Annotated in this window: 53 protein-coding genes and 1 pseudogene (2 of these 54 running past the window's edge); 26 read left to right on the top strand and 28 right to left on the bottom strand. The window is 71.8% G+C overall.

Going from position 1 to position 55,816, the window contains the following annotated elements; all coding sequences use genetic code 11:
* The 4 genes in view from AQI95_RS16145 to AQI95_RS16130 are tightly spaced (at most 51 nt apart) and all read left to right on the top strand, a layout consistent with a single transcriptional unit that may run on beyond the window.
* Window positions 1-232 carry the 3' end of a DHA2 family efflux MFS transporter permease subunit gene (locus AQI95_RS16145; protein WP_067123448.1) on the top strand. The gene continues 1,169 nt to the left of window position 1, outside the view, so 232 of the gene's 1,401 nt are visible here — the last part of the coding sequence; its start codon lies beyond the left edge, outside the window; it ends in the stop codon at window positions 230-232.
* Window positions 233-283: 51 nt separating this feature from the next.
* Window positions 284-892 (top strand): VOC family protein, encoded by a 609-nt coding sequence (locus AQI95_RS16140; protein WP_067123446.1) that lies wholly within the window; start codon window positions 284-286, stop codon window positions 890-892.
* Window positions 889-1,143 carry a hypothetical protein gene (locus AQI95_RS16135; RefSeq protein ID WP_067123444.1) on the top strand — a complete coding sequence of 85 codons (255 nt, stop codon included), beginning with the start codon at window positions 889-891 and terminating at the stop codon, window positions 1,141-1,143. The genes AQI95_RS16140 and AQI95_RS16135 overlap by 4 nt, the downstream gene beginning before the upstream one ends.
* Window positions 1,140-2,381, top strand: coding sequence for an FAD-dependent monooxygenase (locus tag AQI95_RS16130; protein WP_067123442.1), 1,242 nt, complete (start codon window positions 1,140-1,142; stop codon window positions 2,379-2,381). Before AQI95_RS16135 ends, AQI95_RS16130 begins: the two co-directional genes overlap by 4 nt.
* Before the next feature lie 157 nt (window positions 2,382-2,538).
* On the opposite strand, the gene AQI95_RS16125 is transcribed toward AQI95_RS16130, so the two are convergent.
* From AQI95_RS16125 to AQI95_RS16115, 3 genes are all read right to left on the bottom strand, one after another.
* Window positions 2,539-3,405 carry a LysR family transcriptional regulator gene (locus tag AQI95_RS16125; protein ID WP_067123440.1) on the bottom strand — a complete coding sequence of 289 codons (867 nt, stop codon included), beginning with the start codon at window positions 3,403-3,405 and terminating at the stop codon, window positions 2,539-2,541.
* A gap of 90 nt (window positions 3,406-3,495) precedes the next feature.
* Window positions 3,496-3,819, bottom strand: a complete 324-nt coding sequence (locus AQI95_RS16120) for a MazG-like family protein (protein ID WP_067123438.1) — start codon at window positions 3,817-3,819, stop codon at window positions 3,496-3,498.
* A 113-nt stretch (window positions 3,820-3,932) separates the two neighbouring features.
* Window positions 3,933-4,487 carry a DoxX family protein gene (locus AQI95_RS16115; protein ID WP_067123436.1) on the bottom strand — a complete coding sequence of 185 codons (555 nt, stop codon included), beginning with the start codon at window positions 4,485-4,487 and terminating at the stop codon, window positions 3,933-3,935.
* 147 nt (window positions 4,488-4,634) lie between these two features.
* Here AQI95_RS16115 and AQI95_RS16110 point away from each other — a divergent pair, with 147 nt between their 5' ends.
* Window positions 4,635-4,961, top strand: a complete 327-nt coding sequence (locus AQI95_RS16110; RefSeq protein WP_067123434.1) for a hypothetical protein — start codon at window positions 4,635-4,637, stop codon at window positions 4,959-4,961.
* A gap of 157 nt (window positions 4,962-5,118) precedes the next feature.
* Entirely contained in the window at window positions 5,119-6,393 is a 1,275-nt protein-coding gene (locus tag AQI95_RS16105) for a D-alanyl-D-alanine carboxypeptidase family protein (RefSeq protein ID WP_208614191.1), read from the top strand.
* A 282-nt stretch (window positions 6,394-6,675) separates the two neighbouring features.
* Here the strand turns inward: AQI95_RS16105 and AQI95_RS16100 are convergent, their stop codons facing one another.
* Window positions 6,676-7,434 (bottom strand): SDR family oxidoreductase, encoded by a 759-nt coding sequence (locus tag AQI95_RS16100; protein ID WP_067123432.1) that lies wholly within the window; start codon window positions 7,432-7,434, stop codon window positions 6,676-6,678.
* A 177-nt stretch (window positions 7,435-7,611) separates the two neighbouring features.
* Here AQI95_RS16100 and AQI95_RS16095 point away from each other — a divergent pair, with 177 nt between their 5' ends.
* From AQI95_RS16095 to AQI95_RS16080, 4 genes are all read left to right on the top strand, one after another.
* On the top strand, window positions 7,612-8,934 hold the full coding sequence (locus tag AQI95_RS16095; RefSeq protein WP_067123430.1) for a multidrug effflux MFS transporter: 1,323 nt from the start codon (window positions 7,612-7,614) through the stop codon (window positions 8,932-8,934).
* Window positions 8,874-10,055 carry a serine hydrolase domain-containing protein gene (locus tag AQI95_RS16090; protein WP_208614190.1) on the top strand — a complete coding sequence of 394 codons (1,182 nt, stop codon included), beginning with the start codon at window positions 8,874-8,876 and terminating at the stop codon, window positions 10,053-10,055. Before AQI95_RS16095 ends, AQI95_RS16090 begins: the two co-directional genes overlap by 61 nt.
* A 48-nt stretch (window positions 10,056-10,103) precedes the next feature.
* A complete protein-coding gene (locus AQI95_RS16085; protein WP_067123428.1) occupies window positions 10,104-11,099 on the top strand; it encodes a small ribosomal subunit Rsm22 family protein in 996 nt (331 codons plus the stop codon).
* Between the two features lie 194 nt (window positions 11,100-11,293).
* Window positions 11,294-12,025, top strand: a complete 732-nt coding sequence (locus tag AQI95_RS16080; RefSeq protein WP_067123426.1) for a bifunctional DNA primase/polymerase — start codon at window positions 11,294-11,296, stop codon at window positions 12,023-12,025.
* A 21-nt stretch (window positions 12,026-12,046) separates the two neighbouring features.
* Here AQI95_RS16080 and AQI95_RS16075 read toward each other — a convergent pair whose 3' ends face one another.
* From AQI95_RS16075 to efeO, 4 genes are read right to left on the bottom strand one after another with little or no spacing between them, the layout of a single operon-like run.
* Entirely contained in the window at window positions 12,047-13,066 is a 1,020-nt protein-coding gene (locus AQI95_RS16075) for an SCO2278 family lipoprotein (protein WP_079071286.1), read from the bottom strand.
* Window positions 13,026-13,898, bottom strand: coding sequence for an iron uptake transporter permease EfeU (efeU, locus tag AQI95_RS16070; protein ID WP_067123424.1), 873 nt, complete (start codon window positions 13,896-13,898; stop codon window positions 13,026-13,028). Before efeU ends, AQI95_RS16075 begins: the two co-directional genes overlap by 41 nt.
* 3 nt (window positions 13,899-13,901) lie before the next feature.
* Window positions 13,902-15,161 carry an iron uptake transporter deferrochelatase/peroxidase subunit gene (gene efeB / locus AQI95_RS16065; protein ID WP_067123422.1) on the bottom strand — a complete coding sequence of 420 codons (1,260 nt, stop codon included), beginning with the start codon at window positions 15,159-15,161 and terminating at the stop codon, window positions 13,902-13,904.
* 17 nt (window positions 15,162-15,178) lie between these two features.
* Window positions 15,179-16,315: an iron uptake system protein EfeO gene (gene efeO / locus AQI95_RS16060; RefSeq protein ID WP_067123419.1), complete on the bottom strand. Its 1,137-nt coding sequence runs from the start codon at window positions 16,313-16,315 to the stop codon at window positions 15,179-15,181.
* Window positions 16,316-16,500: 185 nt separating this feature from the next.
* On the opposite strand from efeO, the gene AQI95_RS16055 reads away from it, so the two are divergent.
* The gene (locus AQI95_RS16055; protein WP_079071285.1) at window positions 16,501-17,391 is read left to right on the top strand and encodes a hypothetical protein; all 891 of its coding nucleotides are present in this window, start codon (window positions 16,501-16,503) and stop codon (window positions 17,389-17,391) included.
* Window positions 17,384-18,028, top strand: coding sequence for a PhzF family phenazine biosynthesis protein (locus AQI95_RS16050; RefSeq protein WP_067123417.1), 645 nt, complete (start codon window positions 17,384-17,386; stop codon window positions 18,026-18,028). Before AQI95_RS16055 ends, AQI95_RS16050 begins: the two co-directional genes overlap by 8 nt.
* A gap of 22 nt (window positions 18,029-18,050) precedes the next feature.
* On the opposite strand, the gene AQI95_RS16045 is transcribed toward AQI95_RS16050, so the two are convergent.
* Both AQI95_RS16045 and map read right to left on the bottom strand, forming a co-directional pair.
* Window positions 18,051-18,698 (bottom strand): biliverdin-producing heme oxygenase, encoded by a 648-nt coding sequence (locus AQI95_RS16045; protein WP_067123414.1) that lies wholly within the window; start codon window positions 18,696-18,698, stop codon window positions 18,051-18,053.
* Window positions 18,699-18,812: 114 nt separating this feature from the next.
* Window positions 18,813-19,670, bottom strand: coding sequence for a type I methionyl aminopeptidase (gene map / locus AQI95_RS16040; RefSeq protein WP_067123412.1), 858 nt, complete (start codon window positions 19,668-19,670; stop codon window positions 18,813-18,815).
* A gap of 58 nt (window positions 19,671-19,728) precedes the next feature.
* Here map and AQI95_RS16035 point away from each other — a divergent pair, with 58 nt between their 5' ends.
* Complete coding sequence (locus tag AQI95_RS16035) at window positions 19,729-19,962, top strand: hypothetical protein (RefSeq protein ID WP_067123410.1); 234 nt, start codon at window positions 19,729-19,731, stop codon at window positions 19,960-19,962.
* Here AQI95_RS16035 and AQI95_RS16030 read toward each other — a convergent pair whose 3' ends face one another.
* Together AQI95_RS16030 and AQI95_RS16025 are read right to left on the bottom strand one after the other, a co-directional pair.
* Complete coding sequence (locus tag AQI95_RS16030) at window positions 19,963-21,240, bottom strand: MFS transporter (RefSeq protein ID WP_067124047.1); 1,278 nt, start codon at window positions 21,238-21,240, stop codon at window positions 19,963-19,965. It abuts the gene before it with no gap.
* A gap of 46 nt (window positions 21,241-21,286) precedes the next feature.
* Entirely contained in the window at window positions 21,287-21,883 is a 597-nt protein-coding gene (locus tag AQI95_RS16025; protein ID WP_067123408.1) for a hypothetical protein, read from the bottom strand.
* Window positions 21,884-22,007: 124 nt separating this feature from the next.
* On the opposite strand from AQI95_RS16025, the gene AQI95_RS16020 reads away from it, so the two are divergent.
* The 3 genes from AQI95_RS16020 to AQI95_RS16010 are packed head-to-tail and all read left to right on the top strand — an operon-like array spanning window position 22,008 to window position 24,107.
* A complete protein-coding gene (locus AQI95_RS16020) occupies window positions 22,008-23,081 on the top strand; it encodes a sialidase family protein (protein ID WP_067123406.1) in 1,074 nt (357 codons plus the stop codon).
* Between the two features lie 38 nt (window positions 23,082-23,119).
* Window positions 23,120-23,833 (top strand): NADPH-dependent F420 reductase, encoded by a 714-nt coding sequence (gene npdG, locus AQI95_RS16015; RefSeq protein ID WP_067123405.1) that lies wholly within the window; start codon window positions 23,120-23,122, stop codon window positions 23,831-23,833.
* 4 nt (window positions 23,834-23,837) lie between these two features.
* Entirely contained in the window at window positions 23,838-24,107 is a 270-nt protein-coding gene (locus AQI95_RS16010) for a hypothetical protein (RefSeq protein WP_079071284.1), read from the top strand.
* Between the two features lie 4 nt (window positions 24,108-24,111).
* Here AQI95_RS16010 and AQI95_RS16005 read toward each other — a convergent pair whose 3' ends face one another.
* Window positions 24,112-24,912, bottom strand: coding sequence for a site-2 protease family protein (locus tag AQI95_RS16005; RefSeq protein ID WP_067123401.1), 801 nt, complete (start codon window positions 24,910-24,912; stop codon window positions 24,112-24,114).
* A gap of 107 nt (window positions 24,913-25,019) precedes the next feature.
* Here AQI95_RS16005 and AQI95_RS16000 point away from each other — a divergent pair, with 107 nt between their 5' ends.
* Window positions 25,020-25,538, top strand: coding sequence for a DUF6578 domain-containing protein (locus AQI95_RS16000; protein WP_067123400.1), 519 nt, complete (start codon window positions 25,020-25,022; stop codon window positions 25,536-25,538).
* 14 nt (window positions 25,539-25,552) lie between these two features.
* A complete protein-coding gene (locus tag AQI95_RS15995) occupies window positions 25,553-28,813 on the top strand; it encodes an AfsR/SARP family transcriptional regulator (protein WP_067123398.1) in 3,261 nt (1,086 codons plus the stop codon).
* 38 nt (window positions 28,814-28,851) lie between these two features.
* On the opposite strand, the gene AQI95_RS15990 is transcribed toward AQI95_RS15995, so the two are convergent.
* The 3 genes from AQI95_RS15990 to panB form a co-directional block, all read right to left on the bottom strand.
* Window positions 28,852-29,670 carry an ABC transporter permease gene (locus tag AQI95_RS15990; protein WP_067123396.1) on the bottom strand — a complete coding sequence of 273 codons (819 nt, stop codon included), beginning with the start codon at window positions 29,668-29,670 and terminating at the stop codon, window positions 28,852-28,854.
* A complete protein-coding gene (locus AQI95_RS15985; RefSeq protein WP_067123394.1) occupies window positions 29,667-30,689 on the bottom strand; it encodes an ATP-binding cassette domain-containing protein in 1,023 nt (340 codons plus the stop codon). The genes AQI95_RS15990 and AQI95_RS15985 overlap by 4 nt, the downstream gene beginning before the upstream one ends.
* Window positions 30,690-30,831: 142 nt before the next feature.
* Window positions 30,832-31,716, bottom strand: a complete 885-nt coding sequence (gene panB / locus AQI95_RS15980) for a 3-methyl-2-oxobutanoate hydroxymethyltransferase (RefSeq protein ID WP_067123392.1) — start codon at window positions 31,714-31,716, stop codon at window positions 30,832-30,834.
* 197 nt (window positions 31,717-31,913) lie between these two features.
* Here panB and AQI95_RS15975 point away from each other — a divergent pair, with 197 nt between their 5' ends.
* From AQI95_RS15975 to AQI95_RS15960, 4 genes are all read left to right on the top strand, one after another.
* On the top strand, window positions 31,914-33,500 hold the full coding sequence (locus AQI95_RS15975; protein WP_208614189.1) for an MFS transporter: 1,587 nt from the start codon (window positions 31,914-31,916) through the stop codon (window positions 33,498-33,500).
* 76 nt (window positions 33,501-33,576) lie between these two features.
* Window positions 33,577-34,206 (top strand): TetR/AcrR family transcriptional regulator, encoded by a 630-nt coding sequence (locus AQI95_RS15970; protein ID WP_208614188.1) that lies wholly within the window; start codon window positions 33,577-33,579, stop codon window positions 34,204-34,206.
* A gap of 271 nt (window positions 34,207-34,477) precedes the next feature.
* On the top strand, window positions 34,478-35,446 hold the full coding sequence (locus AQI95_RS15965; RefSeq protein WP_067124045.1) for an endonuclease/exonuclease/phosphatase family protein: 969 nt from the start codon (window positions 34,478-34,480) through the stop codon (window positions 35,444-35,446).
* 95 nt (window positions 35,447-35,541) lie between these two features.
* Window positions 35,542-36,759, top strand: coding sequence for an MFS transporter (locus tag AQI95_RS15960; RefSeq protein ID WP_067123388.1), 1,218 nt, complete (start codon window positions 35,542-35,544; stop codon window positions 36,757-36,759).
* Window positions 36,760-36,859: 100 nt separating this feature from the next.
* Here the strand turns inward: AQI95_RS15960 and AQI95_RS15955 are convergent, their stop codons facing one another.
* The 5 genes from AQI95_RS15955 to AQI95_RS15935 all read right to left on the bottom strand — a co-directional run bounded on the left by AQI95_RS15955 (window position 36,860) and on the right by AQI95_RS15935 (window position 42,423).
* Complete coding sequence (locus tag AQI95_RS15955) at window positions 36,860-37,390, bottom strand: hypothetical protein (protein WP_067123386.1); 531 nt, start codon at window positions 37,388-37,390, stop codon at window positions 36,860-36,862.
* Window positions 37,391-37,752: 362 nt separating this feature from the next.
* A complete protein-coding gene (locus AQI95_RS15950; RefSeq protein WP_067123384.1) occupies window positions 37,753-38,304 on the bottom strand; it encodes a hypothetical protein in 552 nt (183 codons plus the stop codon).
* Window positions 38,305-38,917: 613 nt separating this feature from the next.
* Window positions 38,918-40,861: a S53 family peptidase gene (locus AQI95_RS15945; protein WP_067123382.1), complete on the bottom strand. Its 1,944-nt coding sequence runs from the start codon at window positions 40,859-40,861 to the stop codon at window positions 38,918-38,920.
* A gap of 255 nt (window positions 40,862-41,116) precedes the next feature.
* Complete coding sequence (locus AQI95_RS15940; RefSeq protein ID WP_067123380.1) at window positions 41,117-41,749, bottom strand: DUF305 domain-containing protein; 633 nt, start codon at window positions 41,747-41,749, stop codon at window positions 41,117-41,119.
* The gene (locus AQI95_RS15935; RefSeq protein ID WP_067123378.1) at window positions 41,746-42,423 is read right to left on the bottom strand and encodes a DUF3105 domain-containing protein; all 678 of its coding nucleotides are present in this window, start codon (window positions 42,421-42,423) and stop codon (window positions 41,746-41,748) included. Before AQI95_RS15935 ends, AQI95_RS15940 begins: the two co-directional genes overlap by 4 nt.
* Before the next feature lie 176 nt (window positions 42,424-42,599).
* Here AQI95_RS15935 and AQI95_RS15930 point away from each other — a divergent pair, with 176 nt between their 5' ends.
* Window positions 42,600-43,037 (top strand): RrF2 family transcriptional regulator, encoded by a 438-nt coding sequence (locus AQI95_RS15930; protein WP_067123376.1) that lies wholly within the window; start codon window positions 42,600-42,602, stop codon window positions 43,035-43,037.
* Window positions 43,038-43,046: 9 nt separating this feature from the next.
* On the opposite strand, the pseudogene AQI95_RS44885 reads toward AQI95_RS15930, so the two are convergent.
* Window positions 43,047-43,446 (bottom strand): annotated as a pseudogene (locus AQI95_RS44885) (ferredoxin reductase domain-containing protein); the annotation flags it as partial.
* Between the two features lie 341 nt (window positions 43,447-43,787).
* On the opposite strand from AQI95_RS44885, the gene glnA reads away from it, so the two are divergent.
* Window positions 43,788-45,149, top strand: a complete 1,362-nt coding sequence (glnA, locus tag AQI95_RS15925; protein ID WP_067123374.1) for a type I glutamate--ammonia ligase — start codon at window positions 43,788-43,790, stop codon at window positions 45,147-45,149.
* A 96-nt stretch (window positions 45,150-45,245) separates the two neighbouring features.
* Here the strand turns inward: glnA and AQI95_RS15920 are convergent, their stop codons facing one another.
* From AQI95_RS15920 to AQI95_RS15905, 4 genes are read right to left on the bottom strand one after another with little or no spacing between them, the layout of a single operon-like run.
* Window positions 45,246-45,533: a hypothetical protein gene (locus AQI95_RS15920; protein ID WP_067123372.1), complete on the bottom strand. Its 288-nt coding sequence runs from the start codon at window positions 45,531-45,533 to the stop codon at window positions 45,246-45,248.
* A gap of 54 nt (window positions 45,534-45,587) precedes the next feature.
* Entirely contained in the window at window positions 45,588-46,607 is a 1,020-nt protein-coding gene (locus AQI95_RS15915; protein WP_067123370.1) for a TolB family protein, read from the bottom strand.
* Window positions 46,604-47,863 carry an MFS transporter gene (locus AQI95_RS15910; RefSeq protein ID WP_208614187.1) on the bottom strand — a complete coding sequence of 420 codons (1,260 nt, stop codon included), beginning with the start codon at window positions 47,861-47,863 and terminating at the stop codon, window positions 46,604-46,606. Before AQI95_RS15910 ends, AQI95_RS15915 begins: the two co-directional genes overlap by 4 nt.
* Before the next feature lies 1 nt (window position 47,864).
* Complete coding sequence (locus AQI95_RS15905; RefSeq protein WP_067123368.1) at window positions 47,865-48,752, bottom strand: alkaline phosphatase family protein; 888 nt, start codon at window positions 48,750-48,752, stop codon at window positions 47,865-47,867.
* A 504-nt stretch (window positions 48,753-49,256) separates the two neighbouring features.
* Here AQI95_RS15905 and AQI95_RS15900 point away from each other — a divergent pair.
* Window positions 49,257-52,271: a bifunctional [glutamine synthetase] adenylyltransferase/[glutamine synthetase]-adenylyl-L-tyrosine phosphorylase gene (locus AQI95_RS15900; RefSeq protein ID WP_067123366.1), complete on the top strand. Its 3,015-nt coding sequence runs from the start codon at window positions 49,257-49,259 to the stop codon at window positions 52,269-52,271.
* Between the two features lie 22 nt (window positions 52,272-52,293).
* Here AQI95_RS15900 and AQI95_RS15895 read toward each other — a convergent pair whose 3' ends face one another.
* Both AQI95_RS15895 and AQI95_RS15890 read right to left on the bottom strand, forming a co-directional pair.
* Window positions 52,294-53,148 (bottom strand): phosphatase PAP2 family protein, encoded by an 855-nt coding sequence (locus AQI95_RS15895; RefSeq protein WP_107121659.1) that lies wholly within the window; start codon window positions 53,146-53,148, stop codon window positions 52,294-52,296.
* A gap of 68 nt (window positions 53,149-53,216) precedes the next feature.
* Window positions 53,217-54,251, bottom strand: a complete 1,035-nt coding sequence (locus tag AQI95_RS15890; RefSeq protein ID WP_067124041.1) for a LacI family DNA-binding transcriptional regulator — start codon at window positions 54,249-54,251, stop codon at window positions 53,217-53,219.
* A 382-nt stretch (window positions 54,252-54,633) separates the two neighbouring features.
* On the opposite strand from AQI95_RS15890, the gene AQI95_RS15885 reads away from it, so the two are divergent.
* Window positions 54,634-55,816, top strand: partial view of an extracellular solute-binding protein gene (locus AQI95_RS15885; protein WP_067123364.1) — the 5' portion only. It continues 92 nt past the right edge of the window; 1,183 of the gene's 1,275 nt are visible here — the first part of the coding sequence; it begins with the start codon at window positions 54,634-54,636; its stop codon lies beyond the right edge, outside the window.

Here is a 55,816-nt window from a genome sequence, read left to right as displayed (position 1 = left end):
GGCCGGTATGGCGAGTTCCGTACCGCCCGAGCTGGCCGGCATCGGTGCCGGCGCGCTCAACTCGGCCCGCCAGGTCGGCGCCTCCCTCGGCGTCGCCGTCCTCGGCGTGGTCCTCAACCTGTCCTCGACCAACCCCGACGGCACCAAGTGGGCGCTCGTCGTCGGCGGTTCGAGCCTGCTGTTCGGCGCGATCATCGCCTGGACCGGGCTCAGGGGCCGTACCGCGAGCTGAAGTCGACCCCGCCCCGGCGTGCAGCGCCCTGCCCCGATCACAGGAGGAGCAATGGCAATCGCCTCACCGTCCACCCGTCCCCCGGCCGGCGCGCCGGACCTGCACGTCGACGGGGTCGACCATCTCGCGTTCGTCACCTGGCAACCCCGCGCCACCGTCGAGTTCTACACCCAGGCCCTCGGTATGCCGTTGGTGCACGCCATCACCGCCACCGGCTGGCTCACCGAGGACTACCCGGACTTCGTGCACTTCTTCTTCGACATGGGCGCGGGCAACCGCATCGCGTTCTTCTACTACTTCGGCCTGCCGGAGGAGGACGCCCCCAGCGACCTCATGCACCGCTCCCGGCACCTGGCCTTCCACGTCGACACCGAGCAGGAACTCCTCGCCTGGCGCGAGCGGTTGAAGGCGCACGGTATACGCGTCACCCGGCCCCTCGCCCACGAACTCATCGAATCGATCTACTTCGACGACCCCAACGGCATCCAGCTGGAGATCACCCGCCCGCTGCGGACGATGTCCGAGATCGACGCGCGCGACGCCGAGCTGACCGTGCGGGCACTCGCCGATGTCGCCGAGTCCCCGCGGCCGTCGGTGGAGGCGATGTGGCAGCGCAAGGCGGAGCTGATCCGCAAGACCACGGAAGGAGCCGGCCTGTGAGCCTCGCCCTGTACGTGCTCGACGTGCCCGAGTTCCAGCCCGTGGTGCGCGCGGCCGAGGCCGCCGGCCTGAGCGTGCGCAGCAGGGGCGACTACCTCGAACTGCACACCGACGAGCCGGAGGCCGTGCTGCGCCGCGACGAGTCGGCGATCCGCACCGCGGTGTGGCACGCGGCCCTCACCGGCGGCCTCGACGGCCGCATCGTCAGCTTCACCTCCGACACCCTCCACCTCGCCAAGGAGACGGCATGAGCGCGAGCACCGGCAGCAGTGAGCACCACCCGGTCCTGGTCGTCGGCGGCGGCCCGGCCGGCCTCGGTGCCGCGCTGGCCCTGCGCGCCGCGGGCCTGCCCGCCGTGGTCCTGGAACGCCGTACGGAGGGCTCCGTACGACCCGGCAGCCGGGCCGCCTATCTGCACGGCGCCTCGCTGCGCGAACTGGAGCGGCTCAGCCCCGGACTCGGCCACGAGGTGGCCGGCCGCGGCCTGACATGGGCGACGAAGCGCTCGTACTGGGCCGGCAAGGAGATCTACGCCCGCACCTACCCGCAGACGACGCGTGAGGGACTGCCGCACTTCACCAGCCTGCCGCAGGTGATCACCGAGGACCTGATGGCGGCGGCCTGCGTCAAGCAGGGCGTGGAGTTCCACTGGGGGGTGGAGGTGACCTCGGCGCTGAGCACGCCCGAGGGCGTCCTGCTCACGGACTCCACCGGACGCCAGTGGCAGGCCGACTACGTGGTCGCCGCCGACGGCTCGCGCTCCGTGCTGCGCTCCGCGATCGGCAGCCCGCTGGAGGGGCCGCGCTCCCCGAACACCTTCGTGGTGGTCGACCTCGACGACGACCCGGACCACAACCCCATGCCGATCGAGCGGGTCTTCCACTACCGGCACCCGAGCGTCGGCGGCCGCAACGTGCTGACCGTGCCCTTCGCGGGCGGCTGGCGGGTCGACCTCAACCTTCTGGTGAACGACGACCCGGAGCGGTTCATCTCTCCGGAGGGCCTGCGCCGCTGGATCCCGCGGATCCTGCCCCGGGCGTACGGCGAACGGGTGCGCTGGGTCTCGACGTACCGGTTCGCCCAGCAGGTCGCGGCCCACTTCACGGACACCCACCGAAGGGTCCTGCTGACGGGTGAGGCCTCCCATCTGTTCGCGCCGTTCGGCGCCCGGGGCATGAACTCCAGCATCCCGGACGCGGTGCGGGCGGTGGAGGCCGTCACCGAGGCGCTTCAGGCCGGCCGGGACCGGGCCGCCGCCGGGGCGGCGATCGGCCGCTTCGCCGAGGAGCGCAAGGAGGCGGCCGGCTACAACCGCGCCTGTGCCAGCGCCGCGCTGGAGCACATGCTGGCCCACCGTCCCTCCCTCTTGTTGCGCCAGCGTGCCGCCGCGGCGGTCGCCACGGCGGGGCGCAGGGCGGGCGAGTGGCTGGACTCCGCGCCGTACGGCCCGAAGCTGACGGCGCGTGGGGCGGCGCGCGGCTCGTACTGAGCCGGTCCCCGATCCACCTCCGACGGCGGCCTGTGGCGGCCGGCTACATCCCCCGGGCCGGTTCGTCCGCCCAGGCCGTCGTCGGAGGTCTCACCCCAGGGAGCAGACGGTTCCTCCGGTCGGGAACGCGCCGACCGGAGGAACCGTCCGCTCCCGCTCAGAGCGGGGAGACGGGTGAGCCGTGCAGGATGGTCCGGGCCGCCGCCCGCGCGGCGTCCACGACGGACTCGCGGGTGGTGGGGGAGAAGGCCAGGAACACCGGCAGGGGCATCGGAGTGGGTCCGAGGACGCCGGGTGGTGCCTGGCGGAGTCCCGGGTGCTTCTCATGGGCGTTCGAGCACAGGGCCGTGTAGGCCAGGCCGGCCTGGACGGATGCCCGCAGCGTCAGCGGGTCGGAGCACCCGGTGATCGAGTGCCAGCGGACGCCGTTGTGGTCGAGGGTCTCGGCGATGTGCAGGCTGAGCGCCGAGCGTCCGCCGAGCAGGGCGACGGGCACCTGGTCGCCGCCGGTGAGCGGCGCGCGGCCGAACCAGTCGAGTCGCAGCCGCCCCAGCAGGTCCGAGCGGGGCGTGGTGGTGCCGAGCAGCAGGGCCGCCTCGAGTTCTCCCTCGCGGACCTGGTCGGCGAGCGCGGCGCTCTGGCCGGTGATCATCGTGCACCGCAGATGGGGCCAGTCCACGGCCAGTTGGGTGAGCGTGGTGCCGAGTCCGTCGGTGAAGTGGATCGAACAGCCCATGCTGAACGATCCCTGACTGGAGATCGCCGACACCCGGGTGAGCACTTCGTTGTTCAACATGATGACGCGCCGGGCGTGCGCCACCATCTCCCGCCCGGCCGGAGTGAGTCGCAGCGGCCGCTTCGTGCGCTGGAACAAGGGTGTCTGGACGATCGACTCGAGACGTTGGATCTGTTGGCTGACGGTCGGCTGGGTGACGTGGAGCGACTGCGCGGCACGGGCGAATCCGTCCTCGTTGACGACAGCCAGCAGAGTGCGCAGGAGTTTCACTTCGATGTCGCGCTGCATCGTGGCTCACCCCCCTTCTGGTAGGACTGGCCGTGAGCGCCGTCGGTCGAGGCCAGACAGGTAGGCGGAGCCGGTCGGCGCTCCGGCCGGTCACCGCCGGGAGGCCACCCGGGCCAGGTGCCGGGCGAGGACCTCGCGAGGCTCCGGGCTGAGGGTGCGCAGCGCCACCAGGGCGGTGATCACGACGTCGCACAGTTCCGACTCGACGTCCGCCCACTCGTGGCTGACGCCCTTGCGCGGGTTCTGGCCGGTCGCGCCGATCACGGCCTGGGCGACCTCGCCGACCTCCTCCGACAGTTTGAGGAGGCGCAGCAGAAGCCCCTCCCGGCCCCCGTGCGGTTGGTGCTCTTCCAGCCATTCCCACAGGCCCTCGATGGTGTCCCAGAGGCCGACGGGAATGTCCTGATCGCTCATGTCCGGAGCCTGCCACACATGGCTAGAGGGTCGGTCGAACAGATGTGCCTGATGGTGGCGGCCCATGCGCCGCGCCTTCCCCGCCGCCGGCCCGCCTGCGGTGACCTTCCGCCCTACTCGTCGAACTCCTCGAACAGCATCTCCTGCCTCCCCTCCGTCCTCGCGCGCACCCGGCAGTTGCGCGCGCCGATCACCGCGGCCGTGGCCGCCGCCGTGACCCCGAGGGCCACCGGCACCATCCAGCCACGGTCGAGGACATGGCCGAGGGTGTGGTCGAGGGAGAGGCGGCCGGGGCCCGCGATCGCGAGACCGGCCGCCGCGAGGCCGAGGGTCGCCGCGTACTCGTAGCCGCCCGCCTGGGCGAAGAAGCCGTTGGGCAGGTGGACCGCCGCCGCCCCCGCCATCGCACCGGACGCCGCCGAGCCCGCAGCCGGGGTCGCGAGGCCCAGGGCGAGCAGGGCGCCGCCGCCGGTCTCGGCGAGGCCCGCCGCCGTCGCGCTCAGCCTGCCGGGCGCGTAGCCGACGGACTCCATGAACTGACCGGTGCCCTCCAGGCCGTGCCCGCCGAACCAGCCGAACAGCTTCTGCGCGCCGTGCGCGGCCAGCACCCCACCGGTTCCCAGCCGGAGCAGCAGCAGGCCCAGATCACGTCGGTCGTAGCAGCTCACGATGACTCCCGGACGGAGAGGCGGGTGGGGAGACGGGCCGACGAAGAGGCTCGTGTTGTCTCCCACCGTCGCAGGTCCCGCCCCCGTGGGCCCGCCGTGCAGGGCGTTCGGGTGGCGGCTCCGGGCCGGGGATGTGAGCCTGGCGCCATGACGATTAAGCCAGCGAAGCTCAGCGAACCTGCCGTCCGGGCCTTCGTCAACGCCGTCAACTCCCATGACCGCGACGGCTTCAAGGCGCTCCTGGAACCCGGCGCGACCATGTCCGACGACGGTTCCGACCGCGACCTCGACGAGTGGATCGACCGGGAGATCTTCCTCTCCCACGGCCACATGGACGTCGAGAGCGAATCCGACGGCGGCCGGGCCGTGATCGCCCGCTACCGCAACGACACCTGGGGCGAGATGCGCACCGCGTGGCGCTTCGTCATCGAGGGCGACGGACGTATCTCACGGTTCGAGACCGGACAGGCGTAGCGCGCGCTCGCCTGGCTGTGGCCGCGCAGCCTGGGCAAAGGGTGTGTGGCGGCCGGGAAATGCAGGCAGCTCATCGGATTTTCATAACGCGGCAAATTCCGTGCCGTACGGGCCTGGATCGAGGAATCCCCTGCTGGGCGCGGTGTACGGTCCCCGGGTGCGCGAATGTTCCCGGCTCAGTCGGCGTGCCGTCCTCGGACTGACGGCCGCCGCCTTTCCTCTGTCCATGGCCACCGAGGCCTCCGCGACCACGGTCGTCGGGGGCGAGCGGCTGGCCCGTACCGGTGTTCAGGTGCGCGGTGCCTCCGGGCTGCCCGGCAAACTCACCGCCCGCTCCTGGCTGATCGCCGACTGCGAGAGCGGTGAGGTGCTCGCCGCGTTCAACGCGCACCGGCGGCTCGCGCCCGCGTCCACGCTGAAGATGCTGTTCGCGGACACCGTGCTGAAGAAGTTCGACCGCACCGAGCGCTACACGGTCAAGGACTCCGACGTGAGCGACGTCCCGGCCGGCTCCAGCCTGGTCGGCATCAAGCCCGGACTCACCTACACCGTCGACCAGTTGTGGCAGGGCGTGTTCCTGCGCTCCGGCAACGACGCCGTGCACGTGCTCTCCCACATGAACGGCGGCATCGCCAGGACGGTCGCCGAGATGCAGGCCAAGGCCGAGGACCTGCAGGCGCTGGACACCCATGTGGTCAGCCCCGACGGCTTCGACCATCCGGGCCAGATCTCCTCGGCGTACGACCTCTCGCTCTTCGCCCGCCACGGCCTGAAGGACGCCGACTTCCGCGGCTACTGCGGCACCAGGACCGCCGACTTCCCGGCCGGCGGCAAGAAGACCTTCCAGATCCAGAACACCGACCGCCTGCTGACCGGGGCATGGGGGCTGAGGACGTACGACGGCCTGATCGGTGTCAAGAACGGCTACACCAGCAACGCCGGCAACACCTTCACCGGCGCCGCCACCCGGGGCGGGCGCACCCTGCTGGTCACCGTGATGCACCCGGCGACCGGCAGCAACGCCGTCTACGAGCAGACCGCCGCACTGCTCGACTGGGGGTTCGGACACGGACGATCCGCGCAGTCCGTGGGCATGCTCGTCGATCCGCTCAGCGAGGGCGGTGCGAGCGCCGATCCGGCGCAGGGGCGCAAGGCGGCACCGGCGGGCGGCGCGCCCGGCTCGGACTCCGGCGGGCCGTCCACCGGGCGGGTCGCGGAGGGCGCGGGGCTCACGGCGCTGCTGCTGGCGGCAGGGGCGGCGATGATGGTGAAGCGCCGCCGCAGGGCGGCCGCGGCGGCGACGGCCGAGGCGGACACGGAGGTCGCGAGGGTCACGGAGACCGCCGGAGCCCCGGGGCCGGGATCCACGGGCGCCGCAGGGTCCACGGGGACCGCCGGGGCGACGGAGTCCGGCGGCCGGCACCGCCGCTGAAACGCCCCGGACGACGGGAGCGACCGGCACTGCCGGAACGCCTGGCACCGCCGGAACGGCGGGAAATGTGCGGCGGCCGTTCCACCGGCCGGTGTGTGCCCCGCGTCCCGCGCGAGGTCCACCCCCAACTCCGGCCCGGTGGAACGGCCGCCGACTCCCCCCTCGGTGTGGCTATGGAATCCACGTGCTCCAACTGTGAAGCTCTCGTGGAGGAAAGTTGAGCATATGCGCTCGACGGGCTGCAATACTGCGGATGTTCAAATTCCGTTTGTGGTAATGGAGTCAGCCCCGCCCGATGTACGGCATCGCCGTCGCCAGCACCGTCGCGAACTGCACGTTCGCCTCCAGTGGCAGCTCGGCCATGTGCCGCACCGTGCGCGCCACGTCGGCCGCGTCCATCACCGGCTCCGGAGCCACCTCGCCGTTCGCCTGCAGCGCGCCGGTCTGCATCCGCGCCGTCATGTCGGTCGCCGCGTTGCCGATGTCGATCTGTCCGACGGCGATGCGGTACGGCCGCCCGTCCAGGGACAGCGACTTGGTGAGGCCGGTCAGCGCGTGCTTGGTCGCCGTGTAGGCGACCGAGTGCGGGCGGGGCGTGTGCGCCGAGATGGAGCCGTTGTTGATGATCCGCCCGCCCTGCGGGTCCTGCTCCTTCATCCGCCGGTACGCCGCCTGCGCGCACAGGAACGCCCCGTTGAGATTGGTGTCCACGACGTGCCGCCACGCGTCGTAGGGCAGCTCCTCGACCGGGACCCCGCCGGGCCCGAAGGTCCCCGCGTTGTTGAACAGCAGGTCCACCCGGCCGAAGCGCTCCACCGTCGTCGCGAACAGCGCCTCCACGTCCTCGGGGCGGGAGACGTCGGTGCGCACGGCGAGCGCGGCGCCCCCCGGCGTCAGCGCCGCCGTCGCCTCCAGCGTCTCGGCGCGCCGGCCGGCCAGCGCCACCGACCAGCCGGCCCGCAGCAGTTCGACGGCGACGGCCCGCCCGATGCCGGAACCGGCGCCGGTCACCACCGCGATCTTCGCTTCCCTGTCAGTCATGGCATCGCAGCGTAGGCGGAACGTCCGCGATGCGGAATCCACTGTCCGCCATACGGTTACCGCAGTGCGACGCCCCCGCCCCGCCCCCGCTCCCGCTCGCGTGTTCCCCGGCAGTCCGTGCGAGCTGAGAACATGGGTGCCGGTCGTTCCGCAAAAGGGAACCAAGGGAGGGGACGCATGCCCGAGCGCGCCGCGGCACCGACACCGGACACCGACCACCCGTCCGCTCCCGACCACCCGTCCGCTCCCGACCGGCCGACCGCCGCCGACCGCCGCACCGGCCTGCTCGTCACCCTCGCCCTCGGCGGCCTCACCGCGACACCCCCGCTCGCCATGGACATGTACCTCCCGTCCCTGCCGGAGGTCACCAGGTCCCTGCACGCACCCGCCACCACCGTCCAGCTCACCCTCACCGCCTGCCTGCTCGGCATGGCCCTCGGACAGCTGGTCGTCGGCCCGATGAGCGACCGCTGGGGCCGCCGCCGGCCACTGCTCACCGGCCTCGCCGTCTACCTCCTCGCCACCGCCCTGTGCGCCCTCGCGCCGAACGTCGAGACACTGGTCGCCTTCCGTCTGGCCCAGGGCCTCGCGGGCGCGGCCGGCATCGTCATCGCCCGCGCCGTCGTACGCGACCTCTACGACGGCATGGCCATGGCCCGCTTCTTCTCCACCCTGATGCTGATCTCCGGGGCCGCACCGATCGTGGCGCCGCTGATCGGCGGGCAGATCCTGCGGGTGACGGACTGGCGGGGCGTCTTCGTGGTCCTCACCGTGGTCGGCGTCCTGCTGGCCGCCCTGGTCTGGCTGCGGCTGCCCGAGACGCTGCCGCCCGCCGAACGGCACGCCGGGGGAGCGGGTGCGGCGCTGCGGGCGATGGGCACCCTGCTCGCCGACCTGCCCTTCACCGGCTACATGCTGGCCGGCGGCTTCGCCTTCGCCTCGCTGTTCGCGTACATATCCGCGTCCCCGTTCGTGATCCAGGAGATCTACGGCGCCTCCCCGCAGACCTTCAGCCTGCTGTTCGGCCTCAACTCGGTGGGACTGGTCGTCGCCGGACAGGTCAACGGAAAGCTGCTGGTCGGCCGGGTCGCCCTGGAGAAGGTACTGGCCTGCGGCCTCGCGGTGATCGTGCTCGCCGCGACCGCCCTGCTGCTGATGGCCACCGCAGTCCTCGGCGAGACGGGCCTCGTCCCCGTCGCCGCCGCGCTCTTCCTCCTGATGTCCGCCATGGGCATCACACTGCCCAACGCCCAGTCCCTCGCCCTGCTGCGCACCCGGCACGCCGCCGGCTCCGCCTCCGCGCTGCTCGGCACCACCTCCTTCCTCGTCGGAGCGGTCGCCTCACCACTCGTCGGCGTCGCCGGGGAGCACACCGCCGTACCCATGGCGGTGGTCCAACTGGCCGGAGCACTGGTCGCGGCGGCCTGCTTCGTGGGAATGTGCCGTCCCTGGGACACACGGGGGAACACCCGTGCGGGGTCGGAGGGAGACGGGAACTGAGCGCTCCGAGACTGCGCGCCGACACACCGGAACGGGCCGGGCTCGACCCCGCGGAGGTCGGGCACCTGGTCGGCGAGGTGCACGCCCTCACCGCCGCGGACCGCCCCTGGGCGGCCGGCGCCGTCCTGCTGGCCGGCCGCGGACCCGTGATCGCCGTGGCCGAGGCGGCGGGCTGGGCCGTCCGCTACTGCGCCTACGACCCCGAGACCGACGCCGGCGTCGAACTGCCGCCCGACGCCCGGGTCCCGGCCACCGTCGACACGCCCTTCGACCTGGCCTCCCTCACCAAGCTGTTCACCTCCGTCGCCGCCGTGCAGCAGATCGAGCGCGGCACCCTCGGCATGGACGCCCGGGTCGGCGACTACCTGCCCGACTTCCACGCCGCGGCCGCCCACGGCATCACCGTGCGCCAGCTGCTCACCCACACCTCGGGGCTGCGCCCCGAACTCCCGTTCCACGACTGCCCGGACGACGCCACCCGCCTGGCCCTGCTGCGCGCCGAGGCTCCGACCGGGCAGCCCGGCCGGTACCGGTACTCCGACCTGAACATGCTGCTGCTCCAGTCCGTGCTGGAGCGCATCACCGGCCGGTCCCTCGACGTCCTCGTCCAGGAGGGCATCACCCGCCCGCTCGGCATGACGTCCACCGCCTTCGGCCCCTGCCGCGGCGCGGCCGCCACCGAGGACCAGCGGCGGCCCTGGGCCAAGGCGGACCGCGGGATGCTGCGGGGCGTGGTCCACGACGAGAACGCCTGGGCGCTGGGCGGGGTCGCCGGCCACGCGGGCCTGTTCTCCACCGCCCCCGACCTGGCGGTCTTCTGCCGCGCCCTGCTCGCCGGCGGCTCCTACGGTCCCGCCCGCATCCTCGGCCCCGACTTCGTCGAGCTGCTGCTCACCCCGCCCGGACTGGGCTTCGCCGTCGACCAGCCCTGGTTCATGGGCGAACTCGCGGGCGACGGCGCGGCGGGCCACACCGGCTTCACCGGCACGTCACTGGTCCTCGACCCGAGGACGGACACCTTCCTGGTCCTGCTGGCGAACACGGTGCATCCGAGACGTCGGCCACCGGACAGCGGACCGCGAGCGCGCCTGGCGACCCGTCTGGCGCGGGCGGTGATCTGACCCACGCCGCCTGACCGGCCGGGACACGGAGCGCCGTAGAATCACCGGGTGAACGACCCCGTACCCCCGGCCGAATCCCTCCGCAGGAGCCTCGCCGAGCTGCTCGACGGACTCCCGCCCAGGCAGGCCGCCGGTGCCGTCGAGCGGCTCATCGCCAACTACCGGGGCGACACCCCGACCCACGCCCCGATCCTGCGCGACCGCGCCGACGTGATCGCCTACGCCGCCTACCGGATGCCGGCCACCTTCGAGGCGGTCCGCACGGCGCTGGAGGCGCTCGCGACGGCCGCACCCGACTTCACGCCCGGCAGCCACGTCGACGTCGGCGGCGGCACCGGCGCCGCCACCTGGGCCGTCACCGCGACCTGGCCCGGCGAGCGCGGTGTCACCGTGCTGGACTGGGCCGAGCCCGCCCTCGCCCTCGGCCGGGAGATCGCCGCCGCCAACCCGGCCCTCGCGGGCGCCCGCTGGCAGCGCGCCCGGATCGGCGCCGACCTCACCCTGGACGACGCCGATCTCCTCACGGTGTCGTACGTCCTCAACGAACTCTCCGAGCCCGACCGCGCCGCCCTCGTCGACGCCGCCGCGGCCGCCGCGTCGGCCGTGGTGATCGTGGAGGCCGGCACCCCGGCCGGCTACGCGCGCGTGATCGAGGCCCGCGACCGCCTCGTCCGCGCCGGCCTGCGCGTCGTCGCCCCCTGCCCGCACAGCGCCGCCTGCCCCATCGAACCCGGCAAGGACTGGTGCCACTTCTCCGCCCGGGTGAGCCGCTCCTCGCTGCACCGCCAGGTCAAGGGCGGCACGCTGCCGTACGAGGACGAGAAGTTCTCGTACGTCGTCGCCACCCGACTGCCCGCCGAGCCGGCGTCCGCGCGGATCGTGCGGCGTCCGCAGATCCGCAAGGGCCAGGTGCTCCTGGACCTGTGCGAGGCCGACGAACGCCTGGCGCGCACCACGGTCACCAAACGCCACGGCGACCTGTACAAGGCCGCCCGGGACGCCGACTGGGGCGACCCGTGGCCGCCCCCGGAGGAGCCCGCGTAACCGCCCGCTTCCCGGTGGTGTCCGCCCCCGTCGACTGTGAGGCACGTCTCGTCCGGTTCCTCCGGAAACCGCCCCGGGCCCCCCGAAGCGCAGGAAGATGGGACGATAAGGCATGCTGTCCGCACACCAGCGAGGCGACCACAGAGGCGACCACCGGGGCCACCACTGGGGCGACCACTGAGGCGAGGGGATTGATGAGCGCGACGTTCGGCGGCCGATCCGGCCGGCAGGGCAAACTCTCCCAGTGGCTGCTCGGACGCCGTCCGAAGGAAGCCGCCGCCGACGACGACGGCGGCCGTGAGGCCCTGCTGCTCGGCGCCGCCGCGGCGGGCCTGCCGCTCGCCCCCGCCGCGCACCCCGCCCCCGGCTACCGATGTTCCTGCGACCGCGTCGGCTGTCCCACCCCGGCCCGGCACCCGGTGTCGTTCGCCTGGCAGACCCAGTCCACGACCGACCGCGCCCAGATCGAGCGCTGGGCCCGGCACCAGCCGCAGGCCAACTTCATCACCGCCACCGGCATGACCCACGACGTCCTCGACGTGCCCCTTCAGGCCGGCCGGGAGACCCTGGAGCGGCTGCTCGGCAGCGGCATCGAGGTCGGTCCGGTCGCCGAGAGCGACGACGGGCGCATGCTGTTCTTCACCCTCACCCGCGGCACCCCCGAGGACGAGGACGAGTGGTGGCCGTGCGAGCTGGACTGCCACCCCGAGACCATGGACGAGCACCCCGGGCTGCGCTGGCACTGCCGGGGGTCGTACGTGCTCGTACCGCCCGCCCGGCTGCCCGGCGACGACGGCCAGCGGGTGCGGTGGGTGCGGGGCCCGGAGCATCCGCTGCCGGATCCGCTGAGCCTGCTGGAGGTGCTCACGGACGCCTGCGGGCGGTACGCGGATCACCCCGGTACCGCCTGGCCGATGCGGCACTGAGCGCTCCGCGGGCGGCGCCGGTCAGCCGCCCTGCGCCGACGTCAGTCCCGGCACCCGCCCCAGCATCGACACCCTGCCGCTGCCCGGCGGGTCGAGGGCGACCTCGGCGGACATGAACTCCAGGGTCAGGGACTGCTTCACCTCGCCCTCGGTCAGCGCCTGCACGTCCTTGTTCGGGATCGGCACGGTGGTTCCGGCGGCGGAGGTCTGCCTCTCGTAGTGGTGGGTGCTGAAGAACACCAGCGCCCCGCCGTCCTCGGTGCGCAATGCCAGCGGCGCGTAGTCGCCGTTCGTCAGCGGCTTGTCGATGAACTGCGTGACCAGGCCGGGCTTGCGGGCCCGCTTGACCCGGTCGGTGCGCTCGACGCTCGTGTACTTGCCGTCGGCGAAGGCCTGCCCGCCCTTCTTCAGGTACGTCGCGTAGTCCGCGCTCAACTTCCCCGGTGCCACGGCGAGTTGTGCGGAGTCGGCCGGTACCGCCTCGGCCCAGCCGTCCTTGTCCGTCCTGAGGGCGGGCACCGCGCCGGGCGCCACCAGGGTCACATGAGCCACCCGCCAGCGCCGGTCGAGGTCGTCGCGGGTGAACACCATCAGCCAGCGCGCGGTGCCGGTCTTGCTGCCCCGGGCGTCGGCGACGAACCAGCGCGGCCAGCCTGCCTTCTTCGGGATCGAGATCTTCAGATCTGTCAGCTTCAGCGGCACGTGGTTCGGGTTGCCGGAGGGGCTGTTCGCGTGTCCGGCCTTCAGCCGGGCGGCGGTGATGTCGCCGAACGGGCCGGTGAGATAGGGCGCGTCCAGGGAGTTGTCGTAGGCCTTGTCGGCCTTGTTGTACGCGTCCGTGAACGCGGTGACCGCCTTGGCGGCCTCGGCGCGGGTGGCGGAGGGGAGCACCTCCCGCTCCCCGTGCACCACCACGCACCCGCTCGTCGTCAGCGACAGAGCGGTCAGCGAGGCCGCTATGAGTGCGTTCCGCCCGCGCCTGCGGAGCAGTACGTTCCTCTCACGCCTGCGGAGCCTGCGCGGGCTGCGATCCCTGCTCATCGGGTCCCTTCACCTTCCGCTTCCCGGAGGCGAACCCTACCGGGGCGAAGAACACGGCGAGCGTCGGGATCAGATACAGCAGCCACACCGTGACCTGGAGGACCGTCGGGTCGGGCTGGAAGTTGAACACGCCCTTCAGCAGCGTGCCGTACCAGCTGTCCGGCGGAACGGTGTCACTGATGTCGAAGGCCAGGTGGGTCAGCCCCGGGACCCAGTCGGCCTCCTGCAGATCGTGGAAGCCGTACGCCAGCACGCCCGCCGCGACCACGACCAGCATGCCGCCGGTCCAGGTGAAGAACTTGGCCAGGTTGATCTTCAGGGCGCCCCGGTAGAACAGCCAGCCGAGCAGCACGGCGGTGGCGAGGCCGAGGGCGACGCCGGCCAGCGGGCGCGGGGTGCCGTCGGAGGCCGCGTGCACCGAGGCCCATACGAACAGCGCGGTCTCCAGGCCCTCTCGGCCCACGGCCAGGAACGCGGTGGCGACGAGCGCGCCCGTGCCCATCGCGAGAGCCGCGTCCAGCTTGCCGTGCAGTTCGGACCTCAGGTGCCGGGCGGTGCGCCGCATCCAGAACACCATCCAGGTCACCAGGCCGACGGCGACGATCGACAGGGAGCCGCCGAGCGCCTCCTGCGCCTCGAACGTCAGTTCCTGGGAGCCGAATTCGAGGGCGCAGCCGAAGCCCATCGCGATGGCGATCGCGATGCCGATGCCGATCCAGATCGGCTTCAGGGCGTCCCGGCGGCCGGTCTTGACGAGGTAGGCGATCAGGATGCAGACGACGAGCGACGCCTCCAGCCCCTCGCGCAGGCCGATCAGATAGTTGGAGAACACGGACTACGCCTCCTTGGAGAACAGCGTGCGGCCCCACCAGTCGTCCGCGTCACGGACACCGGGCGGCACGGCGAACACCGCCGAACCCACGTGCTGGATGTATTCGTTGAGCGCGTCCTGGGCCGACAGCTTGCGCTGCAGCGGGACGAATCCCTCGCGCACGTCCCGCTGGTAGGCCAGGAAGAACAGGCCGGCGTCGAGGCGGCCGAGGCCGTCGGTGCCGTCGGTGAAGGAGTAGCCCCGGCGCAGGATGGTGATCCCGCCGTTGGACTCGGGGTGCGCGAGCCGGACGTGCGCGTCGGGCTTCATGGCCTTCAGGAACGGCCGGTCGTGCTCCTTGGCCTTGCCGACCGGGGCGCCCTCGAGCTTGTCCCGGCCGAACACGTCCTCCTGCTCCTGCAGGGACGTACGGTCCCAGGTCTCGATGTTCATGCGGATGCGCCGGGCGACCAGGTACGACCCTCCGGTCATCCAGGCCGAGCGCGCGCCGCCGTCCCCGTCGCCGACCCACACGAACTTCTTCAGCCGGTCGGTCTCGGTGCCGGCGATGTTGCGGGTGCCGTCCTTGAAGCCCATCAGGTTGCGGGGCGTCTGCGCGTCCGGAGTCGTGGACGAGGTCTTGCCGAAGCCGAGCTGCGACCAGCGGATGGCGACCTTGCCGAAGCCGATGCGGGCGAGGTTGCGGATGGCGTGCACGGCCACCTGCGGGTCGTCCGCACACGCCTGGACGCACAGGTCGCCGCCGGTGCGGGACCTGTCGAGGTTGTCGCCGGGGAACTGCGGCAGGTCGGCCAGGGCCTCGGGCCGCTTGTCCCGCAGCCCGAACCGGTCGAAGAACGACGGCCCGAAGCCGATCGTCAGCGTCAGCCGGGACGGCTTGAGCCCGAGCGCCTCACCGGTGTCGTCCGGCGGGGCCTCGGCGAGTCCGCCGTACGCGCCCTCGCCGACCGGCTTGCCCGCGGTCATCCGCCGGGCCGCGGCCGTCCAGTCCTTGAGCAGCTGGACGAACTCCTCGCGGTCGTCGGTCTTCACGTCGAACGCGGCGAAGTGCAGCCGGTCCTGCACGGGTGTGGCGATGCCCGACTGGTGGACGCCGTGGAACTCGACCGCGCCGCCCGCGTCGGCGGCCGCCGGGTCCACGTCGTCGCCCGCCTTGGCCATCGCCACCGCGCCTCCGGCCGCCGCGGCACCGAGCGCGAGCCCGGCACCGCCCCAGCCGATCAGCGCCCGGCGCGACGGATTGCTTCCCTGGGTCTCGGTCATCGCGTCCTGTCCCCTGCTCACTTCACGACCGCGGCGGCGAGCTTGGACAGCGGCTCGGCGAGCGCGTTCACCGCGTCCGACAGCTCCTTGCGCTGATCCTTGGTGACCTTGTCGTAGGAGACGAAGTCGTAGGAGTTCTTGTCCGGGCGGTAGGTGTCGAGCAGGGTGTTCAGCGCGGTGAACTGCCGATCCAGCTCCTTGGCCAGCGCCGCGTCGTTCTTCGCGGCGACCGGCTTCAGCAGCTCGTACGCCTTCTGCGCGCCCTCGACGTTGCCCTTGAAGTCGGCCAGGTCGGTGTGCGAGTAGCGGTCCTCCTCGCCGGTGACCTTGCCGGTGGCGACCTCGTCGAGCAGCTCCTTGGCGCCGTTGGCCATGGAAGTCGGGGTGATCTCGGCCTTGCCGACCCGCTTCTGCCAGTCCTTCAGGTCGCTCACCAGCTGGTCGGCGAGGGCCTTCTCGTCGGCGCCGATCTTCTTGTCCGCCCAGAGGGCCTTCTCCAGCCGGTGCCAGCCGGTCCACTTCTGGCCCTTCTCCAGGCCGTCGGCGCGGGTGTCGGTCTTGGGGTCGATGTCACCGAAGGACTCGGCGACCGGCTCGGTGCGCTCCCAGCCCAGGCGGGAGGGCGCGTAGGCCTTCTTGGCGGCGTCGAGGTCGCCGGCCTTGACGGCCTCCGCGAAGACCTCGGCGAGCGGCACGGTGGCGTCGGCCTGGTCCTGGGCGTACTGGCGGTAGCGCGCCACCGCCTGGTCGAGCCTCGGGTCGCGCTCGGCGGCGGCGGTGGAGCCGGTCACGTCGAGCTTCTGCCGGACGCCGTGGCCCTTCATGCCGGGGCGGCACGCTATCTCGTACGACCCCGCCTTGACCTCGGCGGTCAGCGTGTACTTGGTGCCCGGCCCGATGTTCTCCTTCTCGGAGACGATCCGGTCGTCCGGGAACAGGATCTCGACCTCGGTGGCCTTGGAGCCCTTGTTCTCGATCTTCAGCGTGACCTGGCCGGCCGGGACCGAGGTGGCGGAGGTGTCGCACTTCGCGTCGGCCGCCGTGACCTGGATGGCGTCGCCGTCCTTGGCGTCGCTTTTCGCGGTGCAGGCCGAGAGGGCGGTCAGAGCGGCCACGGTCGTGGCGGCGGTGACGGTCAGTCGGACGGCTCGCATGCAGGCTCCCGGCAGATCTGGTGTGGTGAGGCTGGCCTAACTTACATGAGCCTTACCTCACTCATACCAAGCCGGTCCGTGATTCGGCTCTCACGGAGAGGTCACGGCACGGCTCGATCTCGACGGCTCAAATGAAACCCCAATAAACGGCAAAGGGGAAGTCAAGGGGTGGGAGGGTGGTGGGCATGGGTGACGCACGCAGGGAGCTGCTGGGGGCCGGGCGGCTCGTGCTGGACATCGAGGACCGCCCCGGGCCGCCGCCGCTCCGCTTCGAGACCACCGAGAACGGACGGCTCCGGGTGCTCCGGCAGAACGGGCACCCCGTCCTGCTCGGCGCGCTCACCGACGGCAGTTGCTGCCCCGACCTGCATCTGCACCGCCTGGGCACCTACCGCTCGCCGCTGCCGCCGATCCCGTCGGCACGGATGCGCGCGGCGGCCGACTGGGTCCACCAGTACGCCCGTTGGCTTCTGGCGGCCGGATCGGACCCGCTGCACGACGGCCGCTGGGAGCTGTCGCTGCGCACCTCCTTCGCGGCGGGCGTCTGGACGGCCGACCTCGTCCGCGACTGGCCCGGCGCGGTGCTGGAGCTGAACTGCGGCGGCGGCTGGCACGGCGTCCTGCCCCTGCGCAGCTTCTCCGCCCCGGACGCCGCGCGCGTGAAGGCGTACCGCAAGCACGCCCGCGACGGCACCCTCGCGCCCGTCCTGCTGTGGTGGCAGCCGCGCCTGGACGGCTGGTTGATCCTCGACGGCCACGACCGCGCGGTCGCCGCCCTCGCGGAGGGACGCACCCCCGAGTGCGTCGTCCTGACCCGGCTGCGCGACGCGGAGCTGTGGCGCAGGGACGCCGAGGCGATGACCGAAGGCCATCGACAGCGCATGGACCGGCTCGCCGCGCACCCCGCCTCACCCGGGACCGAGCGCCGACGGGCGGCCATGGAGCAGGGCTACGGCGACGCCCTGGCCGAACTGCCCTACGACCCCTCGGGCATCCGCACCTGGCCCCTGCCCGGCGGTGCCCCCGCCTGGCGCGCGCTCGCCGCGACCGCGATGTTTCAATTCCCCGGTGACTGACTACGACGTACTCCGCGTGTTCTGCGGACCGAACGGCGGCCACGGCAACGAACTCGGCGTCGTCCGCGACGGCTCGGTGCTGCCCGGGCGGAGCGCCCGGCAGGCGCTGGCGGCCGAACTCGGCTTCAGCGAGACCGTGTTCGTGGACGACCCCGAGCGGGGCGTCATCGACATCTACACGCCCACCCTGCGCCTGCCCTTCGCCGGACACCCGTGCGTCGGCACGGCCTGGCTGCTCGACGTGCCGGAACTGGTCACGCCCGCCGGAACGGTCGGCGCCCGGCTGGACGGCGAGTTCAGCTGGATCGAGGCACGGGCGGAGTGGGCCCCGCCGCGCACCCTGCGCCGGTACGACACCCCTGCCGAGGTCGACGCCCTCGACGTACCGCCGCCGGGGGAGTGGATCTACGCCTGGGCCTGGGAGGACGTGGCGGCCGGCCGGATCCGCGCCCGCGCCTTCCCCGGCCGGGGAGACGGCATCGACGAGGACGAGGCCACCGGCGCCGCGGCCATCCTCCTCACCGACCGGCTGGGCCGCGCCCTGAACATCACCCAGGGCAAAGGCTCCCAACTCCTGACCGCACCGCAGCCCCACGGCTGGGTGGAACTCGGCGGCCGGGTCTTCCTGGAGCCCTAGGGCCTGTCCGGCGGACCAGGCCCTAGGCACTCAACGGGAACTCCCTGCCCAGGGCCCGCAGGACGGCGGTGTTCAGGGCGAAGGCGTGCTTGCACTCGGTGACCATCCGCTGCTTCTCCAGGCCGTCGACGCGCATCCCGTCCAGCAGTTCCCGGTAACTCCGCTTGAAAACGGACGGGTTGGCGATGTCCTCGAAGACGTAGAAGCGGACGCCGTCGCCCTTCTTCGTGAAGCCCCAGGTCTTCTCCGCCCTGTCGCGGATGATCTGGCCGCCGGACAGGTCGCCCAGGTAGCGGGTGTAGTGGTGGGCGACGTAGCCGCCGGGCCACGACTCGGCGCACGCCCGCACCCGATCCGCGTACCTCCGGGTGGCGGGCAGGGTGTTCAGTCCCGCCCGCCACCCCGGCCCGCGCAGATGCGCCAGATCCCGCTCCAGGGCCGCGAGCCGCGACAGCTCCGGCCGGATGAAGGGGCCGGCCACCGGATCCGCGGCCAGCCGCCCGGCGCCGCTCTCCAACGCCGCGTACACGAACCACAGCTGCTCGGTGTAGCGCGCGTACGCAGCCACGCCCAGCCGGCCGCCGAGCAGGTCGTTCATGAACGTCGACGTCCCCGCCTCGGTGTGCTGCTCGCGGGTCGCGGTGCGGATGAGGGTCGAGAAGGAGTCCATGAGGCCGTCCCCTGCGCATCTTGCCGACACCATGTCGGTAAAAGTCTACAAGAGAAGGCCCGCCCTCGCAGAGGGCGGGCCGTGCGGTCGTTCGCGGCTCGGGCGGGCGCGGCCCTAGGGCAGGGTGAGGATCTCCGCGCCGGTCTCCGTGACCACCAGCGTGTGCTCGAACTGGGCCGTCCGCCTGCGGTCCTTCGTCACGACCGTCCAGCCGTCGTCCCACATGTCGTACTCGTGGGTGCCCAGCGTCAGCATCGGCTCGATCGTGAACGTCATGCCCGGCTGCATCACCGTCGTCGCGTGCGGGCTGTCGTAGTGCGGGATGATCAGGCCGGAGTGGAAGGAGGAGCTGATCCCGTGACCGGTGAAGTCACGGACGACTCCGTAGCCGAAACGCTTGGCGTAGGACTCGATGACACGGCCGATGACGTTGATCTGCCGGCCCGGCTTGACCGCCTTGATCGCGCGGTCGAGGGACTCCCGGGTCCGCTCCACCAGCAGCCGCGACTCCTCGTCCACGTCCCCGACCAGGTAGGTGGCGTTGTTGTCGCCGTGCACCCCGCCGATGTACGCGGTGACGTCCAGATTGACGATGTCGCCGTCGTTCAGGACCGTCGAGTCCGGGATGCCGTGGCAGATGACCTCGTTGACCGACGTGCACAGTGACTTCGGGAAACCGCGGTAGCCGAGCGTGGACGGGTAGGCGCCGTGGTCGCACATGTACGCGTGCGCGACCTTGTCCAGCTGGTCCGTGGTGACCCCGGGCGCGATGATCCTCGCCGCCTCCGCCATCGCCTGGGCGGCGATACGGCCGGCGATCCGCATCGCCTCGATGGTCTCGGGGGTCTGTACCTCCGGCCCGGTGTACGGCGTCGGCGCGGGCTTGCCGACGTACTCGGGGCGGCGGATGTTTCCGGGGACCGAACGGGTGGGAGACAGCTCCCCTGGTGCGAGCAGCGACTGGCCAGACATGCCAGCGAGTCTATCCAGCCGACATGGGGGAACATGTCGGTGGCGAGAGGAGCTGTCCATGCCCCTGTTCAAGAAGCGCACCGTCGGCAAGCCGGGCGAGTGGTACTACTGCCTGGAGCACAAGAAGGTCGAGGAGGGCCCGGACTGCCCGGGCAAGGACCGCTTCGGGCCGTACGCCACCCCCGAGGAGGCCCGGCGGGCGATGGAGACGGCGGCCGACCGCAACCTGGAATGGGACACCGACCCGCGCTGGCGCGACAAGGCCCAGCAGCAGGACGCCGACGACGAGTGATCAGCCGGCCGTCCGGGTGACGGCGGCGCGGTGCTCGCGCATCCGCACCGCGTGCTCGTCGGTCCGGGCGTCGTACGCCATGAGGCGCGGCAGGCAGAGCGCGAGCAGCCCGAGGGCGCCCGCGCACGCCAGACCGCCGGAGACGACCGAGAACCGTACGCCCGCCGCGGCCGCCAGGCCGCCCGCCCGGACCTGGCCGAGCTGGGGACCGACGGAATAGGACAGCAGCTCGATCCCGGCGAGCCGGCCGCGCAGCTCGTCGGGGATCGTCTGGTTCCACATGGCGGCCCGGAAGATCCCGCTGACCATGTCGAAGCCGCCGCCGACGGCCAGCAGGACGAGGACCAGCCACACGTTCCGGCAGGCTCCGGCCGCCGCCACCGCAAGGCCCCAGCCCGTGGCCGCCAGCACCACCGTCAGCCCGTGCCGGTGCACCCGGGAGACCCAGCCGCCGGTCAGGCCGACCAGCAGGGAGCCGGCCGGGACGGCGGCGTACATCAGCCCGAGCGACCAGTCGGCGTGCAGTTCGTCGGCGAGGAACGGCAGCACCGCGAGCGGCATGGCCAGGGACATCGCCGCGAGGTCGACGACGTAGGTGCCGAGCAGCTCCTTGCGGCTCCAGGCGTACCGGGCGCCCTCCAGGATCGCCTTCAGCGAGGGCTTCGAGGCCGCGGCGAGGGAGGCGGGGCAGGGGGCGATCCGCACGATGTACGCCAGTGAGACCACGAAGGTCAGCAGGTCGGCGGCGTACGCCCAGCCGAGGCCCGCGCAGGCGACGACCACGCCCGCGAGCGCCGGGCCGGCGACTGCGCCCACCGTCCAGCGCAGCGAGTTCAGCGAGGCCGCGGCGGGCATGTCGGTGTGGGCGACGATCCGGGGCCACAGGGAGTCGAGCGCGGGGCGCTGGACGGAGACCAGGGCGCTGGAGAGGGCGGCGACCACGTACAGCGGCCACACCGCCGGGTGCGGGAGCAGGGCGTTCAGCAGCAGGGCGGCGCTGAGCAGGCCCTGACCGGTCTCCGTGCGCACGATGAGCTTCCGCTTGTCGAGCGCGTCGGCGAGGGCACCGCCGTAGAGGCCGCACACGATGAGCGGCAGCAGCTCCACGGCCCCGATCGCGCCGACCGCCGCCGCGGAGCCGGTGAGGTCCTTCAGCTGGACGGGCAGGGCGACGAAGGTGAGGAAGCTGCCGAAATTGCTGATCAGGCCGGACTTCCAGAGCCGCCGGAAGTCGGCGGAGGCCTTCCAGGGGGCCAGGTCGGGCAGGAGAGTGCGGATCACTGAGGCATGCTCGGCCGCCGCCCGCTACCGATCAACCGCTTTTTCACCAGGGAGCAGGTGGCGGTGCCGTCAGGATCTCCGCCAGTCTCGACAGGCGGTCGCGGAAACCCCGCCGGGCCCGCGGAGCGCCCGCGTTCTCCCCGGCCGCCGCGCTGACCAGGTGCTGCACGGTGTCCAGGTCCAGCTCCGCCGCGTCGGGCACGGCCAGAGTGTCGTGCGCCATGGCCGTCAGCTCGCCGCCACCCGGCCCCAGGGCCAGCACCGTGACCCCGGCCCGCCGGGCCGCGTGGACACGCTCCAGCAGGTGCGCCGGCTCCTGCGGCGCCACGACCAGCAGCGTCTCACCGCGCCGTGCCGCCTCGATCCGTCCCGGCCCGACGGCGAGGTGCGCGGGGTCGCAGGGGTGCGCGTGATGCCGCACCAGCGTCGGCGCCAGCTCCGGCGTCCCGGACCACGCGGCCTCGTCCACCAGGTGCGCGGCCAGATGCCACGGCTCGTACGCGGGCGTGCCCACCAGCAGCAGCCCGCCCCCGTGGGCCACCACCGACCCGCGCAGCACCCCCGCGAACCGCCGGGTGGCCCCCAGCCATTCGGTCCCGGCGAGCACTTCCCGGAGCAGCGCGACCCGTACGGCGTCCATGTGACCGCATACTGCCTCAACCGGCCACTTGTGACGCGGAGTTCACCCGGAATTCGCCCCACCCGGGGACATTCACCGCTCTCCGTACGGACACCGGTCCCCCAACCCTCCCAGGAGCCGCCCGATGACCGAGGCCACCGTCCCCTTCCGCGCCGGACAGGAGGGCTACGCCAGCTTCCGGATCCCGGCGGCCGTCGCCACCGAGGCCGGCACGCTCCTCGCCTTCTGCGAGGGCCGCGTCGACTCCGCCGCCGACCACGGGCACATCGACATCGTGCTCAAGCGGTCCACGGACGGCGGCCGTACCTGGGGCCCGCTCCAGGTCGCCGCGAGCAACGGCGAGAACCTCGCCGGCAACCCCGCCCCCGTCGTGCTCGACACCGGCCGGATCCTGCTCGTGCACATCCGCGCCGCCGCCTTCGCCACCGAGGACGCCATCCTGCGCGGCCAGGTCGAGGACGCCGACGGACGCCGGGTGTGGGTGCAGCACAGCGACGACGAGGGGGCGACCTGGTCCGCGCCGAGGGAGATCACCGCGCAGGTGAAGAAGCCCGGTTGGCGCTGGTACGCCACCACCCCCGGGCACGCCCTCCAACTCGCCTCCGCACGCGTCCTCGTCCCCGCCAACCACACCGTGCCGCCCACCGGCACCGACACCGGCGCCGAGCCGCGGTACAACAGCGGCCACTGCCTGCTCAGCGACGACCGGGGCGAGAACTGGTACCTCGGCTACCTGGACGAGAACACCGACGGGTACATCAACGTCAACGAGACCACCGCGGCCGAACTCCCCGACGGGCGCGTCTACTTCAACACCCGCAACGACTCGCCCGCGCCCGGCAGCCGCGCCGACGCCCACTCGGCGGACGGCGGGCGGAGCCTGGTCAAGCCGTTCCGGCCGCAGGCCGGGCTGACCGCCCCGGTCTGCGAGGCCTCCGTCCTCCAGCTCCGCGACCCCGACCTGCTCCTGTACTCCGGCCCGGCCGACCCCGCCTTCCGCGCCCTGATGACGATCCGCGCCTCCGACGACGGCGGCACCACCTGGCGCGGCGCGTTCACCGTCGACGGACTGCCCGCCGCCTACAGCGACCTGGTCCGTGCCGACCCGGACACGGTCGGACTCCTCTACGAGACCGGCGACTTCAGCGCCTACGAGACGATCGCCTTTCGCCGGGTCCCGCTGCACCGGCTGGCCTGAGCCCGCCCCGCCCGCCGCACGGACGTAGAGTCGGGCCCATGACCTCTACCGACAGCGCACAGACCCCTGCGAAGGCCCCCGCCAAGGACCCCTGGGACCTGCCCGACGTCTCCGGGTACGTCGTCGGCGTGCTCGGCGGCACCGGACCGCAGGGCAAGGGCCTCGCCTACCGGCTCGCCCGGGCCGGCCAGAAGGTGATCATCGGCTCCCGTGCCGCCGAGCGCGCCCAGGCCGCCGCCCAGGAACTGGGCCACGGCGTCGAGGGCGCCGACAACGCCGAGACCGCGCGCCGCAGCGACATCGTGATCGTCGCCGTGCCGTGGGACGGCCACGGCGACACCCTGAAGTCGCTGCGCGACGAACTGGCCGGCAAGCTCGTCGTGGACTGCGTCAACCCGCTCGGCTTCGACAAGAAGGGCGCCTACGCGCTCAAGCCCGAGGAGGGCAGCGCCGCCGAGCAGGCCGCCGCCCTGCTGCCGGACTCCCGGGTCACCGCGGCCTTCCACCATCTGTCGGCCGTCCTGCTCCAGAACCCGGAGATCGAGCAGATCGACACCGATGTGATGGTGCTCGGCGAGGAGCGCGCCGATGTGGAGATCGTGCAGGCGCTGGCCGGGCGCATCCCCGGCATGCGGGGCGTCTTCGCGGGCCGGCTGCGGGGCGCCCACCAGGTGGAGTCGCTCGTCGCGAACCTGATCTCGGTCAACCGGCGCTACAAGGCACACGCCGGGCTCCGCGTCACGGACGTGTGACCCCATGGGGGACACTGGTCGGCGAAGCAGTGTCCCCCGCAAGGAGCCCAGCCCGATGCCTCCCGTTCCCCCGTCCGCCCAGCCCCGGCGACTCGCCCTCTACGCGCTCGTCGTCTGCGTCCTCGCCGTGGCCGCCGCCGTCGTCTCCTTCGCCCGGGGCAGCTGGCTGGGGGTCGTCTGGGTGCTGCTGGCGGGCCTGACGTCCAACATGGCCTGGTACTACCTCAAGCGCGGCCGGGCCGCCGCGGCACGGGGCAAGTCCGTCACCGGCTGATCCGTCACGGATTGACCTGGCAGATCTCGGGGTTGCCCTGCCAGAAGCGGTACAGCTCCTGGCCGCAGTAGCGCGGGAAGTCGCCGACGCCGAGGCCGCGCAGGACGGCGTCGATCAGGTCGAAGAACGCGCTGTTGAGCGAGGGCACCCACAGCAGCGCGAACACGAACAGCAGACCGAACGGTGCGAACGGCTCCACCTGGCGCTTGATCCGGTACGACAGCCAGGGCTCGATGACGCCGTAGCCGTCCAGCCCCGGCACGGGCAGGAAGTTCAGGATCGACGCCGTCACCTGCAGCAGCGCGAGGAACGCCAGCGCGTACTGGAAGTCGGCGGGCACGCCGTCCAGCGCGTGCAGCCAGAACGGCGCCGTGCACACCGCCGCGAACAGGACGTTCGTCAGCGGACCCGCCGCCGAGACCAGGCTGTGCCGCCAGCGCCCCCGGATCCGGCCCCGCTCGATGAACACCGCGCCGCCCGGCAGACCGATCCCGCCCATGATCAGGAAGAGCACCGGGAGCACGATGCTCAGCAACGCGTGCGTGTACTTCAGCGGGTTCAGCGTGAGATAGCCCTTCGCGCCGACCGAGATGTCCCCGCTGTGCAGGGCGGTGCGCGCGTGCGCGTACTCGTGCAGGCACAGGGAGACGATCCAGGCCGCCGTCACGAACAGGAACACGGCGACGCCGGGCTGCGCCGCGTGTCCCGTCCAGGTGGCCCAGCCCGTGACCGCCGTCACGGCCAGGATCCCGAGGAACACGGGACTGACCCGGCGCTCGCCGCGGCGGGTGGTGGCGGTGGTCATCTGCGGGCTCCTGTGCGGGCGGGGACGGTCCGGCTGCGACCGTACCGGCCGCGCACTCGTGGGGGAAACGTCTCGCACACGCCGTCCGGTTCCTGGACCCTGGGGGGATGGCACGGATCAGGGTGTTCTACGAGGACTGGCAGATGGAGTGCTGTGGCACGCCGTTCGCGGTGGGCGACGAGGTCGTCTGGAAGCTGGTCGCCGTCGACGGGAAGGACGCCCGGGGCGCGTACCACGGCGCCGGAGCGTGGGTGGAGAACCATGGCGGCCCCGACCACGGGACCACCGGCCGGGTGCGTTCCGTCGACCTGGTGCACCAGGAGTACCTGGCTCACCACGACCCGCGCACCGCGGCACCCCGGGACACGGCGCCGGGGAAGGTGACCCTCCGCGCCGCCGGACGCGCCCTGGAGCCGGTCCCCGGCGCACACACCCTGGAGCCCGTCGACGACTGCCCGAAGTGGTTCACGGCGTACGAGGACGAGGACCACGAGGACCACGAGGACGGGGAGCGGCCGCCGCGGCAGGTCCCGTACCGGGTCCGCCGCGCCGTCGGCGCCCTCGTCACCCTGGAGGTCACGGAAGCCGCGGACGGCACGCCGCCGAAACCCGGTGACCCCCGCTGACCGCTCCGGCGACAATGGACCCCGTGCGTCTTTCGCTGCTCGGCACCACCCAGGTATTCCGCCCCGACGGCACGGCCGTCCCGGTCGGCGGGGCGCGGCTGCGCACCCTGCTGGGCGTGCTCGCCCTGCGGGCCGGCCGGACCGTGCCCGCGAGCCTGCTCATCGACGAGGTGTGGGGCGCCGAACCGCCCGCCGACGCCGCCGGGGCGCTGCAGGCCCTCGTCGGCCGGCTGCGCCGTACCCTCGGTGCCGACGCCGTCGCCTCCGCCGAGGGCGGCTACCGGCTCAGCGCCGCACCCGAGGACATCGACCTCACCCGCTTCGAGCGGCTGACCGGCGACGGCCTCGCGGCCCTCGCCGACGGCGACCCGGCCAAGGCCGCCGCCGTCCTCGACGACGCGCTCGCCCTGTGGCGCGGCCCCGCCCTCGCCGACCTGCCCGACCACACCGCCGAGGCGGCCCGCTGGGAGACCCGCCGGCTCGACGCGCTGCGCGCCCGGCACACCGCCGCCCTCGCCCTCGGCCACGCCGAGCAGTGCCTGCCCGAGCTGACCGCCCTGTGCGACGAGCATCCGCTGGACGAGCCGCTGCAGACGCTGCGGCTGCGCGCCCTCGCCGACACCGGCCGCCCGGCCCAGGCGCTCGCCGCCTACGAGGACGTACGACGGCTGCTCGCGGACCGGCTCGGCTCCGACCCCGGCCCCGAACTGCGCGCCCTGCACGCCGAATTGCTGGCCGAGAAGCCCCCGGCCGCGGCACAGCCCGCACCGGCGCCGGGCAATCTGCCCGCCCGGCTCACCTCCTTCGTCGGCCGGGAGGCCGACATCGAGGCCATCGGCGCGGATCTGACCGCCGCCCGCCTGGTCACCCTGCTCGGGCCCGGCGGCGCGGGCAAGACCCGGCTGTCCCAGGAGGCCGCCGAGGCCGTACGGCACACCGTCCGGGACGGGGTGTGGCTCGCCGAACTGGCCCCCGTGGACGATCCCGAAGCCGTACCGCAGGCGGTGCTCACCGCGATCGACGCCCGCGAGACCGTGCTGCACGGCGCCGGCGTCGAGACCATCCGCGCGGCCGCCGACCGGCACGACGACCCCCTCGAACGACTCCTGGAGCACTGCGCCCGGCGCCGGATGCTGATCATCCTCGACAACTGCGAGCACGTCGTGGAGGCCGCCGCCGCACTGGTGGCCCGGCTGCTGTCCCGCTGCCCCGGCCTGATCGTCCTCGCCACCAGCCGCGAGCCCCTCGCCGTGCCGGGGGAGCTGGTGCGGCCGGTGGAGCCGCTGCCCGAGCCGGTCGCGCTGCGGCTGCTCGCCGACCGGGGCGCGGCGGCCCGGCCCGGATTCCGGGTCGAGGACGACCCCGCGGCGTGCGCCGAGATCTGCCGGCGACTCGACGGGCTGCCCCTCGCCATCGAGCTGGCGGCGGCGCGCCTGCGGATGCTGACCCCGCGCCAGATAGCCGACCGGCTCGACGACCGCTTCCGGCTGCTCACCTCCGGCAGCCGCACCGCACTGCCCCGCCAGCAGACCCTGCGGGCCGTCGTGGACTGGTCCTGGGAGCTGCTGGACGCGGAGGAACGGGACGTCCTCGCCCGGCTGTCGGTCTTCGCCGGCGGCTGCGACCTGGCCGCCGCCGAGGCCGTCTGCGGCCCCGTCGCCCTGGACGCGCTCGGTTCCCTGGTCGACAAGTCCCTGGTGGTGGCCGCCCCCTCGGGCGCGGGCGGGATGCGCTACCGGCTGCTGGAGACCGTCGCCGAGTACGCCTTCGAACGGCTCGACGAGAGCGGCCGGCGCGGCGACGCCGAACGCGCCCATCTGGCGTACTACCGCGAACTGGCCCGCACCACCGACCCGTTGCTGCGCGGCGCCGAGCAGCGCACCGCCATCGACCGGTTCCAGCTGGAGTACGAGAACCTGCGCACCGCCCTGCGGCACGCCGTCGCCCTCGGCGACGAGCAGGAGGCGCTGTGCCTGGTGCTGTCCCTGGTGTGGTTCTGGCAGATGCGCGACCAGCGCATCGAGACCCGCACCTGGTGCGATGAGGCCATGGCGCTCGGCCCCGACCCGTTCGCCGCGCCCGTCCGCCCGGCCCGCCCGGTCCGGCAGCGCTGCACCGACACCCCGCCCCCCTACACCGGCGAGGTCCTGGCCGAGGCCCGGCGCGGCGTCCATCTGGCCCATCTCGCCTGCATGGAGACCGAGCTGGAGGCCTGGCAGACCCCCGAGGCGCAGGCCAAGCTCAGGGCCATCGCCGAGGCGTACGAGCCCGGACTGCCGCAGACCTGCCGGGCCCCGGGCGCGCTGTGGTTCTACGCCGTCATGATGACCGAGGGCATGGAGCGGCTGCGCACGATCATCGACGCCACCGTACGGACCTGCCGGGACACCCCCGGCTACGAGTGGGAGCTGGCCGGCGCCCTGCAGATGCGGGCCAACGTGCTCGCCAACCGCAGCGTCTGGGCGGGCGACGCCACCCGCGACGCCGACGAGTCCCTGGAGATCTACCGCCGCCTCGGCGACGCCTGGGGCACCGCCGAGGCGCTGTCCGCCCGCGGCGAGGCCCATGAACGCAAGGGTGCCTATCGGGCCGCGGTCGCCGACTACCAGTCCGCCATCGAGTACGCCGAACGCCTCGGCGCCCGCGCCCAGATGGCCGTCCTGCGCGCCCGGCTCGGCAATGTGCTCATGGAGGAGGGCGAGATGGAGCGCGGCGAGCGGCTGCTGCGCCGGGTCATCGCGGACGGGGACGGCGCCCTCAACGAGGCGATGCCCGCCGCCCGGCTCTTCCTCGCCTGCTGGCTCGCCCTGACCGACCGCATCGGCGAGGCGCGCGAGCAACTCAGGCTGCTGCGCGAGGAGTTCAAGATCGCGCACTTCGTCGTCTTCGACGCGATGATCCTCACCCAGGAGGCCTGGCTGGACGCCCTCGAACGGCGGTCGCAGGAGGCCCTGGCCCGCGTCCGCAAGGCCCTGCGCCTGGCCGAGGACCCGCTGTCCGAGGCCGTCACCCCGCAGCTGCCCTCGATCTGCCTCGGCGTCGCCGCGATGGCCCTGGCCGGCTGCGAGAGCGGCGGCCGCGCCGCGGACGGCGCCCGCTGTCTGGGGGCCTCCGACGCCCTGCTGCCGACCGGGCACATCCTGTCCGGCATGGAGCGCCGGTTCCACGATCTCACCGAGGCCCGTATCCGGGAGACCCTCGGCGCGGGGGAGTACGCCGCCGCGTACGCCGAAGGCGGTGGCCTCTCCCTCGCGGAGGCCACCGCCCTGGTGTGACGCGCACGCCGGATCCCGATGCGGAACGCGGGCGAACGTCAGGTCTTGGTACGGAACTTGTGGATCGCGATCGGCGCCATGATCGCCGTGATCCCCACCGACCAGATCACCGTCACCCACAGATCGTGCGCGACCGGGCCGCCCACCATGAGCCCCCGGGCCGCGTCCGCGAGCGTGGACAGCGGGTTGTAGTCGGTGAAGTGCTGCAGCCAGCCCGGCATCGACTTGGTCGGAGCGAAGATCGAGGATCCGAACTGCAGCGGGAACAGCACGAGGAAGCCCACGCCCTGCACCGACTGCGCGTTCTTCAGCATCACGCCGAGGGTGAGGAACACCCACATGATCGAGGAGGCGAACAGCGCGGACAGCCCCACGGTCGCGAACAGGCCGGTCCAGTGGTGGATGTGGAAGCCGACCAGAACGGCGACGACCATCAGGATGGCCGTCGCGAACAGCATCCGCGCCAGCTCCACGGCGATCTTCGCGAACAACACGGACCCGCGCCCGATCGGCAGCGAGCGGAACCGGTCCATGACCCCGCTGTTGAAGTCCTGGCTGAACCCGGTGCCCACGCCCTGCGAGAGGGTCATGCTCATCATCGCCAGCATGCCGGGGATGACGTACTGCACGTATCTCTCCTGGCCGCCGCCGAGCGCCTGCCCGATCGAGCCGCCGAAGACGTACACGAACAGCAGCGTGAAGACGATCGGCATGAACAGCGCGTCGAACATCGACTCCGGGTCCTGGCGGATCCAGAGCAGATTGCGGCGGACGAGCGCGCCGGTGTGCCGCAGATGCCCGCGCAGCGGGATCCGTGCGTCGGCGTCGGTGAGAGTGGTGGCGGTTGCGGCGCTCATACGGCGACCTCCTCGCGGGTGTCTGCGGGCTCGGCGTCCTGCGGGGCACTGGCACGGTGGCCGGTCAGGGACAGGAACACCTCGTCCAGGCTGGGCAGTTCGGTGGTGATGGCGGAGATCGTGATGCCGCGCGCGGTGACCGCGCCGACCACGGCCGTCAGCTGCTCGTCGCTGAGGATCGGCACCAGCAGCGTCCCGGACTCGGTGTCCACGGTGGTGGTGGCGAGCCCGGTGATGCCCAGCTCGTCCAGCACGTCGGCGAGCGGGCGCAGCTGCAGCGGATCGACGGGCCGCACCCGCAGCGTACGACCGCCGACGCGGGCCTTCAGCTCCTCGATCCCGCCGGTGGCGATGACCTTGCCCCGGTCCACCACGGTCAGCTCGTCGGCGAGCTGCTCGGCCTCCTCCATGTACTGGGTGGTCAGCAGCACGGTGACGCCGTCGCCGACCATCCTCTGCACCTCGTCCCACACCTCGTTGCGGGTACGGGGGTCGAGACCGGTCGTCGGCTCGTCCAGGTACAGCACGGCAGGCCGCCCGATCAGGGACGCGGCGAGATCCAGCCGCCGGCGCATGCCTCCGGAGTACGTGCTGGCGGGCCGCTTGGCCGCCTCCGTCAGGGAGAACCGCTCCAGCAGCTCGTCGGCGCGGGCGCGGGCGTCCTTGCGGGACAGGTCCAGCAGCCGGCCGATCATGTACAGGTTCTCCCAGCCGGGCAGCTTCTCGTCCACGGAGGCGTACTGTCCGGTCAGACCTATCACCCGGCGCAGCTGCCGGGGCTGGCGTACGACGTCGTACCCGGCCACGGTGGCCCGGCCGGCGTCGGGAGTGATCAGGGTGGACAGGATGCGGACGAGGGTGGTCTTGCCGGCGCCGTTCGGCCCGAGCACGCCCATCACGGTGCCCTCGCGCACGTCCAGGTCGACACCGTCCAGCGCCTTGGTCTCGCCGTAGTGCTTGACCAGTCCCCGTACGTGCACGGCGTGGCTTGCGCCGGCGGGGTTGTCGATGCGTGTCATGGCAGAGACAGTGCCAGGGCCTGCCGACAAACCACCGACAAGCCGCCTACAGCCGCCTACAGGCCCCTGCAGAGCGGCAGCCCGCCGACGGGGGAAGATCGGCGGGCTGCCCGGGTGTTCCGCAGTGGCTCAGTGGCACCGGTCAGTGGACCGAGTGCTCCTCCGACGGGAACGTACCGCCGACGACGTCCTGCGCGAACTCCTTCACCGCGTCGCCCATGACCTCACGCAGGCGCGCGTACTGCTTGACGAACTTCGGCATCCGGCCGGACGTCAGCCCCAGCATGTCCGTCCACACCAGGACCTGCGCGTCCGTCTCGGGACCCGCGCCGATGCCGACGGTCGGGATCTGCAGCACCCGCGTCACCTCGGCCGCCAGCTCCGCCGGAACCAGCTCCAGGACCACCGCGAACGCCCCCGCGTCCTGCACGGCCTTCGCGTCGCGCAGCAGCTGCTGCGCCGCCTCCTCGCCGCGCCCCTGCACGCGGTAGCCCATCGCGTTGACGGACTGCGGGGTCAGGCCGATGTGCGCCATCACCGGGATGCCGGACTCCACCAGCAGCCGGATCTGTTCGTGCGAGCGCTCGCCGCCCTCCAGCTTGACCGCGCCGACCCCGGCCTCCTTCACCAGCCGGGTCGCCGAGCGCAGCGCCTGCACCGGGCCCTCCTGGTAGGAGCCGAAGGGGAGGTCGCCGACGACGAGGGCGCGCTGGGTGCCGCGGACGACGGCCGCCGACAGCATCGTCATCTCGTCGAGGGTGACGGGCACGGTCGTCTCGTACCCGAGGTGGCAGTTGCCCGCCGAGTCGCCGACCAGGATCACGGGGATCCCGGCCTCGTCGAAGACGGAGGCGGTCATCGCGTCGTAGGCGGTGAGCATGGGCCACTTCTCGCCGCGGTCCTTGGCGAGGGCGATGTCGCGGACGGTGATGCGGCGGTTGCTCTTGCCTCCGTACAGCGCCTTGCTGCCGTCGGAGGACTGGTGCTGCGCGCTCTGCGCATTTTGGGCAGCCGAAAGCTGCGTCATGGCAACGGCTCCTTCAGTCATCTCGAGGCGCCCTGACGGCGTCCCCGGATCGAGTCCATGGTGGCACCTCGTGCCAGTCAGGACCAGGGGGACCCCCTGTGATCCCCGTCCGTGGCCGGAACCGCGCCATGTAAGGCGTTGGTAAAGAAGTAAGATACGAGACCGTTCCGTATCGAAACGGCCGTAGGCTCGAACACATGACAAGTCCCGTCCCTGCCTCCCGGATACCCGAAGCGGTGCACCGGCGCCGCTGGGCGATCCTCGGCGTCCTGATGCTGAGCCTGCTCATCGTGGTGCTCGACAACTCGATCCTGAACGTCGCCATCAAGACCATCTCCACCCCGGCGCCCGTCGGCCTCGGTGCCTCCCAGGGGCAGATCGAGTGGGCGATCAACGCCTACACCCTCGTCTTCGCCGGCCTGCTGTTCACCGCAGGCCTCGTCGGCGACCGCCTCGGCCGCAAGAAGGTGCTGCTCGGCGGCATCGCCGTGTTCGGCATCGGCTCCGCCCTGGCCGCCGAGTCCGGCTCGCCCGGCCAGCTGATCGCCTTCCGCGCCCTGATGGCCCTCGGTGCCGCCTTCGTCATGCCCGCCACGCTCGCCGTCCTGATGAACGTCTTCGAGCGCGAGGAGCAGCCCAAGGCCATCGGCATCTGGGCCGGCGGGGTCGGCCTCGCCATCGCGATCGGCCCGATCACCGGCGGTGCGCTCCTCGACCACTTCTGGTGGGGCTCGGTCTTCTTCGTCAACGTGCCGATCGTGATCATCGCGCTGGCGCTCATGACCTGGCTGGTGCCCGACTCCCGCGACCCGCGGCCCGGCCGCCTCGACCCCGTCGGCGTCCTGCTGTCCGTCGTCGGCCTCGTCCTGCTCGTCTACGGCATCATCAAGGGCGGCGAGCTGGCCGACTTCACCGACCCGAAGGTGCTGGCGGCCGTCCTCGGCGGTCTCGCCGTCCTCGTCGGCTTCGTCGTCTTCGAGCGGCGCAGCGACCACCCGTCGCTCGATGTCACCTACTTCAAGAACAAGGTCTTCTCGGCCGCCATGGCCGCCATCGCGCTGGTCTTCTTCGCGCTCATGGGCGTCACGTTCTTCAGCGTCTTCTACATCCAGAGCGTGCGCGGCTACTCGCCGCTGAAGTCCGGGGCGCTGATGCTGCCCCTCGCGCTCGCCCAGCTGATCTTCGCCCCGCGCGCCCGGCTGGTCGTCGACCGGTTCGGCAACAAGGTCACCACCACCGCCGGCCTGGTGCTGATCGCGGCGATGCTGGCCATGTTCGCGACGTTCGAGGCAGACACGCCCCTGTGGCGGCTCGAGGTCGTCTTCTTCCTCATGGGCACCGGCATGGCGCACATCATGACGCCGACCTCGGTCGTCATCATGCAGGCGCTGCCGCGCGAGAAGGCCGGCTCGGCCTCCGCGCTCAGCAACACCTTCCGCCAGGTCGGCGGCGCGCTCGGCATCGCCGTCCTCGGCTCGGTGCTCGCCTCCTCCTACCGCGACGGCGTCGAGGGCAAGCTCGGCATGCTGCCGCCCGCCCTGCGCGACCAGGCCGCCGAGTCCATCGAGGCCACCCTCGGCATCGCCGGCAGGCTCGGTGACCAGGGCAAGGCCCTGATCGCTCCCGCCAACGACGCGTTCCTGCACGCCATGCACCTCACCGCGCTGTGCGGGGTGGGCGTCGCGCTGATCGGCGCCGTGGTGACGGGCCTGTTCCTGCCGGGCAGGACGCCGGCCCCTCAGCAGGGCGAGAAGGAGACGGAGTTGGTCGCGGCCGGGGAGTGACGCGTTCCGCGGGTTCCGGAGGGGAACGAGGCGACTGCGGGACAATGCCCGCAGCGCAGTGAGAGGACGGATAGACGTGAGCCTTGCCGAAAGCCGACCGCGCCCGGACGGGCCCGTGCGGGGACGCCCCCGCAGCGAGGCCGTGGAACGGGCCATCCTGGAAGGCGTGATGAAGCTCCTGGAGGACGGCGTACCGCTCGCCGAACTCTCCATCGAGCGCGTCGCGCGCACGGCCGGTGTCGGCAAGGCCACCATCTACCGCCGCTGGAGCGGCAAGGAGGAACTGTTCGTCGACGTCCTGCGCGCCGCCGAACCCCCCGACCCCGAACTCCCCGGCACCTCCCTGCGCGACGACCTCGTCGTCCTGCTGGAGTCCCTGCGCCGACGCGGTCTGGCCAGCCGCTCCTCGGTGATCCTGCACAACGTGTACGCGCAGATGAAACACAGTCCGAGGATCTGGGCGGAGTACCACGACACCGTGATAGCGCCCCGCCGCCGGCTCACCCTGGAGGCGCTGCGCCGGGCACAGGAGAACGGCGAGCTGCGCCCGGACGTCGACCTGGACCTGGCCAACGACATGTTCGTCGGCCCCATGCTCGTGCGCAGCATCATGCGCCCGGACGGCGATCTGCCCGAGGGCCTGGCGGAACAGATCGTCGACACGGTCCTGGAAGGCCTACGACCCGTCAGCTCGACAGCCTCGTAGCACTCATGTGCGCATTTCGTCACAGACCCCGCCTGCCCCGGGGGTAGACGGAACTCACCGGCCCATGCCGTTCGTCCTCGTCTTCCGTACGGCCGTCATGGGACGGCGGGATCGGCACCGATCATCCCCTAGGGTCGGAAGAACACACGGGGGAACGACGGTGTGCACGGCAGGCAGTGAGGCAGACGGTATGGCGCAGCAGGCGTACATGACGGAGACGGTGGGCGGCGGCTCGGGGCCCGAGCGACCGGGATCCCGGCTTCGGCGCCTGATGCACCGCCTGTTCACCGGATGGCGCGGCGATCCACGCATCTGGCGCCGCGGCATCGTCTTGGCGGTACTGGCCCTGCTCCTCGCGCTCGTGATGCTGCTGCACTCGCACATCCCGAACCGGGTGGGCAACCTCGGCAGCCTCACCGAGACGTTTCTGCCCTGGCTGGGCTTCGCCATCCCGGTGCTGCTGCTCCTCGGTCTGATCCGCAAGTCGGCGACCGCCCTGATCGCCGTGCTCCTCCCGGCGATCGTGTGGCTGAATCTTTTCGGCGGGCTGCTCACCGACAAGTCGGGCTCGGGCGGCGACCTGATGGTGGCGACCCACAACGTCAACGCCGAGAACCCCGACCCCGCAGGGACCGCCCGTTCCGTGGCCTCCTCCGGTGCCGACGTCCTCGCCCTGGAGGAGGTTCCCGGCAGCGCCGTGTCCGTCTACGAGAAGGCGCTCGCGTCGACGTACAAGTACCACGGGGTCGTCGGCACGGTCGGCCTGTGGAGCAAGTACCCCTTGACCGACGTCCGGGCCGTCGACATCAGGCTCGGCTGGAACCGCGCGATGCGCGCCACGGTGACGACGCCCAAGGGCCCGATCGCGGTGTACGTCGCCCACATGCCCTCGGTCCGGGTGAAGGTGGAGGCCGGTTTCACCGCCCGCCAGCGCGACACGAGCGCCGACGCGCTCGGCGAGGCCATCGCCGAGGAGCCCCTGAAGCAGGTGGTCCTGCTCGGCGACCTGAACGGTACGATGAACGACCGCTCGCTCAACGCGGTCACCTCCCAGATGCGCTCCACACAGGGCGCGGCGGGCAGTGGCTTCGGCTTCAGCTGGCCGGCGTCGTTCCCGATGGCGCGGATCGACCAGATCATGGTCAGGGGAGTGGAGCCGGAGAGCTCCTGGACGCTGCCGCGCACGGGGAGCGACCACCTTCCGGTGGCCGCCCGTGTGAAGCTGGACACGTCGTCGTAACCGGTGGGAATACTGGGCCTGAGAGACTTTGTTCCGCTGCTGAACTTTGAACGCTCGGAACTCCGCTCTCTGACCTCGAAAGGCACAGGCCCTTCATGCCCCTGGCCCTGCTCGCACTGGCCGTCGGCGCTTTCGGAATAGGTACGACCGAGTTCGTGATGATGGGCCTGCTGCCCGACGTCGCGGACGACCTGCACATCTCGATCCCCACCGCCGGACACCTGGTCTCGGCGTATGCGCTGGGCGTCGTCATCGGCGCCCCGCTGCTGGCCGCGCTCACGGCCCGGATGCCGCGCCGCAGGGTGCTGATCGCCCTGATGGGACTGTTCGTCGTCGGCAACGCCCTGTCGGCCCTCGCCCCCGGCAACGGCTCCCTGCTCGCCGCCCGCTTCCTCAGCGGCCTGCCGCACGGCGCCTTCTTCGGCGTGGGCGCGGTCGTGGCGACGGGGATGGTCCCGCCGGAGCGCAAGGCCCGCTCGGTGTCGCTGATGTTCCTCGGCCTGACCGTCGCCAACATCGCGGGCGTCCCGGTGGCCACGCTCATGGGCCAGCACCTCGGCTGGCGGGCGACGTTCCTCGGCGTGAGCGTGATCGGCCTCGCGGCGATCGCCTCGCTGGCGCTGCTGATCCCGCACGACCGGGGGCACGCCGCCTCCTCGACGGGCCTGCGCGGTGAACTGGCGGCTCTGCGCTCCCTCCCGGTCTGGCTGGCCCTCGGTACGACGGTGGCGGGCTTCGGCGCGCTGTTCGCGGCCTACAGCTACATCACCCCGATGCTGACGGACGCGGCGGGCTACGCCGAGACGAACGTGACGCTGCTCCTCGCCCTGTTCGGCGTCGGCGCGACGGCGGGCAACCTGCTGGGCGGCCGCCTGGCGGACCACTCCCTGCGCGGGACGCTGTTCGGCGGACTGGCCGCGCTCGCGGTGGTCCTGCTCCTGTTCCCCGTCCTCATGCGGGGGGAGTGGAGCGCGGCGCTCGCGGTGACCCTGCTGGGCATGGCGGCGTTCGTCACCGGCTCCCCGCTCCAGCTGATGGTGATGGAGAAGGCGTCGGCGGCTCCTTCCCTGGCCTCCTCCGCCAACCAGGCCGCCTTCAACCTGGCGAACGCCGGCGGCGCCTGGATCGGCGGGCTGGCCCTCGCGGCGGGTTTCGGTACGACCTCCCCGGCGCTGGCGGGCGCGGCCCTGGCGGTGCTGGGTCTGGGCGTGGCGAGCGTGGCGTACGCCGTGGACCGGCGCCGGACGACTCCGTCGGCGGGCCGGGTGATCACCTCGCACCTGCCGGAGGAGTCGGGGGCGCTGCACCACTGACACCCGGTCGCCCGCCGAGGGCGAACGGACCGGAACAGAGGTCGCAGGGACGGCCGGCAACCTCGGTCGCCAGCTGTCCCTGCGGCCTTCCTTGCTCATCTCACTCGCTCGGAACGAATCCGTCATGCGGCTCGTGCCATCCCCAGCCTCGCGCAGCCCGCTCCATCTGCGAGCGTGTCAGCCGGAGGACGGGTGAGCCGCTGCTACCGGTTGCCGTGGCCGGACGGAATCTGTGACTGAAGTCCACAGGGATGTCCAGGGCCATGAAATTCTTTCCGCTGCCCGTCCGTGCCCGCAGGCGGATCCGATGCCGCGCCACCGGCACCGTCTCGGGAATCCGAAGGTTCCATGCCTGCTTCCACGGTCCGGGGGGCAGTCTCGGATCGCCCGAGAGTCTTGCGCCTATGCCCGCCAGCAGATCGGGTAACCGATAGCTTCTGTCCAGCATCTTCACCGGACCGAACTTCATGATCACATTGCAGGTGACCCGGGTCAGGTCGACGGTTTCCTTGAGGAGGCCGTCCATCTCCCAGCGGACCTGGTGCCCGAGCCAGGGCAATGCGGGGGTCAACGTGATGTCGAGGATGTCCAGGACGTAGGTGTCGTCGCTAGCGTCCTCCACCAGGCGCATACTCACCTCGCTCACCCCGCGGAGTCGCGGATACGAATGGTGCTGCCGTGGCACGCGCCCGAACCGACTGCGAAGCGTCCCCCGAGGCGTCGATCTCACCCATTCGGGGGTGGGTGGACACCGGAGGAGAGCCGGCGGCCACGCCACGGGGGACATGCGCCGATGGGGGGCGTTCGCGCGGGAATCACCGGAAAGGGTCGGCCGGTGAAGGCGGGGACGGCCGCCCTGACGCCAGACTGCGGCGCCTGGCGTCAGGCTCAGGCAGGGTGTGCACGGCGTGCGGTTGTCGGACAATGGTCGGGACCGGAGCCCCGGCCCGATACCGGCGGGCCGGGGCTCCATATCATGCGGTCGGTTCCGGACTAGTCCTCGTCGCCGCCGCCGCCCTCGTCGCCGCCGTGGTGGCGGACCACGCGGAAGCTGGCCACGACGCCGTCCTCGACGTCGATGCCGTCGGTCGGGCACGGGTGCACGCCGAAGCTGTCGCTGTGGGCACCGACGGTGGCGATGGGGGCGCCGTTGTCGCAGACCGCCCCGCGGAACACCTCGACGGTCTTGTTGCTCTCGTTGCGGATGTTCAGGGTCTTGGCGCCCAGGCCGCTGACGACGGTGATGCAGTCGCCGGGGTGGCTGGAGTAGGACCGCTCGTTGATCTCGATCCGGCCCTCCCGCCGGTGACCGCCACCGCCACCGCCCTCGTTGCCGCCACCCTCGTTGCCCTTGCCCTCCTCGTTGTTGCCCTTGTTGGACGACGACGACGACGAACCGCCGTCTCGGGGGGCTCCGGCGGCGGCCGTCGGGGCCGCCTCGGGCGCCGGGACAGTGGCGGCCGAGGCGTACGTGATGCCGGTCGCGACAAGAGCGGCGGCGGCCGCGACAGCGGCTGTGACCATGTTGGAACGGGCGAGCTTCATATCTCGTCTCCTGTCTCGTATCTCGGAGATGCCGGTCCGTCAGCCGGCGCGAGATCAAAAGTACGCATATCTGACATACCGGCACCATCCGAAGATCGGCGATGTGTGCCGATCGGGGCATTCCTGGCCCCGAATCGCCTGTCTCCGAGGGGGTGGGGGGCGCTCAACTCATATGAAAACAGGTGAGATTGAAATACTATTGGGCCTTTAGAGTGATCATCTGACCCCTGCTCACCCGGCGGCGACGCGTGTCGGTGCGGTCGCGGTGAGGCGGGGCGTGCTAGAGGGGCCGCCGCCGGCGTGGATCCCCCTCCCCGCCCGGCGGAGGCCGCCCCGACCCCCACCGGGCTCCTCCGTCCCCGTGGCGGGCGGCGGGACGGGCCACGCGCACGGGTCGGGGGAGGTCGGCTCGGCGAGGGTGCGGGCGCCGTGCTCCGGCGCGCCGAGGACGTGCACGCTCGCCGGTGCGACGGCGTCGAGGGGCGGTCGCGTTCGTGGGCAACTCCGTTGCGCGCGGCGGGACTTCGGGTGCGCGCCGAACGGGGTGGTGGAGCAGACGCAAAAGGGGGCGTGAGGCCCTCAGGACCCCACGCCCCCTACCGCTCGGTGAGCGTCAGTGCTTCTTCGCGTACGACTGGACGTACCCGTCGGCCGGAGAGCCGACGCCCGTCACGTCGTCGTAGCCCTTCGTCGCGGACAGCGAGCTGTCCTTGCCGAGGGAGCGGACCGAGTACAGCAGGCCGCCCTTGGCGTCGAGGCCGTTGGCGAAGTCCACGCGGGCGACCGCCAGGCCGGAGCCCGTGGGGTTGTCCGTGACGTCGTGGAAGACGCCCTTCTTGCCGTACTTGGCGTAGATGGACGGGTTGGCGAAGCCGATCGCCTGACCGCCGCGCGCCTCCTGGGCCAGCGCCTGGACCGCCGCGATCACCGGAGCGGCGAGCGAGGTGCCACCGATGCGGTACTCGCTGTACTGCTGCGAGCCGTCCGGGAAGGTCTGGGTCTGGCCGACCAGGAAGCCGGTGTTGGGGTCGGCGATGGCCGAGATGTCCGGGACGACGCGGTTGCCGGAGGCGTTGTTCGCCTTGGCGAGCGAGTCCGGGACGACGCCCTTCTGGTAGAACGGCTGTGCGACGTTCTTGCTGGTGCCGCCGCCCGCGCCCGAGGTGAAGGCGCCGGGGAAGCCGGCCCAGCTCTTGCCGTCGGCCGCCAGGGTCGCCTTCTGGGTGCCCCAGCCGGTCTCCCACTGGTACGTGTCGCCCTTGCCGACGGCCAGCGAGGTGCCGCCGACCGCGGTGACCCAGGAAGAGTTGGCCGGGGTGTCGACCTGCTTGACCCCGGAGGCCGCGACCTGGTCGCCGTCGTCACCGGAGGAGAAGTAGAAGCCGATGCCCTGCACCGCGCCCAGCTGGAAGACCTGGTCGTAGGCGGCCGCGAGGTCCGGGCTCTGGTTGGCCTCGACGTCGCCCCAGGAGTTGGAGACGATGTCGGCCAGGTGGTTGTCGACGACCTTGCTGAGCGAGGCCAGCAGATCGTCGTCGTAGCAGGAGGCCGCACCGACGTAGGTGACGTCGGCGTTGGGCGCGACCGCGTGCACGGCCTCGACGTCGAGGGTCTCCTCGCCGTACCAGCCGGCCGCCTTGCACTCGTCGATCCTGGTGTAGTCGGCCGGCAGCGACTGGTGCAGCTGGCCGGTCGTCCAGGCCTGGTCGCCGTTCTTCACCGCGTACTTGCCGGCGTCGAAGGCGATGGTCGGGGAGGCGTAGGCGTCGGTGATCGCGATCTTCACGCCCTTGCCGGTGTACTTGCCGGCGCCGTAGGCGGAGCGCAGCTGCTTGCCGGTGTAGCCCTTGATCGCGTACGGGATCTTCTGGCCGTACGCGTCCGGCAGGGTGCTCGCGGTCTTCGAGCCGTAGTACGAGGAGAACGGCCCGGCGTTCTTGAACACGGCGTCCGGCGGCGGCAGCGTGTTGTCGTGGTTCGCCTTGTGCGGGGCGTTGTCCAGGCCGGTGACGGTGAGGACGGCGTCCTTCAGGCTCTGCGGCACCGACGCGGTCTGCGCCGGGGCACGGTAGGTCTTGGAGCCCTTGGCGAAGTTGTGCAGCTGGGTGCTGAAGGCCTTCTCGGCGGCGGCCACGTCACCGGAGACGGCGACGTAGTGCGTGGTGACCTCGGTGACCTTCAGGCCGGCCGACGTCAGCCAGGACTTGACCGCGGCGACCTGGGCCTTGGTGGCCCCGAAGCGGGCCTGTGCCTTCTTGGCGCTCAGGAACTTGCCGTACAGCGGCGAGCTGGGGTCGGACACGGCCTTGGCGTAGGCGGCGAGCCCGGCGGCGTCCTTGCCGGCGAAGTAGACCCGGGCGTTGACCTGGGCGCTGTTCGAGGTGGCGCCCTTGTCCGCCTTGGCCGTGGCCCAGAGAGGCTTGGTGCCCTTCAGTACGTCACGAGCGGGGCTGTCCGCGGCGTGCGCCGCGGGTATGCCCAGCGCCAGCGCGCCGGCGACCATCGGCAGTGTCGCTGCCATGCTCACAGCGCGCAGCTTGGCGCGGTTGGATCTCATATAACCCCCTGCGATGCGGTTCGCATGCATGTAGTGGTCGGTACGTCATGTGTCCGCGCGCCGGCCCGCGGCGGTACGGCCGGTGAAGGGATCACATGATGGGGGTCACTCTTTCGATGAACCGTTCATGCCAGGGGAAGGGGAAGGTCAAGAGAAGCTCAAGTAACCGTCATGTGGGGCGATTTGAGCCGTTTATCCTTACGGCTGTGTTACAGAACGGCTTGCCCGCTGTTCACGAACGCGGTTCCGCTCCCGTCACGAACGCGGTTCGGCGCCCCGCTCCTTGAGCATCTGGGCCATCACCTGCAGTTCCGACTGCTGCGCGTCGACCATGCCCTGGGCGAGCTGCTTCTCCACGCCCACGGTGCACTTGGCGACACAGCCCTCGGCCATGTGGATGCCGCCCTTGTGATGGTCCGTCATCAGCTGCAGATAGAGGATCTCGGCCCGCTTGCCGTTCAGCGACTGGAGCTTCTTCAACTCCGTGTCCGTCGCCATGCCCGGCATCAGCGAGCCGTCCCCGCGCTCGGGCATGTCACCCATGCCCATCCAGGTCATCGGCGGCTCGGCCGACACCTTCGGCAGCTCCCACAGATCCAGCCAACCCAGCAGCATGCCGCGCTGGTTGGCCTGCGTCTGCGCGATGTCGTAGGCGAGCCGGCGCACGTCCTCGTTGTCGGTGCGGTCCCGGACGATGTACGACATCTCGACGGCCTGCTGGTGGTGCACGGCCATGTCCCGCGCGAACCCGGAGTCCGCCGACTGCGCGCCCGGCGTCTTCGTGCCCGGGTCGCCGGAGTCCTCGGCGACCGCGTACGTGATCGCGCCGGAGGCGACGAGCACCGCCGCCGAGGCCCCCGCGATCCAGCCGATGCGGCGCCGCCTCACTTCATGACCCCGCCGGTGCAGGAGGCGCCCGGCTCGGGTGTCTGCCGGCCCTGGACGTAGGCGGCGAAGAACTTGTCCACTTCCGGATCGCTCGCGCTCTTCACCGTCACCTGGTGGCCCCAGGCCGACAGGACCAGCGGCGCCGCCTGGTTCTCGTACGGGCTCATCAGCGAGTACGGCGTCTTCTTCACCTTCGCCGCGAGCGCGTCGACGTCGGCCTTCTTCGCCTTGCCGGTGTACGTCACCCACAACGCGCCGTGCTCCAGCGAGTGCACGGCGTTCTCGTCCGGCAGCGCCTTGGTGTAGACGTCGCCGTTGCAGTCCGCCCAGATCGGGTTGTGGTTGCCGCCGACCGGCGGGTGCATCGGGTACGACACCTTGGTCGCCACGTGCGTCCGCGACAGCTTGCCGGTCCAGGTCTTCACACCGTCCTTGCCGGTGGCCCACCGCCCGGAGTCACCGGAGGAGCCCTTGGCGGAGTCGCTCGCGGTGTTCTGCTTGTCGCCGGACCGGGACTGCACCAGGACCACGCCGCCGACGACGAGGCCGCCGACGACCACCGCGCTCGCGACCGTGGTGAGCACGCGGCTGCGGCGCTCGCGCGCCCGCTCGGCACGGCGCATCTCCTCTATTCGCGCCTTGCGCGTCGCGTTGCTGTTCTTCGCGGAACCCATGAGGTGTCCTTCTGGGGGAAAGGGGCGGCAACGGGAAGGGTGGGGCCCGCTGATCGTAGTGGGGGTGGCGCAGGTTGCCGTAGAGAGTGCACGGCAAAGGAACGACCGGGGAGTACGTGAAGAGGGGGGGCAGCGGATAATTTGTACCGAGGATGCGTATTACCTACGCTCGGGGTGTGCGGCTCCTGCGCTCCACCGACCTGGCCCTGCGCGTCCTGATGCGGCTGGCCGTGGCCGCCGACGCCATGCCCACCACCCGCCAGGTCGCGGCGGACATGGACGTGCCCTACACGCATGCCGCGAAGGTCGTCGCCGAACTCCAGCACCTGGGCCTCGTCGACGCCCGGCGCGGCCGCGGCGGCGGTCTCGCGCTGACCGGGAAGGGCCGCACCGCGTCGGTCGGCGCGGTGGTGCGCACCTTCGAGGGAGACGGCGACGTCGTCGACTGCGAGGGCTCGGCCCCCTGCCCCCTGAACTCCGGCTGCCGGCTGCGCGGCGCCCTGCGGCGGGCCCAGGAGGCGTTCTTCGCCGCCCTGGACCCGGTCACGGTCACCGACATCGTCGCCGACCCCACCGGCCCGCTGCTGCTGGGCATCTCCCGCCACGCCTCCTAGGGCGTGTCGTCAAACTCCCTCCCCAGAGGGGGCACCCCCACTCGCCGCACCGGGCCCACGCACCTGACGCCGCCCGGCCCGCCCTTCGGGCGGACGACGGGAACGTGACGACAGGCCCTGGCCCCGGGCCGGCCACAGGTCCGGGCCGAAGACCTCGTAGTGGATGTCGGATGCCGGTCAGGTCGACCAGGCCGGTGCGGGTGCCCGGGCCGGCGTCGCGCTCGTAGAAGAAGTGCACGGACGCGCCCGCGAGCCGTGCGGCGTACCTCGCGTGGTCGCCGCGCAGGGCGTGGTCGGCGGGGGAGCGGTCGCCGTGGACGACGGTGACCGGGCCGCGATGGCCGGCGGCCGCGAGATCGGCCGGCATCGCGACCATCGGGGTCACGCCGGTGCCCGCCGACGCGAGCAGCGGGGACGCGCCGGGCCCCGTCGGGCAGGGTCACGCACACGGAGACGTACTGGCCGGCCCCGCACGTCATAGAAACTTGCATCTGAGCTACAAATTAAATGGCGATGGTGTCGGCCACTCCGCGCGCCGGATCGGCCATTACGGATGTCGGTCCGAGCAGGCAAGATGGGCGACACAGAGGTACACCTGCCGTACGAGAGGCGTTCAGGCCGAGGACGCATCCGCGATCAAGGTCCGCAACGCGCGTGAAATGGTGTTGTGGTGGGATGCTCAGGTGCCCGACCGCCTCCCGTGGGACGCGGGGACGGGCGGCCTGGCCAGCAAGGATGGGGTAGCGGAAGATGGACAAGCAGCAGGAGTTCGTGCTCCGGACGTTGGAGGAGCGCGACATCCGGTTCGTACGCCTGTGGTTCACGGACGTGCTGGGCTTCCTGAAGTCCGTCGCCGTGGCCCCCGCCGAACTGGAACAGGCATTCGACGAGGGCATCGGCTTCGACGGCTCCGCCATCGAGGGCTTCGCCCGGGTCTACGAGTCCGACATGATCGCCAAGCCGGACCCGTCCACCTTCCAGGTCCTGCCGTGGCGCGCGGAGACCCCCGGCACCGCCCGCATGTTCTGCGACATCCTCATGCCGGACGGCTCCCCCTCCTTCGCCGACCCGCGCTACGTCCTCAAGCGCGCCCTGGCCCGCACCTCCGACCTGGGCTTCACCTTCTACACCCACCCCGAGATCGAGTTCTTCCTGCTGAAGGACCGCCCGCTCGACGGCTCCCGCCCCACCCCGGCCGACAACTCGGGCTACTTCGACCACACCCCGACCAACGTCGGCATGGACTTCCGCCGTCAGGCGATCACCATGCTGGAGTCGATGGGCATCTCGGTGGAGTTCTCCCACCACGAGGGCGCGCCGGGCCAGCAGGAGATCGACCTGCGCTACGCCGACGCGCTCTCCACGGCGGACAACATCATGACGTTCCGCCTGGTCATGAAGCAGGTCGCGCTGGAGCAGGGCGTCCATGCGACCTTCATGCCGAAGCCGTTCTCCGAGCACCCGGGCAGCGGCATGCACACCCACCTGTCGCTCTTCGAAGGCGACCGGAACGCGTTCTACGAGTCGGGCTCCGAGTACCAGCTCTCCAAGGTCGGGCGCTCCTTCATCGCGGGCCTGCTCAAGCACGCGGCGGAGATCTCCGCGGTCACCAACCAGTGGGTGAACTCCTACAAGCGCATCTGGGGCGGCTCCGAGCGCACGGCGGGCGCCGGCGGCGAGGCCCCGTCGTACATCTGCTGGGGCCACAACAACCGCAGCGCCCTGGTCCGGGTCCCGATGTACAAGCCCGGCAAGACCGGCTCCGCGCGGGTCGAGGTCCGCTCCATCGACTCCGGCGCCAACCCGTACCTGGCCTACGCCGTCCTGCTGGCCGCCGGCCTGAAGGGCATCGAGGAGGGCTACGAGCTTCCGCCGGGCGCCGAGGACGACGTGTGGGCCCTGTCCGACGCCGAGCGCCGCGCGATGGGCATCGAACCCCTCCCGCAGAACCTCGGCGAGGCCCTCGCCCTGATGGAACGCAGCGACCTGGTCGCCGACACCCTCGGCGAGCACGTCTTCGACTTCTTCCTGCGCAACAAGCAGGCCGAGTGGCACGAGTACCGCAGCGAGGTCACCGCCTTCGAGCTGCGGAAGAATCTGCCGGTCCTGTAGGGGCGGGTCAGGGCCGGTTTCCGGCGAAACGATCCCCTGGGGCGGACGGTCGCGGACCGTCCGCCCCAGGGCGTCCCGGCGAGGCCGGACCGCGGCTCACTGCCAGTCGTCGGACTCGACGCTGGTCCGCTGGATCTCCTGGTGACCGTGCTGGGGCTGCGCGCGACCGCCGTGCTCGGCGTTGTTGCAGGCGTCGTACACCGACTGGCCGGTCTCCGGCACGACGAACGGGACGAGCCCGAGGGCCTGCTGGCAGATCTTGTTCCCGGACAGGGTCCGGCCGGCGATGTTGATGCGGCCGTGGTCGCCGTCGTGGGCGTGGGCCGGGCCGGCGAGCGCGAGACCGGCCGCGGTGAGCGTGGCCAGAGCGGTGATCTTCTTCATAGCCTGGTCAACGACATCGGATCGGCGCAGGTCACGCGGGAGCGGGCGGTGCGCCTATCCGATGTACGCCGGTGACACCGCGGCCGTGCCGATCCGCCGCGGCGTTCCCGAGCCGTCCGCCGGGACCTGGTACAGATCCGCGCCGTAGTCACCCGGCAGGGCGTACACGAGCGTACGGGCGTCCCGCCACACGACCTGGTCGTCCACGCTTCTCCGCTCGGCCAGCGGGGTCTCCCGCAGGGTGCGCAGATCGAGGACGTACAGATGCCAGGGGGCGTCCTTCGGCAGCCCCTCGACCCGCTTCTTGTACGCGATCCGGGTGCCGTCGGGCGAGAGGGACGGACACTCGACGTTCGCGTGCACGGTCGTGAGCGTCCGGGTGCGCAGATCGCCCCGCACCAGATAGGTGCTGCCCCTGGTCGCGAGCGTCGCGTAGAAGGTGCGGTCGTCCCGCGCGAACGTCACGCCCCAGAAGTTGACGTCCGGTGCCCGGTAGGGATGCCCGTCCTTGACGATCCGGAAGTCCTCCAGCGACGGGATCAGCTCGCCGCTCCTGGTGTCCACGATCGCGGCACGCGTGGAGAAGTTCGTCCCGGCGTAGCTGTCACCGCCCACGAACGCCGTCCAGGCGGCGAAGTGCCCGGTGGGGGAGACGCGGGCACGGGAGGGGATGCCCGGGACGTCGTACCGGCGCACGGTCCGCAGCCGGGCGTCCAGGATCAGCGCCCGATACGTGTCCGACACCGTCCCGTGCACGGCCTGCAGGCACACGCCCGTCCCCGAAGCGGCGTAGAAGCGCAGGCACTTGACGCCGGAGGCGGTACGGGGCCCGGAGGGGTCGCCGGCCGGAACGCCGACGACCTCGTCCCGATGCGGCCCCCACGCCATGTTCCGGAAGAGCATCCGCCCCTGCCCGGTCAGCGTCACCGCCCCCGGCGTGACCCGGGGCCCGCCCGCCTGGGTGTGGTTGCGGCGCTCGGCGCGGGCCGAGGCGTGCAGCACGGACGCCAGCCCGACCGCCGCCAGCACGGCGACGGCCGCGACCAGGATCAGGATGCGGCTGCGTACGGTCATGCGGGCACCGTTCCCTTCGGGCGCAGGGTGAGGGAGAACAGGGCGCACACGGCCAGCGCCACGGCCGCCCCCGCGAGCGCCGCCCGGTCGCCCCACACCGTCCAGGCCGCGCCGAACAGCAGCGAGCAGGCGAACCGGGCCGTCGCCTGCCCGGTCTGCACGAGGGCCAGCCCGGACGAGCGCAGCGCCTCCGGAACCCCGTCCGAGGCGGCTGCCATCAGCACCCCGTCGGTGGCCGCGTAGAAGGCTCCGTGCAGGGCGAGGACGACGTAGGCCAGGCCCGACCCGTGCCACCCCAGCAGCAACAGCGCGTAGGCGGCCAGCAGGGCACCGTGCCCGGCCACGAAGACGGCCCAGCGGCCCACCCGGTCCGCGACCCGCCCGAGCGGCACCGCGAGCAGCAGGAAGGAGGCCGCCGTACCGAGCGGCAGCAGCGCGAACCACCGGTCCGGTACCCCAAGACGCCGCTGGAGCAGCAGATAGACGAAGGAGTCGCTGACCGTCGCCAGACCCAGCAGCAGCGCGCACACGGCGATCCGCCGCAGCCCGCGCCCCCGCAGCAGTCCCACCGCGCCGCGCAACGTGGGCCGCTCGGCCGCGACCGCACCGCCCCGCCCGCCCGGCACGAAGAGCACCAGCACCAGGACCCCGGCCACGGCGACACAGAAGCTGACGGTGAACACCGCGTCGTACCCGTCGACCGTCGCCCGCAGGATCAGGAAGGCCACCAGCGGTCCGAGCAGGGCTCCGGCCGTGTCCATGGCCCGGTGCACCCCGAAGGCGCGCCCCCGGGTCTCGGGCGTGCTCGACAACGAGATGAGTGCATCGCGCGGGGCGGTCCGCAGCCCCTTGCCCGTGCGGTCGGCGGCGAGCACGAGCCCGATCGGCGTGAGCGAGTGAGCGATCAGCAGCAGCGGCTTGCACACCGCCGAAATCCCGTACCCGAACCCGGCGACCCACTTGTGCCGCCCACCGCCCCGATCGGCGAGATGGCCGCCCACCAGCCGTACGAGCGCGGAGAACCCGTTGTAGACGCCGTCGAGCAGCCCGAACCCCAGCGGGGACAGGCCGAGCCCGGTGACCAGGTACAACGGCAGTACGGCAGTGACCATCTCGGAGGACACGTCCGTCACCAGACTGACCGTTCCGAGCGCGAGCACGGTCGGGGCGATCGCGGCACGGCGCCGCCCGGCCATCGGCCGGACGGCACCGTCCGCGGACGCCGGCGTACTCGACCGGCTGTCCGCTACGTACACGTCAGGACGCCCAGATGCCGCTGATGTCCTCGGCGGAGGCCGCGTTGCCCGCGTGCGAGGTCAGCCCCTGGCTGTCCTCCAGCGTGCGCAGCAGGTCGTAGTGGTTGTACGTCGTGGAGCTGGACGACCCGGCGGTGACCGGCTGCCCGTACAGCACGGTCGGGATCCGGTTCCCGCTCAGCCGGTTGTCCTCGTCGAAGGTGAGGACGAGCAGGCTGTTGTGGGTCTTGGCCCAGGTCGCGTAGGCACCCAGGTTGTTCTTCAGCCAGGTGTCACCGGTGGACACCGAGCAGTCGTGCATGTCGCTGCACAGGTTCGGGGTCACGACCGACATCTGCGGCAGCGTGGAGTAGTCCGTAGGGAACTGGTCGAACGTCTTCGCGCTCGACGTCGGCACGTTGCTGAACCCGAACCACGGGTTGTGCTTCTGCGCGTACTTGCCGCTGCTGCAGGTCGTCGAACCCTCGCTGGGCAGCGACTCGTTGTAGCTGGCCCAGCTCCTCCCGGCGTCGATCACCTCGGACGCCAGGTTCGGGGCCGACGAGAATCCCGGAGTGACACAGCTGTCGTCCGTGACCCCCTGCGTCGAACCGGAGAACAGGGCGTAGTAGTTGGGCTGGCTCGGGTGGGTCTCGGCGTACGACTGCGTCAGGTTGGCACCTCCCGACTTCAGCGAGTTGATGTACGGAGCGCTGGAGGAGCCGACGACCTGGCTGTACGCGTGGTTCTCGAAGACCACGACGACCACGTGATCCGGACTCGGCACGGCGCCCGCGGCGTGCGCGGACCCTTCGCCGACTCCGGTCCACAGCCCGACTGCGGCCGCGGCGAGGGCTGCCGCGGACGCCATGACGGTACGGGCACGGCGGTGCACGGAACTGCCGGACACTTCAACCTCCGAGGGTGGGGGGACGGGGCTGGTGGTGCGGACAGAGCATGCACACGCCAATATTCCCCTGCCTCACGGCACCCAACCGAGATGGTGAAGACCGGATGAACTTCGGCCGCGTACGGCGGCAAGGGGACGCGGCGGGTGGTGTCCGCCCGCAGCGGCCGGCGAAAGCACGGAGTGCCCCTTGAAGCAGACAGACCGCCGGCCCGAGGACGGACACCACCCGCCGGGGCACCGACTCCCCACTCACCGTAGGCGCACGACAAGCCACGACGCACCCCGCAGGGGCTGCCGCAGGCATCCCACGACGCACCCCACGACGCACCCCACGACGCACCCCACGACGCACCCCACGACGCATCCCACGACGCACCCCACGACGCACCCCACGACGCATCCCACGACGCACCCCGCAGAGCCCCCCGCGGGCATCCACAGCCCCCCACCCCCGATCCGGTTAGGCTCTGGCCAGGAAGACCGACATCCCAGGGGAGGCCGAGCATGACGCCGGGCCGCAGGAGCAGCACCTTCACCCGCCTGCTCCGACACGGCTTCACGGACCCCTCCGCCGCGGAACGCCTCCTGGACGGCCCGGAACTCGCCCCCGTCCGCGACGACCCCGTCCTCCTGGAAGCCCTGGGCGCCACCGCCGACCCGGACCTGGCCCTGCACGGCCTGGTCCGCCTCCTGGAGGCCCAGGACGGCCCCACGGCCCACCGCGAACTGCTGGACACCCTCATCGCGGCCAAGCCCCTGCGCGACCGCCTCCTGGCTGTCCTCGGCGCCTCCACAGCCCTCGCCGAGCACCTGGCCCGCCACCCGGCCGACTGGCAGGCCCTGGTCACGTACGAGGCGCAGGACCTGCACCCGGGCCTCACGGAGTTCGAGCGCGGCCTGGCCGAGGCCACCGACCCCGTCTCCCTGCGCGTGGCCTACCGCCGCTGCCTCCTCTCCATCGCCGCCCGCGACGTCTGCGGCACCACCGACGTCGCCGAGACGGCCGCCGAACTCGCGGACCTCGCGACCGCCACCCTGCGCGCCGCCCTGGCCCTCGCACAGGAGCACGCCCCCGAGGACACCGCGGCCTGCCGCCTCGCGGTGATCGCGATGGGCAAGTGCGGCGGCCACGAACTGAACTACGTCTCCGACGTGGACGTGATCTTCGTGGCGGAGGCGACCGACGGCACCACCGAGGCCAAGGCACTCACCTCCGCCACCCGCCTCGCCTCGCACCTGATGCGGATCTGCTCGGAGACCACCGTCGAGGGCTCCATCTGGCCCGTGGACGCCAACCTCCGCCCCGAAGGCCGCAACGGCCCCCTGGTCCGCACCCTCTCCTCCCACCTCGCCTACTACCAACGCTGGGCGAAGACCTGGGAGTTCCAGGCCCTGCTCAAGGCCCGCCCGGTGGCCGGCGACGCGGAACTGGGCGAGGCGTACGTCGACGCGCTCGAACCCATGGTCTGGAAGGCGGCCGAACGCGAGAACTTCGTGGCGGACGTCCAGAAGATGCGCCGCCGCGTGGTCGAGAACATCCCCGCGTCCGAGATCGAGAGAGAACTCAAACTGGGCCCGGGCGGCCTGCGGGACGTCGAATTCGCCGTCCAGCTCCTGCAGTTGGTCCACGGCCGCACCGACCCCGCCCTGCGCAGCGGCACCACCCTGAACGCCCTCCAGGCCCTGGCCGCCGGAGGCTACGTCGGCCGCGAGGACGCCGCCCGCCTCGACGAGGCGTACCGCTTCCTGCGCTCGATGGAGCACCGCATCCAGCTGTACCGCCTGCGCCGCACCCACCTCGTCCCCGTGGCCGAGGAGGACCAACGGCGCCTCGGCCGCTCCCTCGGCCTGCGCACCGACCCGGCGGCCGAGCTGATCCGCGAATGGAAGCGCCACACGGGCGTCGTACGACGCCTGCACGAGAAACTCTTCTACCGCCCGCTCCTCGACGCGGTGGCCCAACTCGCCCCGGGCGAGGCCCGCCTGCGCCCCGAAGCGGCCAGCGAACGCCTCGTCGCCCTCGGCTACGCCGACCCGGCGGCGGCCCTGCGCCACCTGGAGGCCCTCGCCTCCGGAGTGACCCGGAAGGCGGCCATCCAGCGCACCCTCCTCCCCGTCCTCCTCGGCTGGTTCGCCGACTCGGCGGACCCGGACGCGGGCCTGCTGAACTTCCGCAAGGTCTCGGACGCGCTGGGCAAGACCCCCTGGTACCTGCGCCTGCTGCGCGACGAGGGCGCCGCGGCCGAGAACCTGGCCCGGGTCCTGTCGGCGGGCCGCCTCGCCCCCGACCTCCTCATGCGCGCCCCCGAGGCGGTGGCCCTGCTGGGCGACGGCGACGGCACGGCCGCACGCGCGGGCGGCCTGGCGCCCCGTGGGCGCACCCCGCTGGAGCAGGAGATCCTGGCCGCCGTGGGGCGCGCGGAGAACGCCGAGCAGGGCGTCACCGCGGCCCGTGGCGTGCGCCGCCGCGAGCTGTTCCGCACCGCGGCCGGCGACATCGTCGGCTCCTACGGCACCGAGACCAGCCCCGCCGAGGCCGACCAGGGCGCCCTGGTGGACCGGGTCGGCGCGGCGGTCTCCGACCTCACGGCCGCGACCCTCGCGGGCACCCTGCGCGCGGTGGTCCGCGAGGGCTGGGGCGACACGCTGCCCACCCGCTTCGCGATCATAGGGATGGGCCGGTTCGGCGGCCACGAGCTGGGCTACGGCTCCGACGCGGACGTCGTCTTCGTACACGAACCGCGGGACGGCGTGGACGAGCACGAGGCGGCCGCCGCCGCGAACAAGGTGGTCGCCGAGATGCGCCGCCTGCTCCAGCTGCCCAGCGCCGACCCGCCGCTGATCATCGACGCCGGCCTGCGCCCGGAGGGCAAGTCGGGCCCGCTGGTGCGCACCCTGAAGGCGTACCAGGCGTACTACCGCCGCTGGTCCCTGGTCTGGGAGTCCCAGGCGCTGCTGCGGGCGGAACCCATGTCCGGGGACGAGGACCTGGGGCGGCGCTTCACCGAGCTGATCGACCCGCTGCGCTACCCGGTGCACGGCCTGGCGGAGGACGCGGTCCGCGAGATCCGCCGGCTGAAGGCCCGTATGGAGTCCGAACGCCTCCCGCGCGGCGCCGACCCCAAGCTGCACACCAAGCTCGGCCCGGGCGGCCTGTCCGACGTCGAGTGGACCGTCCAGCTGTTCCAGCTCCGGCACGGCTGGGACACCCCCGGGCTGCGCACCACGCGCACCCGCGAGGCGCTGGCCGCCGCCCGCGAGGCGGGGCTGCTGTCGGCCGAGGAGGCCGAGATCCTGGACGAGGCGTGGGTCCTGGCCACCCGGGTGCGCAACGCGGTCATGCTGGTGCGCGGCCGGGCTGGGGACACCTTCCCCACGGAACCCCGCGAGCTGGCGGCCGTGGGCCGCTACCTGGGCTACGGCGCCGGGCACGCCGGCGACATGCTGGACGCGTACCGCCGTACCACCCGCAGGGCACGCACGGTGATGGAGGAACTGTTCTACGGCGACTCGACGTGACGAAACCGCGGTGCGATCGGGGTCAGTCCGCACACAGCACGGCGTTCGGCACGACCCGGGGCAGCGCATGCGGCAGCGCGCCGTACCACAGTCGCGCCACCGTGAAGCCGAACGCCAGGCACAGCACACCGCCGACCGCGTCCAGCCAGAAGTGGTTGGCGGTGGCAACGATGACCAGCAGGGTGGTCGCCGGATAGAGCAGCCCCAGCACCCGCGCCCACGGCACGGACGCCAGCGCGAAGATCGTCAGGCCGCACCACAGCGACCAGCCGATGTGCATCGACGGCATCGCCGCGTACTGGTTGGACATGTGCTTCAGATCGCCGGAGGCCATCGAGCCCCAGGTGTGGTGCACCATGACCGTGTCCACGAAGTGCCCGCCCCGCATCAGCCGGGGCGGGGCGAGTGGAAACAGGTAGTAGCCGACCAGCGCCACACCCGTGGTCGCGAACAGCGCCAGCCGGGCCGCCGCGTACCGGCCCGGGTGCCACCGGTACAACCACACCAGCACACCCAGCGTCACCACGAAGTGCAGTGTCGCGTAGTAGTAGTTCATGCCGATGATCAGCCAAGTCACCGAGTTCAGGGCGTGATTGACGGACTGCTCGACGGCGACGCCCAGAGCGTGCTCGACGCGCCAGATCCAGTCGGCGTTGCCGAGCGCCTTGCCCTTCTGCTCCGGCACGGCGTTGCGGATCAGTGAGTACGTCCAGTAACTCACCGCGATCAGAAGGATCTCGAACCACAGCCGAGGCCGTCGCGGCCGCCGCAGCCGGCCCAGCACACCCCGCGGCCCCCGCCCGACCTCGCCCGTGACGGTCTGCGGAACGGCCACGTCTGTGCGACCTTCCGACTGTGTCACGGTCGAGTCACTCATAGGCATCAAGTCTGCCAGACACGGCTTCCTCGACAGATCATCCCAAGGTCGGGTCCGCGACGCACCTTCTACGACGTGCGGACGACATGCGGCGCCGAAGCGGTCGACCCCCGCACCACCAGCTCCGGCATGAACACGAACTCACTGTGCGGCGCGGGCGTCCCGCCGATCTCCTCCAGCAACGTGCGCACCGCGGCCTGGCCCATCGCCGGCACCGGCTTGCGGACCGTGGTCAGCGGCGGGTCGGTGAAGGCGATCAGCGGGGAGTCGTCGAAACCGACCACCGACACGTCCCGGGGCACCTCCAGGCCCCGCTGCCGGGCCGCCCGTATCGCACCGAGCGCCATCATGTCGCTCGCGCACACCACGGCCGTGCAGCCCCGCTCGATCAGCGCGGTCGCCGCCGCCTGGCCGCCCTCCAGGGTGTACAGCGAGTGCTGGATCAGCTCCGCCTCGACCGTCTCGGCGCTCAGCCCCAACTGGTCCTGCACGGCCCGCACGAAGCCCTCGATCTTGCGCTGCACCGGCACGAACCTCTTCGGCCCGAGCGCGAGCCCGATCCGGGTGTGCCCGAGCGAGACCAGATGGGTCACCGCGAGCGTCGTCGCGGCCCGGTCGTCGGGGGAGATGAACGGCGCCTGCACCTTCGGCGAGAAGCCGTCCACCAGCACGAACGGCACGCCCTGCGCCCGCAGCCGCTCATAGCGCTGCATGTCGGCGGTGGTGTCCGCGTGCAGCCCGGAGACATAGATGATCCCGGCGACGCCGCGGTCCACCAGCATCTCGGTCAGCTCGTCCTCGGTCGACCCGCCCGGGGTCTGGGTGGCGAGCACCGGCGTGTAGCCCTGGCGGGTCAGCGCCTGGCCGATGACCTGGGCGAGGGCCGGGAATATCGGGTTCTCCAGCTCCGGCGTGATCAGACCGACCAGCCCCTCGCTGCGCTGCCGCAGCCGCACCGGGCGTTCGTAGCCGAGGACGTCCAGCGCGGCGAGCACGGACTGGCGGGTGGTGGCGGCGACGCCCGGCTTCCCGTTGAGGACCCGGCTGACGGTCGCTTCGCTCACCCCCGCCTGCGCAGCGATGTCGGCAAGCCGTGTGGTCACGGCACTGGACTGTACCGGTCGTATGTCGCCTTGCACACCGGCCGGACGCCGGGCCCGGCCCGCCGGACGGCCCGCCGTGGGTTGCTGCTTCATCTCGCTCCCTCGCAATCTGGTGGCAAGAGCTTGCAGAGTCTTGCACAAATGCTGCCCATAGCGCCCCACCGGCTTCAATGCGCGGTTGCGCGGGCGTCGAGCGCCGGTCACGGCGGGGTAACCATCGTGTTCCCTTGCACTTTTTTTCTGCAAGGTCTTTCGCGCCGCTTACATCGCTGTTACGTTCCCAGTCGCCCGGTCGCCGCAACGGCGCAGTCGGCAAGACCGCGGGGACGGCGGACGGGACCGCCCCTGCCTCACTCGGGCTCGAACCCCTCAAGGAGAACTCATGCGGCGTGGCATAGCGGCCTCCGCGCTGGTGGCGTCCCTCGCCCTCGCGGCGACGGCCTGCGGCGGCAACGGCGGCGACAGCGGCAAGGCGGACGGCCCGGTCACCATCACCTGGTGGGACACCTCCAACGCCACGAACGAGGCGCCGGCGTACCAGGCCCTGGTCAAGCAGTTCGAGGCCGCCAACAAGAACATCAAGGTCAACTACGTCAACGTCCCCTTCGACCAGGCGCAGAACAAGTTCGACACCGCGGCCGGCTCCAAGGGCGCCCCGGACATCCTGCGCTCCGAGGTCGGCTGGACCCCGGCCTTCGCGAAGAAGGGCTACTTCCTGCCGCTGGACGGCACCGAGGCCCTCGCCGACCAGGCCCGGTTCCAGCCCAGCCTGATCAAGCAGGCCCAGTACCAGGGCAAGACCTACGGCGTCCCGCTGGTCACCGACACCCTCGCGCTGGTCTACAACAAGGCCCTGTTCAAGAAGGCCGGCATCACCGACGCCCCCAAGACCTGGGACGAGCTGAAGTCGGATGCCGCCAAGGTCCAGGACAAGACCGGCGTCGACGGCTACTGGGGCTCCACCCAGGCCTACTACGCGCAGAGCTTCCTCTACGGCGAGGGCACCGACACCGTCGACGCCGCCACCAAGAAGATCACCGTGGACTCCGCCACCGCCAAGAAGGCCTACGGCACCTGGCTGGGCCTGTTCTCCGGCAAGGGCCTGCACAAGGCCGACACCACCGCCGACGCCTACGCCCACATCCAGGACGCGTTCGTCAACGGCAAGGTCGCCGCGATCGTCCAGGGCCCCTGGGAGATCACGAACTTCTACAAGGGCAGCGCCTTCAAGGACAAGTCCAACCTCGGCATCGCCGTGGTCCCGGCCGGCTCCACGGGCAAGGCGGGCGCCCCGACCGGCGGCCACAACCTCTCCGTCTACGCCGGATCCGACAAGGCCCACCAGGAAGCGGCCCTGAAGCTGGTGAAGTTCATGACCTCGGCGACCTCCCAGGAGGCCATCGCCCTGAAGAACTCCACCCTGCCCACCCGGTCCGACGCCTACACCGCCAAGGTCAAGGCCGACCCCGGCATCGCCGGCTTCCAGAGCGTCCTCGCCGCCGCCCAGCCCCGCCCGGCCCTGCCCGAGTACAGCAGCCTGTGGGGCCCGCTGGACATCGAGCTGC

Source organism: Streptomyces yokosukanensis, from assembly GCF_001514035.1.
In the GTDB taxonomy this organism is placed as follows: Bacteria; Actinomycetota; Actinomycetes; order Streptomycetales; family Streptomycetaceae; genus Streptomyces; species Streptomyces yokosukanensis.
The sequence above is the reverse complement of the archived record's forward strand: the minus strand, read 5'-3'. Positions and strand labels throughout refer to the sequence as shown.

Excerpts from the sequence above, each read along its gene's own strand:
- AQI95_RS16020 (WP_067123406.1), top strand. The coding sequence starts at position 22,008 with ATGACCGAGGCCACCGTCCCCTTCCGCGCCGGACAGGAGGGCTACGCC.
- AQI95_RS16010 (WP_079071284.1), top strand. The coding sequence starts at position 23,838 with ATGGGGGACACTGGTCGGCGAAGCAGTGTCCCCCGCAAGGAGCCCAGC.
- AQI95_RS15995 (WP_067123398.1), top strand. The coding sequence starts at position 25,553 with ATGGACCCCGTGCGTCTTTCGCTGCTCGGCACCACCCAGGTATTCCGC.
- AQI95_RS15900 (WP_067123366.1), top strand. The coding sequence starts at position 49,257 with ATGACGCCGGGCCGCAGGAGCAGCACCTTCACCCGCCTGCTCCGACAC.
- AQI95_RS16125 (WP_067123440.1), bottom strand. The coding sequence starts at position 3,405 with ATGCAGCGCGACATCGAAGTGAAACTCCTGCGCACTCTGCTGGCTGTC.
- AQI95_RS15895 (WP_107121659.1), bottom strand. The coding sequence starts at position 53,148 with ATGAGTGACTCGACCGTGACACAGTCGGAAGGTCGCACAGACGTGGCC.
- AQI95_RS15920 (WP_067123372.1), bottom strand. The coding sequence starts at position 45,533 with ATGAAGAAGATCACCGCTCTGGCCACGCTCACCGCGGCCGGTCTCGCG.
- AQI95_RS16100 (WP_067123432.1), bottom strand. The coding sequence starts at position 7,434 with ATGACTGACAGGGAAGCGAAGATCGCGGTGGTGACCGGCGCCGGTTCC.
- efeO (WP_067123419.1), bottom strand. The coding sequence starts at position 16,315 with ATGCGAGCCGTCCGACTGACCGTCACCGCCGCCACGACCGTGGCCGCT.
- AQI95_RS16035 (WP_067123410.1), top strand. The coding sequence starts at position 19,729 with ATGCCCCTGTTCAAGAAGCGCACCGTCGGCAAGCCGGGCGAGTGGTAC.
- AQI95_RS15975 (WP_208614189.1), top strand. The coding sequence starts at position 31,914 with ATGACAAGTCCCGTCCCTGCCTCCCGGATACCCGAAGCGGTGCACCGG.
- AQI95_RS15990 (WP_067123396.1), bottom strand. The coding sequence starts at position 29,670 with ATGAGCGCCGCAACCGCCACCACTCTCACCGACGCCGACGCACGGATC.
- AQI95_RS15985 (WP_067123394.1), bottom strand. The coding sequence starts at position 30,689 with ATGACACGCATCGACAACCCCGCCGGCGCAAGCCACGCCGTGCACGTA.
- AQI95_RS15950 (WP_067123384.1), bottom strand. The coding sequence starts at position 38,304 with ATGAAGCTCGCCCGTTCCAACATGGTCACAGCCGCTGTCGCGGCCGCC.
- AQI95_RS15955 (WP_067123386.1), bottom strand. The coding sequence starts at position 37,390 with ATGCGCCTGGTGGAGGACGCTAGCGACGACACCTACGTCCTGGACATC.
- AQI95_RS16110 (WP_067123434.1), top strand. The coding sequence starts at position 4,635 with ATGACGATTAAGCCAGCGAAGCTCAGCGAACCTGCCGTCCGGGCCTTC.
- AQI95_RS16140 (WP_067123446.1), top strand. The coding sequence starts at position 284 with ATGGCAATCGCCTCACCGTCCACCCGTCCCCCGGCCGGCGCGCCGGAC.
- AQI95_RS16045 (WP_067123414.1), bottom strand. The coding sequence starts at position 18,698 with ATGGACTCCTTCTCGACCCTCATCCGCACCGCGACCCGCGAGCAGCAC.
- map (WP_067123412.1), bottom strand. The coding sequence starts at position 19,670 with ATGTCTGGCCAGTCGCTGCTCGCACCAGGGGAGCTGTCTCCCACCCGT.
- AQI95_RS16080 (WP_067123426.1), top strand. The coding sequence starts at position 11,294 with ATGAGCGCGACGTTCGGCGGCCGATCCGGCCGGCAGGGCAAACTCTCC.
- AQI95_RS15935 (WP_067123378.1), bottom strand. The coding sequence starts at position 42,423 with ATGGGTTCCGCGAAGAACAGCAACGCGACGCGCAAGGCGCGAATAGAG.
- AQI95_RS16000 (WP_067123400.1), top strand. The coding sequence starts at position 25,020 with ATGGCACGGATCAGGGTGTTCTACGAGGACTGGCAGATGGAGTGCTGT.
- AQI95_RS16120 (WP_067123438.1), bottom strand. The coding sequence starts at position 3,819 with ATGAGCGATCAGGACATTCCCGTCGGCCTCTGGGACACCATCGAGGGC.
- AQI95_RS16130 (WP_067123442.1), top strand. The coding sequence starts at position 1,140 with ATGAGCGCGAGCACCGGCAGCAGTGAGCACCACCCGGTCCTGGTCGTC.
- AQI95_RS15915 (WP_067123370.1), bottom strand. The coding sequence starts at position 46,607 with ATGACCGTACGCAGCCGCATCCTGATCCTGGTCGCGGCCGTCGCCGTG.
- AQI95_RS15965 (WP_067124045.1), top strand. The coding sequence starts at position 34,478 with ATGCACCGCCTGTTCACCGGATGGCGCGGCGATCCACGCATCTGGCGC.
- AQI95_RS16055 (WP_079071285.1), top strand. The coding sequence starts at position 16,501 with ATGGGTGACGCACGCAGGGAGCTGCTGGGGGCCGGGCGGCTCGTGCTG.
- efeB (WP_067123422.1), bottom strand. The coding sequence starts at position 15,161 with ATGACCGAGACCCAGGGAAGCAATCCGTCGCGCCGGGCGCTGATCGGC.
- panB (WP_067123392.1), bottom strand. The coding sequence starts at position 31,716 with ATGACGCAGCTTTCGGCTGCCCAAAATGCGCAGAGCGCGCAGCACCAG.
- AQI95_RS16075 (WP_079071286.1), bottom strand. The coding sequence starts at position 13,066 with ATGAGCAGGGATCGCAGCCCGCGCAGGCTCCGCAGGCGTGAGAGGAAC.
- AQI95_RS16025 (WP_067123408.1), bottom strand. The coding sequence starts at position 21,883 with ATGGACGCCGTACGGGTCGCGCTGCTCCGGGAAGTGCTCGCCGGGACC.
- npdG (WP_067123405.1), top strand. The coding sequence starts at position 23,120 with ATGACCTCTACCGACAGCGCACAGACCCCTGCGAAGGCCCCCGCCAAG.
- glnA (WP_067123374.1), top strand. The coding sequence starts at position 43,788 with ATGGACAAGCAGCAGGAGTTCGTGCTCCGGACGTTGGAGGAGCGCGAC.
- AQI95_RS16005 (WP_067123401.1), bottom strand. The coding sequence starts at position 24,912 with ATGACCACCGCCACCACCCGCCGCGGCGAGCGCCGGGTCAGTCCCGTG.
- AQI95_RS15960 (WP_067123388.1), top strand. The coding sequence starts at position 35,542 with ATGCCCCTGGCCCTGCTCGCACTGGCCGTCGGCGCTTTCGGAATAGGT.
- AQI95_RS16095 (WP_067123430.1), top strand. The coding sequence starts at position 7,612 with ATGCCCGAGCGCGCCGCGGCACCGACACCGGACACCGACCACCCGTCC.
- AQI95_RS15945 (WP_067123382.1), bottom strand. The coding sequence starts at position 40,861 with ATGAGATCCAACCGCGCCAAGCTGCGCGCTGTGAGCATGGCAGCGACA.